50 protein-coding genes and 1 tRNA gene (1 of these 51 running past the window's edge) are annotated in these 57,671 nt (G+C 39.4%); 17 read left to right on the forward strand and 34 right to left on the reverse strand.

Going from position 1 to position 57,671, the window contains the following annotated elements; genetic code table 11:
* Positions 1–9: 9 nt before the first annotated feature.
* Together BGP15_RS20910 and BGP15_RS20915 are read right to left on the reverse strand one after the other, a co-directional pair.
* Positions 10–82 (reverse strand) — tRNA-Gly (locus tag BGP15_RS20910).
* Positions 83–194: 112 nt separating this feature from the next.
* Entirely contained in the window at positions 195–683 is a 489-nt protein-coding gene (locus BGP15_RS20915; protein ID WP_286753194.1) for a regulatory protein RecX, read from the reverse strand.
* A 77-nt stretch (positions 684–760) separates the two neighbouring features.
* Between BGP15_RS20915 and BGP15_RS20920 the strand changes: the two genes are divergently transcribed.
* Together BGP15_RS20920 and BGP15_RS20925 are read left to right on the forward strand one after the other, a co-directional pair.
* On the forward strand, positions 761–3,202 hold the full coding sequence (locus tag BGP15_RS20920) for a bifunctional UDP-N-acetylmuramoyl-tripeptide:D-alanyl-D-alanine ligase/alanine racemase (RefSeq protein ID WP_201638682.1): 2,442 nt from the start codon (positions 761–763) through the stop codon (positions 3,200–3,202).
* Positions 3,203–3,246: 44 nt separating this feature from the next.
* Positions 3,247–3,846 carry a DUF502 domain-containing protein gene (locus BGP15_RS20925; RefSeq protein WP_046671757.1) on the forward strand — a complete coding sequence of 200 codons (600 nt, stop codon included), beginning with the start codon at positions 3,247–3,249 and terminating at the stop codon, positions 3,844–3,846.
* A gap of 162 nt (positions 3,847–4,008) precedes the next feature.
* Here the strand turns inward: BGP15_RS20925 and BGP15_RS20930 are convergent, their stop codons facing one another.
* Positions 4,009–4,908 (reverse strand): pirin family protein, encoded by a 900-nt coding sequence (locus BGP15_RS20930; RefSeq protein ID WP_046671756.1) that lies wholly within the window; start codon positions 4,906–4,908, stop codon positions 4,009–4,011.
* Positions 4,909–4,953: 45 nt separating this feature from the next.
* On the opposite strand from BGP15_RS20930, the gene BGP15_RS20935 reads away from it, so the two are divergent.
* Positions 4,954–5,553, forward strand: coding sequence for a hypothetical protein (locus BGP15_RS20935; protein ID WP_286770676.1), 600 nt, complete (start codon positions 4,954–4,956; stop codon positions 5,551–5,553).
* Here the strand turns inward: BGP15_RS20935 and BGP15_RS20940 are convergent.
* Positions 5,550–6,332: a Cof-type HAD-IIB family hydrolase gene (locus BGP15_RS20940; protein ID WP_286770677.1), complete on the reverse strand. Its 783-nt coding sequence runs from the start codon at positions 6,330–6,332 to the stop codon at positions 5,550–5,552. The genes BGP15_RS20935 and BGP15_RS20940 overlap by 4 nt on opposite strands.
* A gap of 559 nt (positions 6,333–6,891) precedes the next feature.
* Between BGP15_RS20940 and dnaE the strand changes: the two genes are divergently transcribed.
* Together dnaE and trxA are read left to right on the forward strand one after the other, a co-directional pair.
* Positions 6,892–11,310: a DNA polymerase III subunit alpha gene (gene dnaE / locus BGP15_RS20945; RefSeq protein WP_204990829.1), complete on the forward strand. Its 4,419-nt coding sequence runs from the start codon at positions 6,892–6,894 to the stop codon at positions 11,308–11,310.
* Between the two features lie 125 nt (positions 11,311–11,435).
* The gene (trxA, locus tag BGP15_RS20950; RefSeq protein WP_046671752.1) at positions 11,436–11,756 is read left to right on the forward strand and encodes a thioredoxin; all 321 of its coding nucleotides are present in this window, start codon (positions 11,436–11,438) and stop codon (positions 11,754–11,756) included.
* 539 nt (positions 11,757–12,295) lie between these two features.
* Here the strand turns inward: trxA and rplI are convergent.
* From rplI to BGP15_RS20985, 7 genes are all read right to left on the reverse strand, one after another.
* On the reverse strand, positions 12,296–12,739 hold the full coding sequence (gene rplI / locus BGP15_RS20955) for a 50S ribosomal protein L9 (RefSeq protein ID WP_046671751.1): 444 nt from the start codon (positions 12,737–12,739) through the stop codon (positions 12,296–12,298).
* Positions 12,740–12,754: 15 nt separating this feature from the next.
* Positions 12,755–13,018: a 30S ribosomal protein S18 gene (gene rpsR / locus BGP15_RS20960; RefSeq protein ID WP_028071347.1), complete on the reverse strand. Its 264-nt coding sequence runs from the start codon at positions 13,016–13,018 to the stop codon at positions 12,755–12,757.
* Complete coding sequence (gene rpsF, locus BGP15_RS20965) at positions 13,018–13,386, reverse strand: 30S ribosomal protein S6 (RefSeq protein WP_046671750.1); 369 nt, start codon at positions 13,384–13,386, stop codon at positions 13,018–13,020. The genes rpsR and rpsF overlap by 1 nt, the downstream gene beginning before the upstream one ends.
* Positions 13,387–13,534: 148 nt before the next feature.
* Complete coding sequence (gene dapA / locus BGP15_RS20970; RefSeq protein ID WP_046671749.1) at positions 13,535–14,413, reverse strand: 4-hydroxy-tetrahydrodipicolinate synthase; 879 nt, start codon at positions 14,411–14,413, stop codon at positions 13,535–13,537.
* A gap of 37 nt (positions 14,414–14,450) precedes the next feature.
* Complete coding sequence (gene ligA, locus BGP15_RS20975; protein WP_286770678.1) at positions 14,451–16,475, reverse strand: NAD-dependent DNA ligase LigA; 2,025 nt, start codon at positions 16,473–16,475, stop codon at positions 14,451–14,453.
* Between the two features lie 119 nt (positions 16,476–16,594).
* A complete protein-coding gene (locus BGP15_RS20980; RefSeq protein ID WP_286770679.1) occupies positions 16,595–17,626 on the reverse strand; it encodes a glycosyltransferase family 2 protein in 1,032 nt (343 codons plus the stop codon).
* Entirely contained in the window at positions 17,623–18,489 is an 867-nt protein-coding gene (locus BGP15_RS20985; protein WP_046671746.1) for a lysophospholipid acyltransferase family protein, read from the reverse strand. Before BGP15_RS20985 ends, BGP15_RS20980 begins: the two co-directional genes overlap by 4 nt.
* An 87-nt stretch (positions 18,490–18,576) precedes the next feature.
* Here BGP15_RS20985 and BGP15_RS20990 point away from each other — a divergent pair, with 87 nt between their 5' ends.
* Both BGP15_RS20990 and BGP15_RS20995 read left to right on the forward strand, forming a co-directional pair.
* Entirely contained in the window at positions 18,577–19,188 is a 612-nt protein-coding gene (locus tag BGP15_RS20990; protein ID WP_070566052.1) for a WbqC family protein, read from the forward strand.
* A 63-nt stretch (positions 19,189–19,251) separates the two neighbouring features.
* A complete protein-coding gene (locus tag BGP15_RS20995) occupies positions 19,252–19,938 on the forward strand; it encodes a hypothetical protein (RefSeq protein WP_070566050.1) in 687 nt (228 codons plus the stop codon).
* Between the two features lie 2 nt (positions 19,939–19,940).
* Here the strand turns inward: BGP15_RS20995 and BGP15_RS21000 are convergent, their stop codons facing one another.
* Both BGP15_RS21000 and BGP15_RS21005 read right to left on the reverse strand, forming a co-directional pair.
* A complete protein-coding gene (locus tag BGP15_RS21000; protein WP_070566046.1) occupies positions 19,941–20,945 on the reverse strand; it encodes a YihY/virulence factor BrkB family protein in 1,005 nt (334 codons plus the stop codon).
* Positions 20,946–20,980: 35 nt separating this feature from the next.
* Entirely contained in the window at positions 20,981–22,747 is a 1,767-nt protein-coding gene (locus BGP15_RS21005) for an AMP-dependent synthetase/ligase (RefSeq protein WP_286770680.1), read from the reverse strand.
* A gap of 261 nt (positions 22,748–23,008) precedes the next feature.
* On the opposite strand from BGP15_RS21005, the gene BGP15_RS21010 reads away from it, so the two are divergent.
* On the forward strand, positions 23,009–23,509 hold the full coding sequence (locus BGP15_RS21010; RefSeq protein ID WP_070566042.1) for a hypothetical protein: 501 nt from the start codon (positions 23,009–23,011) through the stop codon (positions 23,507–23,509).
* Between the two features lie 58 nt (positions 23,510–23,567).
* Here the strand turns inward: BGP15_RS21010 and BGP15_RS21015 are convergent, their stop codons facing one another.
* Positions 23,568–25,313 (reverse strand): M61 family metallopeptidase, encoded by a 1,746-nt coding sequence (locus tag BGP15_RS21015; protein ID WP_286770681.1) that lies wholly within the window; start codon positions 25,311–25,313, stop codon positions 23,568–23,570.
* A 335-nt stretch (positions 25,314–25,648) separates the two neighbouring features.
* Here BGP15_RS21015 and BGP15_RS21020 point away from each other — a divergent pair, with 335 nt between their 5' ends.
* Positions 25,649–26,515, forward strand: coding sequence for an N-acetylglucosamine kinase (locus BGP15_RS21020; protein ID WP_070566035.1), 867 nt, complete (start codon positions 25,649–25,651; stop codon positions 26,513–26,515).
* A gap of 11 nt (positions 26,516–26,526) precedes the next feature.
* Complete coding sequence (locus BGP15_RS21025) at positions 26,527–27,051, forward strand: glutathione peroxidase (RefSeq protein ID WP_070566033.1); 525 nt, start codon at positions 26,527–26,529, stop codon at positions 27,049–27,051.
* A 169-nt stretch (positions 27,052–27,220) separates the two neighbouring features.
* Here the strand turns inward: BGP15_RS21025 and BGP15_RS21030 are convergent, their stop codons facing one another.
* Positions 27,221–28,474 carry a serine hydrolase domain-containing protein gene (locus BGP15_RS21030; protein WP_286770682.1) on the reverse strand — a complete coding sequence of 418 codons (1,254 nt, stop codon included), beginning with the start codon at positions 28,472–28,474 and terminating at the stop codon, positions 27,221–27,223.
* Positions 28,475–28,582: 108 nt separating this feature from the next.
* Between BGP15_RS21030 and BGP15_RS21035 the strand changes: the two genes are divergently transcribed.
* Positions 28,583–31,099 carry a TonB-dependent receptor gene (locus tag BGP15_RS21035; RefSeq protein ID WP_115046824.1) on the forward strand — a complete coding sequence of 839 codons (2,517 nt, stop codon included), beginning with the start codon at positions 28,583–28,585 and terminating at the stop codon, positions 31,097–31,099.
* A gap of 80 nt (positions 31,100–31,179) precedes the next feature.
* Here the strand turns inward: BGP15_RS21035 and BGP15_RS21040 are convergent, their stop codons facing one another.
* Positions 31,180–32,061: a LysR family transcriptional regulator gene (locus BGP15_RS21040; protein ID WP_070566027.1), complete on the reverse strand. Its 882-nt coding sequence runs from the start codon at positions 32,059–32,061 to the stop codon at positions 31,180–31,182.
* A gap of 165 nt (positions 32,062–32,226) precedes the next feature.
* Between BGP15_RS21040 and BGP15_RS21045 the strand changes: the two genes are divergently transcribed.
* Positions 32,227–32,940 (forward strand): class I SAM-dependent methyltransferase, encoded by a 714-nt coding sequence (locus BGP15_RS21045; protein WP_046671831.1) that lies wholly within the window; start codon positions 32,227–32,229, stop codon positions 32,938–32,940.
* A 296-nt stretch (positions 32,941–33,236) separates the two neighbouring features.
* On the opposite strand, the gene BGP15_RS21050 is transcribed toward BGP15_RS21045, so the two are convergent.
* The 3 genes from BGP15_RS21050 to BGP15_RS21060 are packed head-to-tail and all read right to left on the reverse strand — an operon-like array spanning position 33,237 to position 35,720.
* On the reverse strand, positions 33,237–33,692 hold the full coding sequence (locus BGP15_RS21050; protein ID WP_286770683.1) for an NUDIX domain-containing protein: 456 nt from the start codon (positions 33,690–33,692) through the stop codon (positions 33,237–33,239).
* Positions 33,693–33,730: 38 nt separating this feature from the next.
* Positions 33,731–34,477, reverse strand: coding sequence for a hypothetical protein (locus BGP15_RS21055; protein WP_046671829.1), 747 nt, complete (start codon positions 34,475–34,477; stop codon positions 33,731–33,733).
* 52 nt (positions 34,478–34,529) lie between these two features.
* Positions 34,530–35,720 (reverse strand): DEAD/DEAH box helicase, encoded by a 1,191-nt coding sequence (locus BGP15_RS21060; protein WP_286770684.1) that lies wholly within the window; start codon positions 35,718–35,720, stop codon positions 34,530–34,532.
* Between the two features lie 227 nt (positions 35,721–35,947).
* Here BGP15_RS21060 and BGP15_RS21065 point away from each other — a divergent pair, with 227 nt between their 5' ends.
* Positions 35,948–38,362, forward strand: a complete 2,415-nt coding sequence (locus tag BGP15_RS21065; RefSeq protein ID WP_070566023.1) for an alpha-ketoacid dehydrogenase subunit alpha/beta — start codon at positions 35,948–35,950, stop codon at positions 38,360–38,362.
* A 57-nt stretch (positions 38,363–38,419) separates the two neighbouring features.
* On the opposite strand, the gene BGP15_RS21070 is transcribed toward BGP15_RS21065, so the two are convergent.
* The 5 genes from BGP15_RS21070 to BGP15_RS21090 all read right to left on the reverse strand — a co-directional run bounded on the left by BGP15_RS21070 (position 38,420) and on the right by BGP15_RS21090 (position 43,804).
* The gene (locus BGP15_RS21070; RefSeq protein WP_286770685.1) at positions 38,420–39,274 is read right to left on the reverse strand and encodes an ROK family protein; all 855 of its coding nucleotides are present in this window, start codon (positions 39,272–39,274) and stop codon (positions 38,420–38,422) included.
* Complete coding sequence (gene aroC, locus BGP15_RS21075; protein ID WP_046671826.1) at positions 39,261–40,367, reverse strand: chorismate synthase; 1,107 nt, start codon at positions 40,365–40,367, stop codon at positions 39,261–39,263. The genes BGP15_RS21070 and aroC overlap by 14 nt, the downstream gene beginning before the upstream one ends.
* A 203-nt stretch (positions 40,368–40,570) precedes the next feature.
* On the reverse strand, positions 40,571–41,821 hold the full coding sequence (gene aroA / locus BGP15_RS21080) for a 3-phosphoshikimate 1-carboxyvinyltransferase (RefSeq protein WP_286770686.1): 1,251 nt from the start codon (positions 41,819–41,821) through the stop codon (positions 40,571–40,573).
* Positions 41,821–42,933 carry a chorismate mutase gene (locus BGP15_RS21085; protein ID WP_046671824.1) on the reverse strand — a complete coding sequence of 371 codons (1,113 nt, stop codon included), beginning with the start codon at positions 42,931–42,933 and terminating at the stop codon, positions 41,821–41,823. Before BGP15_RS21085 ends, aroA begins: the two co-directional genes overlap by 1 nt.
* Before the next feature lie 46 nt (positions 42,934–42,979).
* Positions 42,980–43,804 carry a prephenate dehydratase gene (locus BGP15_RS21090; protein ID WP_046671823.1) on the reverse strand — a complete coding sequence of 275 codons (825 nt, stop codon included), beginning with the start codon at positions 43,802–43,804 and terminating at the stop codon, positions 42,980–42,982.
* A 559-nt stretch (positions 43,805–44,363) separates the two neighbouring features.
* Here BGP15_RS21090 and BGP15_RS21095 point away from each other — a divergent pair.
* Genes BGP15_RS21095 through BGP15_RS21110 form a run of 4 tightly spaced genes read left to right on the forward strand, consistent with a single transcriptional unit; the run spans position 44,364 to position 47,186 of the window.
* Positions 44,364–44,840, forward strand: coding sequence for a thermonuclease family protein (locus tag BGP15_RS21095; RefSeq protein ID WP_286770687.1), 477 nt, complete (start codon positions 44,364–44,366; stop codon positions 44,838–44,840).
* Positions 44,841–44,854: 14 nt separating this feature from the next.
* Complete coding sequence (locus BGP15_RS21100; RefSeq protein WP_286770688.1) at positions 44,855–45,721, forward strand: EamA family transporter; 867 nt, start codon at positions 44,855–44,857, stop codon at positions 45,719–45,721.
* Positions 45,718–46,335, forward strand: a complete 618-nt coding sequence (locus tag BGP15_RS21105; RefSeq protein ID WP_286770689.1) for an IMPACT family protein — start codon at positions 45,718–45,720, stop codon at positions 46,333–46,335. The genes BGP15_RS21100 and BGP15_RS21105 overlap by 4 nt, the downstream gene beginning before the upstream one ends.
* Entirely contained in the window at positions 46,332–47,186 is an 855-nt protein-coding gene (locus BGP15_RS21110; RefSeq protein WP_286770690.1) for a nucleoside phosphorylase, read from the forward strand. Before BGP15_RS21105 ends, BGP15_RS21110 begins: the two co-directional genes overlap by 4 nt.
* 103 nt (positions 47,187–47,289) lie before the next feature.
* Here the strand turns inward: BGP15_RS21110 and rodA are convergent, their stop codons facing one another.
* The 10 genes from rodA to secDF all read right to left on the reverse strand — a co-directional run.
* Complete coding sequence (rodA, locus tag BGP15_RS21115) at positions 47,290–48,555, reverse strand: rod shape-determining protein RodA (RefSeq protein ID WP_070566007.1); 1,266 nt, start codon at positions 48,553–48,555, stop codon at positions 47,290–47,292.
* Positions 48,548–50,530 (reverse strand): penicillin-binding protein 2, encoded by a 1,983-nt coding sequence (mrdA, locus tag BGP15_RS21120; RefSeq protein ID WP_046671818.1) that lies wholly within the window; start codon positions 50,528–50,530, stop codon positions 48,548–48,550. Before mrdA ends, rodA begins: the two co-directional genes overlap by 8 nt.
* A 27-nt stretch (positions 50,531–50,557) precedes the next feature.
* The gene (locus BGP15_RS21125; protein WP_046671817.1) at positions 50,558–51,076 is read right to left on the reverse strand and encodes a hypothetical protein; all 519 of its coding nucleotides are present in this window, start codon (positions 51,074–51,076) and stop codon (positions 50,558–50,560) included.
* A complete protein-coding gene (mreC, locus tag BGP15_RS21130) occupies positions 51,069–51,911 on the reverse strand; it encodes a rod shape-determining protein MreC (RefSeq protein ID WP_070566004.1) in 843 nt (280 codons plus the stop codon). Before mreC ends, BGP15_RS21125 begins: the two co-directional genes overlap by 8 nt.
* 91 nt (positions 51,912–52,002) lie before the next feature.
* Entirely contained in the window at positions 52,003–53,028 is a 1,026-nt protein-coding gene (locus BGP15_RS21135; protein ID WP_046671815.1) for a rod shape-determining protein, read from the reverse strand.
* A 473-nt stretch (positions 53,029–53,501) separates the two neighbouring features.
* A complete protein-coding gene (locus BGP15_RS21140; RefSeq protein ID WP_070566001.1) occupies positions 53,502–54,812 on the reverse strand; it encodes an NAD(P)/FAD-dependent oxidoreductase in 1,311 nt (436 codons plus the stop codon).
* Between the two features lie 253 nt (positions 54,813–55,065).
* Entirely contained in the window at positions 55,066–55,398 is a 333-nt protein-coding gene (locus BGP15_RS21145) for a 2Fe-2S iron-sulfur cluster-binding protein (protein WP_286770691.1), read from the reverse strand.
* 2 nt (positions 55,399–55,400) lie between these two features.
* Positions 55,401–56,405: an NAD(P)/FAD-dependent oxidoreductase gene (locus BGP15_RS21150; RefSeq protein WP_286770692.1), complete on the reverse strand. Its 1,005-nt coding sequence runs from the start codon at positions 56,403–56,405 to the stop codon at positions 55,401–55,403.
* A 2-nt stretch (positions 56,406–56,407) separates the two neighbouring features.
* Positions 56,408–56,845 carry a MarR family winged helix-turn-helix transcriptional regulator gene (locus BGP15_RS21155; protein ID WP_046671811.1) on the reverse strand — a complete coding sequence of 146 codons (438 nt, stop codon included), beginning with the start codon at positions 56,843–56,845 and terminating at the stop codon, positions 56,408–56,410.
* A gap of 115 nt (positions 56,846–56,960) precedes the next feature.
* Positions 56,961–57,671 carry the 3' end of a protein translocase subunit SecDF gene (gene secDF / locus BGP15_RS21160; protein WP_286770693.1) on the reverse strand. The gene runs 2,271 nt beyond the window's last position, so only the last 711 of its 2,982 coding nucleotides appear in the window; its start codon lies off the right edge, out of view; its stop codon occupies positions 56,961–56,963.

The following is a 57,671-nucleotide window of genomic DNA, read 5'->3' on the forward strand; positions in this document are numbered from 1 at the left end:
AGGCAGGTGAGCGAAAAACGAGATTCGAACTCGCGACCCCAACCTTGGCAAGGTTGTGCTCTACCAGCTGAGCTATTTTCGCATTGGAATTTTATTTCAATTTTCAAAAGAACCTTGCGTTCCTTTTTGGTGATGCAAATATAGAGCGAAAATTCAATATTGCAAAATATTTATTTACTTTCTTTCTGTGTTTTTTATAACTCCTTTGAATTCAGTATAGAAAAAATTAAATCACTCTCAAATCCGCGGGATAGTGCAAACTGATAAACTTTGTTTTTAACTGCATAGCGGTCCTTGCCACTAATTTCACGGAGTTTTTTGTCAATGATGTGATTTAAGATTTGTTCATATTCATCGAGATCGATTTGCTTAAATGCAATTTTTATCAATTGCTCGGATACCCGTTTTGCCTTGAGTGCCTGCTTGATTTTTACTTTGCCCCAGCCTTTCATGCGGAGCTTTCCGTTACAGTAGGCAATAGCAAAGCGTTCTTCATTTAAAAAATTATCGGCGATCAAATTGGCCAAAATATTTTCGACTTCTACTTCGTGTAGTCCCCAGCTGTAGAGCTTATCGCGTACTTCTTGCTGTGCGCGTTCTTGATAGACGCAATAGCTTTCCGCTTTCAACTGTGCCTGATGCTGCGTTAATATCTTCTTATTTCTTTTTTCCTCGTCAAACATATTGTCAAAATTTCAAAAATAATATGAAATAACTAAAAAAATGTTCAGTTTTGACACAATCAAAAAATATCAGGAGAATGTACAAAATATCGGAAATCGCCCAGATTTTACATCCCAATCGCACATTTATCACGGATCCCAATTCTTTTGTCCAGCATTTATTTTACGACAGCCGTAAAATTGTCCAAGCGGACAACGGGATTTTTTTTGCACTTCAGAAGAATAGAGATGGCCACCGTTATATTAGAGAAGCTTATGATAAGGGAGTTCGTAATTTTGTGCTTCAAATCGATAGTGCACAGGAAATGGAGTTTTTGGAGGCTAACATTCTTTGGGTAGCGGATAGCTTGGTCGCTATGCAGGAACTGGCAACTTTTCATCGGCAGAAATTCGATTACCCGGTCATTGGAATCACTGGTAGCAATGGTAAAACGATAGTGAAAGAATGGCTTTTTCAGCTGATGTCTCCTGAATATAAGATCTATAGAAGTCCCAAGAGTTATAACTCTCAGCTCGGTGTGGCACTTTCGTTATGGGGACTATCCGATCAGTATAATCTTGCGCTGATCGAAGCAGGAATTTCAGAGAAAGGAGAAATGCAGCGCCTTGAGCAGATGATAAAACCAACCATAGGACTATTGACCAACATTGGTGTGGCACATAAAGCCGGTTTTAAATCGAAGGAGGAAAAGATTTATGAAAAGCTCGAGTTGTTTAAACATGTTGAAACCATGATTTTTCCGAATACTTACCTAGAAAATGTTCAATTGCCTTATCGGCCACGAAAATTTTCCTGGGGGCTTGATGAGGGGCTTTCTTTGGAGGTGTATTCCATCAAACAGGTCAACGACCGATTTACTATGGTAACCTTCTATTATACCGGGCGCACCTTTGCTGTTGAAGTACCGTTTGTGGATAAAGGAAATGTTGAGAATGCCATAAATTGTGTAGCGGTGATGCTACGTTTTGGTTATGAAAATGAAGTGATCGCATCGAGGATTAAAGAGTTGCAGCCTGTGGCGATGCGTCTTGAGTTAAAAAAAGGAAAAAAGAATAGCTCCATTATCGATGACTCGTATAGTAATGATCTGGATGCTCTACAAATAGCCCTGGAGTTTTTAAATCAACAGGGCCAGCATCCGTTCAAGATGTTGATATTATCGGATATTCCCGGTGTTACTATCGAAGATGAAAAAAGCTTGTCCAAGCTGAGACGTTTGCTTAGTGAGTATCGTTTGGATAAATTGATATTGATAGGTGAAGTGTTGCCTAAATTGGCTGCACAATTTGATGTGCCTTCCATTTCATATAGCGATACTGCTGCTTTTTTGGCCGATATAAGGTCGCTTTCTTTTGAAAATGCGACGGTATTACTGAAAGGAGGACGGGAGTTTCATTTTGAACGTATCAGTCAGCTTTTGGTCGCAAAATCACATGATACAGTGCTTGAAATCAATTTGAATGCACTGGAAAACAATCTAAATGTATACCGCCAGTTGTTACCGAAGCATGTTAAGCTGATGACGATGGTCAAAGCTTTCTCTTACGGCAGTGGAAGTTTCGAGATAGCAAATCTTTTGCAATTTAATCGGGTGGATTATCTGACGGTCGCTTTTGCGGATGAGGGGGTGGATTTGCGCGGTGCAGGAATCACATTGCCTATTGTGGTAATGAGTCCGGATGAAAGTTCTTTTGAGTCCATCGTTCAGTACAACCTTGAACCGGAGATTTATAGCTTTAGAATATTGTTTTCCTTCTTGAATTTTCTGAAAACGAAACAGATAACTTCCTTTCCGATTCATATTAAGATAGATACTGGCATGCATCGGTTGGGTTTTATGCCTGACGAGGTCAATCGTTTAATAGCTGTGTTGCGTACGGAAGCGGTTTTAGAGGTTAAATCTGCCTTTTCCCATTTAGCGTCTGCAGGAAATGAAAAGGACCGGGAATTTACACAGCGACAAATTGATCTGCTGGATGACTTTACGAAACGTCTAGAAAGTGGTCTAGGATATTCCTTTCTACGTCATATTGCAGCAACCTCGGGTATTGAACTGTGGCCGAATGCGTATTTTGATATGGTACGATTGGGGATCGGTCTCTATGGTATCGATATTGAGCGGCATGATTTACCCATTAGGGAGGCGAGTACCTTGAAAACTAATGTGACGCAAATTAAATACCTCCCGGCAAGTGAGACCGTAGGTTATAATAGGCACGGTGTTCTGTATAGAGATAGTAAGATCGCCACGATTAAAATTGGTTATGCGGACGGTTACGATAGGCGTTTTGGTAATGGTGTCGGTAAAATGTTGGTTAACGGTTTTTTAGTCCCTACTATTGGTGATATCTGTATGGATATGTGTATGCTGGATGTAACGGATGTGGAAGTTGGAGAGGAAGATGAAGTTATCGTGTACCCTGATATAAAGTCAGCAGCGAAGGCTATAGGAACGATCCCTTATGAACTGCTGACCAGTATTTCCCAACGCGTAAAAAGAGTATATTTTTATGAATAATAAAGGATATTCTGCATTTTTGAATAATATTTGATTTTCAATTCATGTTTAGCAAATTAATTAGAGGCTTTATTAATTATTTGATAAGAGGTATCCTGGTGGTGGTTCCTCTAGCTGGTGCTATTTTTTTAATAGTTTGGATTGTTGCATCAGTTGATTCGGCATTGAATCTAACTGAACATTTTTTGGAAGATGATAGAGGGCATCCCTTGTATATTCCGGGAATAGGTATTCTGACCGTTATTTTGGTGTTGGTTTTGGCAGGGCTTATTTTTACAAATTTTGTTACAGATCCAATTAAAGTGTGGATTAATCATCAGATCCAGCGGATTCCACTTTTAAATACATTATATTCTTCGATTAAAGATTTTACAGAGGCCTTTGTTGGTGATGCAAAGAAATTTAATGAACCTGTCTTGGTAACGGTGAATGAGTTTGGTCTGAAGAAGATAGGTTTCTTAACGCAACATGATTTAAAAAGCATTGGGCTTGAAGAAGAGGTTATGGTGTATTTTCCATATTCATATTCTTTTGCGGGACAGGTTGTCATTATCAGTGCAGACAAGGTGAAAAAATTAGATATGTCGCCAACAGATGCCATGAAATTGGTTGTTTCCGGTGGTGTGAGCGGGATAGCCCATTAGTACTTCTTTGCAACAGTTGACTTTAAGATTTATTCAATAAAAAGGCTGGAAATTGTCCACAATTTCCAGCCTTTTTGTTTTAGTCTGTTTTGTCCTTCCAATTGTAATCCCGTACGGCAGATACGTTTGCGATTGCCAAGTTTAAATGAAGAAATAGTGCTGCTAAGCTTTTTTCTGCCCTAAAGTTGGATTTACTGGCGGGATTGGAATATAGCCGTCATCTCCAGGAACCTTTGGAAATTCATGTTTTTCCCATTTTTCGCGCGCTATTTTTAATGTTTCAATGTCCGAAGCGACGAAGTTCCAGTCGATATAGCGTTGTTCAGGAAAAGGTTCGCCACCAAAAATGTAGACCGAGGTTCCAGCCTCCATTTTGAATTCACATAGTTTCGCATCTTTGGCAACTAAAATCTGCTTTGGACCGAATTCCTGACCTTCCGCATGAACAGTCCCATGCAGGATATATAATCCACTTTCGCCGTATAGATGATCACCTAGTTTAATAGTTGCATCTTTTTCCGCTTTGATTTCAATAAGGTATAATGGGCTATATACGGGGACCTCGGAACGGTGATCTTTAATTTCTCCTGCAATTAAGCGATAGGATACACCATCTTCGGTCCAATGTGGAAGTTGCGGTTCTTCGATGTGAACAAAATTAGGCTCCATTTTTTCGAGTTCTTTTGGTAGGGCCACCCAAATCTGCAGTCCATGTAGGTCGTGCGGTGTAGATCTCAGCTGCTCGGGGGTTCTTTCGGAATGTGTAACACCCTTACCTGCCGTCATCCAATTGACTGCCCCAGGTTTGATCTCCACGGCATTTCCTAGGCTGTCACGGTGCATAATGCTACCTTCGAATAGATAAGTCAATGTTGATAGCCCGATATGCGGATGTGGTGCAATATCCATAAAGTGCGGTTCGGCAATGTTATCAGGTCCCATGTGGTCGATAAAAATAAAAGGGCCGACCATACGTTTCTGCCTGAAAGGAAGAAGTCGCCCGACTAAGAAATTGCCTATGTCAGCGGCTCTTTCTTCAATAACTATTGCAATATTTGACATAATGTTTCCTTATTTTTGTGTTTCTAATCTACAGCAATTTAAGAAATGTCAAGTATAATCAATCGTTTTTTGGGTAAAAAGAGTGTAAGGAATGAAGAGCTTTTGGCACTGGCGGACAGGTTGTCTTTTAGGAACAGTCAGCTGGATAGTTTTTTGATCGATCAGCATATACAAAGTAATAAAATAGATCCAGCGGACTTTTTTGCTTTTCAAGAACAGTTGCTTAAGCTTCATGTTGATCGATTGGAGTCGATGCAGGTCGAGCTTAGCTTGTTGAACAAATATTTGCAATTGGCTGAACGTTTTCTTCCAGCAGGTTTTACAGTCAAATGGGAAAATAAGCTTCAGTCTCAGGAGGAGATGATGTTGCCGCCGCTCATTCTTTTTCCTGTGGTACAGCATGCTGTTGAGAATGGTTATAATACGATGTCTTCTCATCCTGTACGGATCCGATTATCGGGCTCATCCAAGTTGATTATGCTTGAAGTTAGCTATCGTGTGAACCATTATCTGGAAAGTCAATTTAGCAGTACACTGATACGTGATTTTAGACAGCGATTGGACTATCTTTTTCCGGAAAAACATAATTTGCTGATGAATAGCAACAGCAATACTTCTCGAATAACTTTAACTATCCAACTTTAGATGATATTGAAGTGTTTTAATGCATTCCAAATACCATTTTCATCAACACTGTCTGTTATATAATCTGCAATTTCCTTTACCTCGGGATTTGCATTACCCATAGCAATTCCAATATGGGTGTGCGCTAGCATGGTAATATCATTTCCGCCATCGCCAAATGACATAGTTTCTTCCAAGGTAAAGTTGAAATGATCTAAAAAAACATCTATTCCAATTTTTTTGCTTTGCCCCATCGGATTGACATCCGCAAAAATGGGCGTCCATCTCGAAGCAACTGAATTTGGCATCACATTTTCCATGAATTCAGCTTCTTCTTTAGGATTGATGAAAACATTGACCTGCATAACGGAGTCCAGATCAAAATCCTTTTCGTAATCCCGAATAGGTGGTGTCGGCACATTGACCTGTTCGTACATTCGTTGTACCTCAGGTGTAACCTGGTTTAAGGAAATTTCCTTTTCGGACATAAATGAAAAAGTCAGGTCCTCACGCTTTTTAGCATAATCCAATAAGGAGCGAATGTCTTTTTGAGGGATGTTATTTTTATAAATGACTTCCTGTTCCTTTGTGACGCAATACCCGCCATTGAAGGTGATATATCCATCAAAATCGAGGTAACGAATATGTCCCAGCTGATTGTAGGATCGTCCTGTTGAAACAAATACCTTGATGTTTTTTTCTTTTAATAATTGAAATGCCTGTTGAGTAGATTCGGGAACCTGATGTGTTTTGAAACTTAGCAAAGTTCCATCGATGTCAAAAAAGATCGCTTTAATCATGGATTTTTGGGTCAAAACCAAATATACTAAATACTTAGGATAGTGTAACTATTACAATATTAAATCTGAGGCGTTTTATCTCCTACAGACCATGAGAATTTTACCACATTGGTGGAAGAAAGGTGAATGTCAAATTTGTAATTAAAAGGAAATAAAACCTGAAATAAAAGGGACTTAATAGGTAGATTATAGGGCTTCATCCGAATGAGGTCCCTATGAGGTCCCTATAAAGTCCCTATTAGATACGTATTAAATGTGTTGTTAATTTGATATAAACTTGGCTCCTTCAATATATACGAAAAAAAGAGGCCGGGGGCTTTACGATTTGGTTTGATATTTACTCATGGGATACACATAAAAAAAGAAGATTGAGGAGTTTATGATGTTATTTCTTGTTGAAGCGGAACCGGTAGGCGGTATCGTGTGGCGCTAGATTTTCTTTAGTGGATTTTCGCAAAAATCTGACATAATCTTCTCTAATAATTTCGTAAATTTCAAGTTCATAAAAATGTAAATTGTCTTGCATTTAATGTGTTGTATTAAAGAGGGTTAGAATTTTATGTATATTATTTTCGATACGGAAACGACGGGTTTGCCTAAGCGTTGGGACGCACCAATTACCGATACGGACAATTGGCCTCGCTGTATTCAATTGGCTTGGCAGATTCATGATGAGATGGGAAATTTGGTCGAACATCACGATTTCTTGATTAAGCCAGATGGATTTGATATACCCTATGACTCTGAAAAAATACACGGCATATCGACTGCATTGGCAGAAGAGCAGGGATTGCCGCTCCAGGAGGTCTTAGAGAAATTCAATGTGGCATTGAATAAAGCCAAGTTTGTTGTTGGACAAAATATTGGTTTTGATTTGAATATCATGGGCTGTGAATTTTACCGTTATGGTGTTACGTCCAATATGGCTAATATGCCTGTATTGGATACCTGTACGGAAGTAACAGCTGAACTTCTGAAAATTCCAGGCGGTCGTGGTGGACGCTTTAAACTACCCAATTTGACTGAGTTGCATTCCTATTTATTTGGAGTGCCATTTGCTGAGGCACATAATGCAACAGCCGACGTTGAAGCGACAACACGTTGTTTTCTGGAGCTTGTAAGAAGAGAGGTATTCACTGCCGAAGAACTTCAGGTCGATACGGGCTACTTTGTCGATTTTAAAACCAACAATCCGGGGCCTATACCCACTGTTGGACTGAAACATATCAACCTAAAAGCAGCTTCTGATGAAATTAGAAAACGGTCTCAGCCAGATGAAGTCAAGGTTGTCGTTGATGCGGACGCGTTAGCAGCTTTAAAGGATGCCAAATTTGCCCATTTACATAACCACTCTCAGTTTTCGATCCTGCAGTCGACGATGTCGTACGATAAGTTAGTTTCGGCAGCGGTGAAGGATAATATGCCTGCTGTTGCATTAACGGACCACGGAAATATGATGGGGGCTTTTGAGTTTGTCTCTCGTGTTATAAGTCATAATAAAGAAGTTGAAGCGCAAAATGCGGAGGCAGTTGAGAATGGAGAGGAGCCTACTGGTCAGCTTTTAAAGCCAATTGTTGGTTGTGAATTTTTTGTTTGTGAAAACCACAAAGATAAGTCGAGGAAGGATAATGGTTATCAGATTGTGTTATTGGCGAAAAATAAACGGGGGTACCATAATTTGGCCAAACTGGCTTCTTTTGCTTATACCGCGGGCTTCTATTATGTGCCGCGGATTGATAAAGATCTTATTCTTCAATACAAGGAAGATGTTATCGCTTTGTCAGGTAACCTACAAGGCGAGGTGCCGAATAAAATACTGAATATAGGTGAGAGTCAGGCCGAAGAGGCTTTGCTGTGGTGGAAAGAACAATTTGGGGATGATTTTTACCTGGAATTAATGCGTCATGGTCAGGAAGATGAGGATCGTGTAAATCAAACCTTGCTTAAATTTTCCCGCAAATATCAGGTCAAAGTTGTTGCGACCAATAATACATATTACGAGAAGAAAGGCGATGCACATGCGCATGATATTTTGCTCTGTGTGAAAGATGGTGAAAAGCTATCGACTCCAAAAGGTAGGGGACGTGGATTCCGTTTTGGTTTACCCAATCAGGAATATTATTTCAAATCTTCAGATGAAATGAAGGCCCTTTTTAAAGATTTGCCCGAAGCGATTCTAAATATTCAGGAGATTGTCGATAAGGTAGAGATATTTAAGTTAAACCGCGATGTCCTATTACCTAAATTTGATATTCCTGAGGAATTTCAGGTGGAAGCCGATCTTGAAGATGGGGGAAAACGTGGTGAAAATAAATACCTGGCGCATCTTTGTTATGTGGGGGCTGAGAAGCGTTATGAGGAAATAACAGATGATATTCGCGAACGTCTTGACTTTGAGTTGGCTACCATTGAGAAAACGGGGTATCCAGGTTACTTTTTGATTGTTCAGGATTTTATAGCGGCGGCCCGGGATATGGGAGTTTCCGTGGGGCCGGGACGGGGATCTGCTGCTGGTTCGGCAGTAGCTTATTGTTTGGGAATTACCAATATCGATCCGATTAAATATGACTTGCTTTTTGAGCGTTTCTTAAATCCCGACCGTGTGTCCATGCCTGATATTGATATCGATTTTGATGACGAGGGACGTGGACGTGTCATGCAATATGTAATCAATAAATATGGTGCTAGTCAAGTTGCCCAGATTATTACCTATGGTACAATGGCAGCAAAGTCATCCATCAAAGATACAGCGCGTGTATTGGACTTACCTTTGGGTGATGCCAATGAAATTGCCAAGCTGATTCCGAACCTTAAATTATCCAAGATTTTTACTTTAGATGATGCCGGTTTAAAGGAAAAGCTAAGGACTGAGGAAATTGAAGCCGTCAATAGATTGAAATCTATTGCGGATGGTGCTGGATTGGAAGCGGAAACGATCAGACAGGCCCGGGTTTTGGAGGGTTCTGTACGAAATACAGGTATCCATGCCTGTGGTGTTATTATTACACCAGACGATATTACTAATTTCGTTCCTGTTTCTTTGGCAAAAGACTCTGATCTTTATGTGACGCAGTTCGATAACCACGTTGTTGAAAGTGCCGGTTTGCTGAAAATGGACTTTTTGGGTTTAAAGACACTGACACTGATTAAAGATACGGTTGAAAATGTCAAATTAAGTCATGGTATTGTGCTGGATCCGGATCAGTTTCCGATCGACGATGAGCTTACGTATGAGCTCTTTCAGCGTGGAGAAACCATAGGGGTGTTCCAGTATGAATCTCCTGGAATGCAGAAATACATGCGCGACCTTAAGCCGACAGTATTTGCCGATTTGATTGCGATGAATGCACTCTATCGTCCGGGACCAATCGAATATATTCCAAGTTTTATTAAGCGTAAGCACGGTATAGACCCCATTGTTTACGATTTGGATGCTTGTGAGGAATACCTCAAGGAAACCTACGGTATTACAGTCTACCAGGAGCAGGTTATGCTCTTGTCCCAGAAGCTTGCGGGATTTTCAAAAGGTGATGCCGATGTCTTGCGTAAGGCTATGGGTAAGAAGCAAAAGGCTGTACTCGATAAGATGAAGCCGAAGTTTGTTTCGCAGGCAGAGGAGAAAGGGCATAATGCAAAAGTTCTGGAGAAGATTTGGACCGACTGGGAAGCTTTTGCGAGTTATGCATTTAATAAATCCCACTCGACCTGTTATGCTTGGGTTGCTTATCAGACCGCTTATTTAAAAGCGCATTTTCCTGCGGAATACATGGCTGCGGTACTTTCCAATAACATGAATGATATCAAGCAGGTGACATTCTTTATGGAGGAATGTAAACGAATGGGCTTGCAGGTATTGGGGCCAGATGTGAATGAATCCTATTATAAGTTTACGGTAAATGAATCTGGAGCTATTCGTTTTGGAATAGGTGCGGTGAAAGGTGTTGGGGCAGGAGCGGTAGACGCTATCGTGCAAACACGGCAATCAGGATTGTATAAATCTGTTTTTGATATGGCTAAACGAATCGATCTTCGTGCGGTCAACAAGAAAGCTTTTGAGAGTCTGGCTTATGCTGGAGGCTTTGATAGTTTTGAGAATACGCACCGTGCACAATATTTTCATTCGGATGAAAATTCAACAGGAATGGAAAAGGCGATCCGATTTGGCCAGCGCTTTAAGGAAAATGAAAGTTCGGCCCAAGCGAGCTTGTTTGGTGTAGGAGGGGCTGCAGAATTGCCTGAGCCGGTTTTGGCGCCATGTCCGCAATGGGGATTGATTGAAAAGCTTAAATATGAAAAAGATGTTATCGGTATTTATCTGACCAGTCACCCCTTGGATACCTACCGGTTTGAGATTGAACATTTTTGTCAGAATTCGGTGTCAGATTTGGCCTTGATCAATAAGGTTAAGGCGGCAGAGGTCGATGAAGAGACTTTGCTTGAGTTTAATCGGATCAAGAACAAAGAATTGGTGATTGGTGGTATTATCGCATCGGCAAACCATCGATTGACGAAGACGGGTAAGCCTTTTGCGTCATTTATCATCGAGGATTATAGTGATTCTTATGATATGGCAGTTTTCGGTGAAGAATATGTCAAGTTGAAGGGATATTTGCAAGAGGGATATTTTGTGCAATTGCGGGGTTTGGTACAGGAGCGTTTCAGACAGGTTGGAAATTGGGGCTTTGAGCTACGCAGTGTGCAGTTGCTTTCGGATCTTCGTGAGAAGATGGCGAAGAGTTTTACGATCAATATTCCTTTACCTAAGTTGAACGAAGCATTTCTTGATGGTATCAAGGATATACTGGCGCAAAATGAGATCGAGGGAGTTGTGCCAAATTGTCAATTAAAGTTTAAAATCTGGGATCCCCAAGATGAAATATCTGTCGAAATGCCAGCTAAAAGTCTGAAAATAAACCTAACAAATGAATTTTTGGACTGTATAGATAAGTTTGAAGGGATAAATTACCGATTGAATTAGTTTGGATTAGAATTTGTGTAATTAAGATTACAAATACATTGGTAGTAGTTACTATCTTTGTTTTATTGATTTTAGCAATTAAATAGTATTATAGATATAACTTCGGTTTATAAAATTAAAAGATTATGGCATTAGAAATTACAGATAGCAACTTTGAAGAAGTTGTCTTAAAAGCAGACAAACCAGTATTAATCGATTTTTGGGCAGAGTGGTGTGGTCCTTGCCGTATGGTAGGTCCTGTGGTTGAAGAATTGGCTAAGGATTATGAAGGTAAAGCTGTTGTAGGAAAAGTGAATGTAGATGAAAATCCAGAAATTTCTGTTCGTTATGGCATTCGTAATATTCCAGCTTTATTGTTCTTTAAAAATGGAGAAATCGTTGATAAACAAATTGGGGCTGTTCCAAAATCAGTATTGAACGAGAAATTGGAAAAACAATTAGCATAATTTAGCGAAGAAATTAAAAAAAAATAGCCTGAAACACAATGTTTCAGGTTATTTTTTTTAATTTTTTACTGTTTTTATCTTGTTTTTACGATTTTTTGTTTGTTTTTATACTGATTTTATTTTTTTATAGTGTTTTTTTGATATTATATGCTTGTTATTTCATGTTTTTTTTTGAGTTTTACTGATTTTTCTATCGATATTTTTGTTTTTTTAAGTTATTTGTGTTTTTTTTAGAAAAAAAATGAATTTAATTTGTAAAAATGAATATTTTTTGCTTCTTTTGAGTATTGAAATTGAGTTTCGAAAATAATTTGTTCCGATTTTCTTGATTTTGATAGTTTTTTTATGATTCGATAGTTTAAGAGTTGTTTTTTTGAAAAAAAATAGAGATTGATAAAGATTTTCCCTTTCAAATACCCTAGATTATGCCTCGCGTTGCTCTCCGTAACGCGAGTTTTTTTTGGGGGTAAAGTAGGGGTAAAACAAAAGCGGCTATCCGAAAGGATAGCCGCTTTATATTATTGACTAAATAAACTGAATTATTCAGCAATTACTTCGAAAGGAACTTGAACTTTCACTTCTTTGTGTAAGTTTAAGTTAGCGATGTATTCACCTAATTCTTTAGGTTCAACTTCGAAAGTGATACGACGACGATCTACATCAAAACCTTTTGCTTTCAACGCATCAGCAATTTGGATGCTGTTTACTTTACCAAAGATTTTACCAGATTCACCTGCTTTAGCACCAATTGAAAGTTTGATAGCTTCCAATTTACCTGCTAATTCAGTAGCGTCTTTTTTGATTTTTTCTTGTTTGAACTGAGCTTGTTTGATGTTCTCAGCTAAAACTTTCTTTGCAGATTCAGTCGCTTGGATAGCAAATCCTTGCGGGATTAAGTAGTTACGACCGAAACCTGGTTTTACATTAACGATATCGTTTTGCTCACCTAAGCCTTTGATATCTTGTTTTAAAATTACTTCCATTCTCTATCGTCCTCCTTATTTAATTGCATCAGCTAAGTAAGGTAATAAGCCGATGTGACGAGCACGTTTAACAGCTTGAGCTACTTTACGTTGAAATTTCAAAGATGTACCAGTTAAACGACGAGGTAAGATTTTACCTTGATCATTTACAAATTTCATCAAGAAGTTAGCATCTTTATAATCGATATATTTGATACCATTCTTTTTGAAACGACAGTATTTTTTACGGTTGTCCTCTACTTTAGGAGCAGTTACGTATTGGATATTTTCGTTAGCCATTAGTTTGCGCCCTCCTCAGTTTTAGTTTCAGCTTTTTTGTTGAATGCACCGCTACGTTTTTTCTCGTTGTATGCTTTGGCATGTTTGTCTAAGCTTACAGTCAAGAAACGCATAATGCGCTCATCACGTTTGTATTCAACCTCTAATTTATTGATTAATTCACCTGGAGCCTTGAATTCAGTTAAGTGATAAAATCCAGTAGTTTTTTTCTGGATTGGATACGCTAATTTTTTCAAACCCCAATTGTCTTCAGCGACAATCTCGGCTCCGCCTTCTGTTAAGATGTTTTTGAATTTTGCGATTACTTCTTTCGCAGCATCATCAGAAAGCAACGGGGTAAGAACGATTACAGATTCGTACTGTTGCATTTTGTTAATTAATTTTGTTATTTAAAATTCCACTTTTGTGGAAGTGCAAAGGTAGTTATTATATTGTTATGTTGCAATGCTTTGAAATAAAAAAGTTTAGACCCTTTCCTGGGATCTAAACTTTTTCTCAAACGAATTCGACTATATCTTAGTTCAATTTCTTTAATTCTTCTTTGATAGCTGCCTGGATTTTTTCGCTAACAGGCACTAAAGGAAGCCTTAATTGATCTTTTCCAATCCCCAATTCCTGCAGAATGTATTTTACACCAGCTGGGTTTCCTTCAATAAAACATAGATCTGTGATGTTAAGAAGTTCATTGTGGATTGATCTAGCTTCGGCATAATTGCCTTCAGCACATAACTTCGCTAATGTGGCTACCTTTTTCGGTAACGCATTTCCGATCACTGAAATGATACCAGCAGCGCCAAGCGACATCATCGGCAAGGTAACCGGATCGTCTCCGGAAATCAATAGAAATTCTGCTGGTTTATCCCGTAGAATTTCGCTGAATTGTGCAAAATTGCCGGAAGCTTCTTTGATGGCTACGATATTCGAAAAATCATTGGCCAGTCGCAATGTTGTCTGTGCTGTTATATTGCTACCCGTACGTCCAGGTACATTGTATAAAATAACCGGAAGTGGAGAGGCGCTTGCAACAGCCTTATAATGCTGGTAAATGCCTTCTTGTGTTGGTTTGTTGTAGTAAGGAGATACCGATAGAATTGCGCAAAAACCTGTTGGATCAAAGTTTTTAATTTGCTCCACAATTTCGGCTGTATTATTTCCACCAATTCCAGCAACCAAGGGTAGTCTACCGTTCACGCGCTTGACAGTAAAATCCCAGATGCGCTTTCGTTCATCATTGGTTAAAGTGGCAACTTCTCCAGTTGTACCTAAAGAAACCAAATAATCCATACCTTCGTTGATTTGCAAGTCAATTAGCTGACCTAATGCTTCGAAATCAACAGATTCATCTGAGTTAAAAGGAGTGACTAATGCTACTCCTGCGCCGTGAAGCTCGTTCATCTTGTTTTTGTATTTATATAAATTTAATTAAAAAAACTTACTTGGGATTAATGAGTTCAAATAGTTCTTGATCATTAATCATCGGGATACCCAATTTTTCAGCCTTCGCTAGTTTGGACGGTCCCATTTTATCTCCTGCCACGAGATAGCTTAGTTTGGCAGAAATGGAAGATAACATCTTTCCGCCATTGCTTTCAATTACAGCTGCCAGCTCTTCACGTGAATGTTCTGCAAATACACCGGAAATCAGAAAAGTTTTCCCTTCAAGTGAATTGCTCGCCAGGATAATCTCCTTTTCCTCAATTTCGAAATTTAAGCCATAATTCCGCAGTGCAAAAATCTGTTGTTGATGAATTGGATTGTCTAAGTATTCTTTGACGCTCTCCGCGATACGGCGTCCAATATCTTGTACTCCTTCGATTTCTTCTGTTGAGGCTTGGGCTAGCGCATCAATATTTTTGAAATGCTGCGCCAATTTTTTTGCAATTGTCTCGCCGACATGACGTATTCCAAGCGAAAACAAAACTTTTTCAAAGGGTTTTTCTTTGGATTTTTCAATGCCATTGAGCATGTTATCGATTGATTTTTGACCGAAACGTTCCAGTTGTTGTAGGTCATCTTGATGGTCTTTCAGGCCATAGATGTCAACGATGTTGTGTAGCAAACCTTTCTTGAAGAAAGTATCCACGGTCTCATCTCCCATTCCTTCGATATCCATCATTTTTCTTCCGATAAAATGTTGCATTTTGCCAACAATTTGCGGCGGACATCCAGTTTCATTCGGGCAGTAGTGTACTGCTTCCCCTTCTTGCCGTATAAGTACTGTGCCACATTCCGGACAGGAAGTCGGGTAGACAAAACTTGTCGATCCCGATAACCTTTTGTCGAGGTTTACCCCAATTATTTTAGGGATAATTTCGCCCCCTTTTTCCACAAAAACAGTGTCATCTTCGTGTAGGTCGAGACGTGCGATTTCATTTGCATTGTGTAAGGAAGCGCGTTTTACGGTTGTGCCTGCCAGCTGTACAGGTTGAAGATTGGCAACAGGTGTAACAGCGCCGGTACGTCCAACTTGATAACTAATCGAGTTAAGAATGGTTTCTACACGCTCGGCTTTGAATTTATAGGATATTGCCCAACGTGGATTTTTGGCCGTAAAGCCAAGCTCTTCCTGTTGTGCGTAATCATTTACTTTAATAACGATTCCATCAATTTCATATCCTAGGTTGTGACGTTCGACATCCCAATAGTCAATAAATGCAAAAACATCGGTTAATGTGCTGCATTTTCTGCTATGCTCGCTGACGTGGAATCCCCAGTCTTTGACATGGTTTAAGCTATTCCAATGATCGTGAAATAGATTTGTTCTGTTGTCGCAGTACAAAAAGTAAAGGAAACAGTCCAATGGGCGCTTGGCAACTTCAGCAGAATCTTGGAGTTTGATGGTTCCAGAAGCGAAATTTCTTGGGTTGGCATAGGTTTGCTCCTCATTATCGGCTCGTTCCTTATTCAGGCGGAGAAAAGCTGATTTATGCATAAATATTTCACCTCGTATTTCGAATTGATCTGGATAATCTCCTTCTTTGAGTTTGATCGGGATAGAACGAATCGTTTTAACGTTGTTGGTGACAACATCGCCTTGTGTACCATCCCCGCGTGTAACGGCTTTACTTAGTAAGCCATTTTCATAAGTCAAGCTGATGGATAAACCGTCAAATTTTAATTCACAAACATACTCGAACTGATCGCCGATGATTTTGCGGATCCGCTGGTCGAAGTCAAGTAATTCCTCCTGATTGTATGTGTTGCCCAATGAAAGCATTGGCCAGCGGTGTTTTTCCGTTTGAAATCGGGAGGTAATGTCTCCACCAATACGCTGTGTAGGGGAGTTGGGGTCGGCAAAGTTGGGATATTGAGCTTCCAGCGCTTCGAGTTCCTTTAATTTGAGGTCGAAGTCGTAGTCCGAAATAACACTGTTCGCCAATACATAGTATTGATAGTTATAATGGTTGAGCTCTGCCGTTAAGTCTTTTATCTTTTTTTCAATATCCATCACCAACATTTTGCAAAATTACAAATAAAAAGTACGTTTAAATAAAATAAATAAAGAATCTTGTTGTAATGACTGCTTTATTTTTAAAATGCGGTTTTCTGCATTTTGTGTTTTGGGAAAATAATATGCTATTTAAAATCCTCTGGATTTAGCTGTGAAAATTTATGTTTGTTATTTGTGTAAAAATCAATGATAATTGATTTTCTGTAATGCCCTTTTGTATTTTCTTTCGCCTTGTATTTTTTTCGTTTTTTAGCATTTTTGAAAATATTCAAGAAGAAATACTGATGCGCACGACTGATTGCCCAAGCATCCTTAGGTTTTCTGTCGATCAGAAACTTAGCAAGGGCAGCAAAGTCAAACCAAAGCCTGATGAAAATAATCCATATGGCTTTGCCTAACGGAAGGTTTTTTTGCAGCATGACCATATTATTCCTAAAATTGAGGTAAGTCTTTTTGGGATTACTTGCATTGAGGGTTCCTCCACCAACATGATAAACAACAGATTTAGGGCAATAACCTATGCCGTAGCCCATTTTCTTTAATCGCCAACACAGGTCGATTTCCTCCATATGAGCAAAGAAATCTTCATCAAGGCCATCTGCTTCCTTCCAGGCTTTTGAGCGAATAAAAAGCGCAGCTCCAGATGCCCAAAAGATCTCAGATTCCTTATCGTACTGTCCCGCATCATCTTCTACGTCATGTAGGATTCTCCCTTTGCAGAATGGAAAGCCAAAGTAATCCAGATAGCCACCGGCGGCTCCGGCATGTTCGAACTTCTGCTTGTCATGAAATGAGCGTATTTTTGGCTGTGCTGCTGCCAGGGAAGGGTTTCTTTCCAAGTACTCAATCACTGGTTCAATCCAGTTTTGGCTCACTTCGACATCCGAATTCAGGAGTACATAGTAATCAGCATCTACACGCTGCAGTATTTTGTTATAACCTCCTGCGAAGCCATAGTTTTTATCATTTTCAAGTATAGTAATCGTCGGATAGTACTGTTTCACAAATGAAATTGAATCATCATCGGAGGCATTGTCTCCAATGACAAATTCGACATTCGGATACGAACTATTATATACGGATGGCAAAAATTTTTCCAGGAAAAATCGACCATTCCAATTGAGGATAACGACAGCTACTTTGGGTAATTTACTCATTTTCTACGTTTTCTTTTCCAGCGATTATGTGACCATAACCAATATTCTGGGTTTTCACGAATAAGCTGTTCAGCAAATTGATTGTGTATATCGGTAATTTCATGCTCGCCAAAGCCACTTGGATCTTCGATTAAAGTAACGAATTTACAGAAATACTGCCCTCTTTTGGGCTTTCTTCCGATATAACAATAGACCACAGGTGCTTTACTTATTCTAGAAAGTCTTTCGGCTCCTGTATAGACCAATGTTTCCTGATTTAGCCAATTAATAAAATAATCGGAATCCGAATACAGCGGTGTTTGATCCGCAACGAGTATACTGATATTGGGCTGGCCCTTCAACTTGACGATATGACGGAGTATTTGTTTCATTGGTACCATTTCGGCGCCAAACCGTCCCCGCATGTCATTGTACACCGTGTCAATGTCTTTGTTGTTGAGTGGTTTGTATACTATCAGTGTAGGGAAGTTTGTGATTAAACTCAAACGGTGAATACCAAGCTCCCAATTGGCATAATGTGAAGTCACCCCGATTACGTTTTTGCCTGCCTCGAGGTGTCTCGTCAATTCTTCTACATCTTCCAAAGTCATCTTTTTCTTGACTTCCTCAGCCGTAATCGTTTTCAATTTGATCGATTCGACAAGGAGATCCGGGAAAAAACGGTAAAACTTTTTGGCGATAACCAGGCGTTCTTTATCCGTTTTTTCTGGAAAAGCATTCTTTAAGTTTTGAAATACAATATTCTTCCTATATCCAATCATATAGTAGAGTATGTAATAAAGCCCATCGGAGATCAAATATAGAAACCAATAGGGGAGAAGAGAGATGATATAGATTAATGCGTTTAACGCTTTTTGTTTCATGCTATAGCTAAAATTCCCAGTGTTCTTTACAAATATCCTTAATTTAAGTTATTTTTGCGTCACTTATAACAAAAATCATCAGTTTTTATGGAATCGCAGTTATTACTTCCGGCATGTTATCTTCCACCAATATCTTATTTTCATACAATACAAGAGCATAATCTTCCTTTGTTCATCGAGAAATACGAGCATTTTCAAAAGCAGAGCTATCGTACGCGGGCACGCATTGCTTCAGCAAATGGTGTGCAGGATTTGATCGTACCCATTCAACATGGCAATAAAGAACGAGTTCCCATGAAAGATATTCGGATAAGTTATGAATTTAACTGGCAACGTTTACACTGGTTAAGTATACAGACCGCTTACCGGAGTTCTGCATATTTTGAGTATTATGAGGATGATTTTATACGGTTTTACGAAGGTAAATATGACTATCTCGTCGATTTTAATGTGGCACAGCTGGAGCTTATTCTAAAATCAATCAAACTTAAACGAACAATAGGGTTTACAGAAGCGTATGTGGCCGAGCCGTTAGAAGCGATCGATTTCCGCAACCTTATACATCCCAAAAAAGAAAGTATATGGCCTGATCCAAAAGAATATTATCAGGTTTTCTCTGATAAAAATGGATTTTACCCAGATTTGAGTATTATCGATTTGTTGTTCAACCAAGGGCCGCAATCAAAAAGTTATCTATAGTCGGACGATTTTTTGAACAAAATGCGTTTAATATTGTTGTTATTCAATATTGAACGCATTTAAATGAAACAATTCTTTTTTACTTTTCTCCTTCTTTCTTTGTGTTGGAGCTCTATACGGGCTCAGGGCGGCGTTGATACGATACATTATCGAAAAGTTTACTATTGGGGTACAACCGGAATGGGTTTTCCGATCGGGAAAACCAAAGATATACTTTCGCCAAAGTTTTCGGGTAGTATTGGTTTAGATATATCCCTGAAAAATTCAATGTTTTTTGTATCCCCCACGCTTTATACACTTTCATTTAAGTACAAACAACCCTTAATTGATCCCGATTTCGAATACCGCATAGAAGATGCCAATACGAATTTCTATACTTTTTCATTCTCGGGCGGGATTAGGAAACAGATGCGTAGACTGAATATCTACGGTTTTGCTGGGCCTGGCGTTGGTCTGGCGAGTGAGCCGAGAGCGCGTGTGCTGGCAGATCAAAAGCTCGTCAAGATGGAGAATAAAAATCATCTGAATTTTTCCAGTAAATTGGGGGCTGGCGCAGATTACAAATTTAATGGCTTCTTTTTAGGGCTCGAACTTGGTTATCTCCATAATTTTAGGAAGATACAGGATAGGCCTGTTAATATTTTTACCGTCATGATCGGGTTAAAATCCGATATCACGCAGATTGGAGACAAAGTCATTGACGTCATCGGTATAGACGGTTCCATCAGTGGTAAAAAAGACAAAAAATAAATTTATTGTTTTAAGACCTGAATGGTGTCTCCAACATGTGCTTCGGCGTCGCTTCCTGTTTTTTTAACTTTTTCCGTCTGTTCAACCGCTACCGCAAATGTGGAAGGCACAATGCCCGCGCCAAATTTAATGGCATAAAACTTGGTGAATTCTGCCCCAAAATACAATATCGCAGCCGAATAGTAGATCCATAATAACATGACAATTATCGATCCTGCGGCTCCATAAAAGCTGGCTGTGGAAGAGAGATTCAGATAGATTGAAATGCCGTACCGGCCTAACATGAAAAGTAAACCTGTAAAAATGGCTCCCCCGAGCATGTCTCTGAATTTTACTTTGGCATCGGGAAGGAAAGAAAAGATAAAGCCAAATAAAATGACAATGACCGAGAAAGTGATGCCTGTATTTACCCACGAGATAAGCGCAATGGGAATAAAGGGAAAATAGGTCATAACTAAATTGGTCACGGCAACGATAACTCCATTGATCATGAGTGAAGCAATTAGTAAAAAGCCCAAGGCGATCACGATGGAAAAAGAAATCAATCTATTGATGATCAATTTTAACCAGCCTTTTTTGGGTTTCGGTTTTACTTTCCAGATATTGTTTATGGAGTCTTGTATATCAACGAATAAGGTCGTAGAGGAGAGAATCAATGTAACAATGCCTATCGTGATCCCCATATTAGATTTATTCTCGAAAGTTATCTTTTGAAGATAGGACTGGATCTGCGTTGTTACATCCTGTCCAAAAAGAACCATGACTTCCTCCAACACCTGATCCTGCGCCGAAGATCCACTCTGAAGATGTTCTCCGTAGAAGAAGCCGATACACCAGATCACAATCATAAGAAGTGGGCCGATGGAGAAGACAGTATAGTAAGCCAATGAAGCACTCTTCTTCATACATTTGTCATCATTGAATCCATTAAAGGCATCAACTAAGACATGCCAAATGTTTTTCCAGTAGGCGAGTGTAAATAAATCTCGTAGTGTAACGTGCTTCATAATAAGATGATCAGCCCCAATAATCGTGCAAATTGCTATTCTTGGTTTTGTTCCTGATACAATTTGTCGATTACGGCTTCGTTCTCTTTTAAAATAATTTTTCGTTTTAAACTCAATTTTGGTGTCAATTGACCGTCGTTGATTGTCCATTCCTTTGGAAGAAGGATAAATTTCTTGACAATTTCCCAATGCCCAAAGTTAGTAGATAATCGGTTAATTTCTTCCTGATATTTTTGGATTACTTCTGGATTTTTGATGATTTCTTCGTTTGAACCACTGGAAATACCTTTTTGGCTTGCCCATTTTGACAGCACATCAAATGCAGGAACAATCAAGGCTCCAGGAAATTTTCTATTTTCTCCGAAAACCATGACTTGTCCGATTAAGGTAGATTCCATGAGTTTGTTTTCAATGGATTGGGGGGCAATATATTTACCACCTGCCGTCTTAAACATTTCCTTTTTTCGATCGGTGATTTTAAGGAAACCATCGGATGTTATTTCTCCGATGTCGCCTGTTTTGAAGAATCCATGATCGTCAAAAGCCTCTTTCGTGGCTTCTTCATTTTTATAATAGCCAGTCGTGATACTAGGACCTTTGACAAGGATTTCGCCATCTGAAGCAATTTTAACTTCTAAGTTTTTGAGGGGTTTCCCTACTGTCCCAAATTTCAATCCATTGGGTAGGTAGGAGTTTACCGCAATTACGGGGGAGGTTTCAGTTAATCCATAACCTTCGAGCACTTTAAGTCCAGCAGCCCAGAATACACGCGCTAAACGTTCTTGAAGGGCAGCGCCACCTGACACGATAATTTTAATATTTCCGCCAAGAGCTTCTTGCCATTTGGAAAATATGAGTTTTCTAGCAATCGCAAGTTTGAGATTGTAAAGCGGTCCATTTCGTTCAGGTTCTTGAAATTTCAGGCCGAGATCAACAGCCCAGAAGAAAATTTTCTTTTTTAATCCCGTTAAGGCTTTCCCTTTTTCAATAATCTTATCGTATACTTTTTCCAGTACACGCGGTACTGTGGTGAAGACATCCGGTTTGACATCGTTGATATCGGCAACGACATTGTCTAAGGTTTCCGAAAAATAAATCTGAATTCCTTTCGAATAGTACATATATACTACCATGCGTTCAAAGATATGGCATAGCGGAAGAAAGCTTAGCGCCGTTTTGAAATCTGATCGGATGAGATGATTGCAGGCCAAGACGTTGCTGTATACATTTTTGTGGGACAAGTATACGCCTTTAGGGCGTCCTGTGGTACCTGAAGTGTAAATTAAGGTTAGCAGATCATCTTCTGTGACTGCATCACGAAGCGGAGCTAGATCAGTTGAGTCATCTTTTGCTGTTTCGATGAATGTTTTTAGCTGGGTATAATTTTCAATGGCATCAAAAGTATACAGTTGTGGGTGTATACCGTGCTCCCTGATCGCTTGTTCAATACGGTTTGTCAATTCGCTGTTGCTGACAAAGAGTACATTGACATCCGAGTCATTCACGATAAATGAAAGATCCTGTGCAGATAATGTGGGATAGAGGGGAACAGTTGCGAGACCGATTTGATTGCAGGCAAAATCAACTAAATTCCATTCGGGACGGTTGCCGGACATGATTCCGACCCGATCACCTTTTTTGAGGCCTAGTTTCAGTAACGCCCTGCTTAAGGTGTCAATCGCGTCGGTGTACTCTCTGGTAGAATACGTTTTCCACTGGCCGTTTCCATCTCGACCTGCCACCATGATGTCCTTTGCGTATTTTTCTTTATATAAGGTTATAAAGTCAAAAATTCTGCCCATATCACTTGAGTTTATTTGGTTACTACTACATGCTGTATTGATCTAAATATACAGAAATAAAGTTGGATAATTCGGGATTATTGTCATAACAAATTAAACATTGTTTCGTTATAGCTGTAGTGGATATTTACTCTATTGAAAAGGTCCTTCATAGGGGAAGTTCTGGTAAATAGTTTTTATGTGCACTGCAATTATATTGCATATAAAAAGCAATTTATCTATGTTTGAAAAAAATGTAAAGCAAAAAAGCGTACGATTTTTATGAGAAAAATATTTTTGGCTGTCGGTGGAATGCTGATGTTTGGAGCATTATCCAATAGAGCTATGGCTCAGTTGGACAATAAGGGTGCTATTGGTGGACGTTTTGGGTCTGCTCAGGGAATTACATATCGTCATACGCTTAACTCGGACCATGCATTGGAGGCTATCATGAGCATTCAGAGCAATTCTGATTTCCGCCGTTTCCGCGTTGTTGGTTTATATGAAATCTATAAACCATTGACTGGAGGATTCAATTGGTATTATGGTTTCGGTGGTAGCGTAGGCTCTTATAAAGAGAAAGATAAAATTATAGATGGTCAACGTCATTCGTTTGACTCACAACTCAATTTAAGTATCGACGGTATTGTTGGTATTGAATATAATATTCCCCAAGCTCCATTTCAGATCTCATTGGATGTAAAACCTTATTTCGATTTTCTAAACGAATCCAGTATCAAATTATTTGATCCGATCGGTTTTTCGGTAAGATATAAATTTTAAAAAAGAATAGCGGGATCTCCCGCTATTCTTTTTTAATTTTAATACTAGTACTTTCGTGTTATGCCATCCAGATTTTACCCAGCAATTCCTGTAAAAAGGTTTGTTCTTTGAGCGGACGGATTTCATATATCTTTTTATTGCTCTTTCTGATCTGAACAGGTATTTCACGCACTAAACCATCTCGTGCCACCAGGAAGTTTAATGTTTCCCCCTCTTTAGCATGTTGAACAATGAAATCAATTTCCTTGTCTTTCACGTCGAGCCTGTTATTATTAATTGCAATCAGTTCGTCTTTTACATTCAATCCGGCGCCATACGCACCAGAGCCTTTTTCCACTGTTGCTACCGAAATTAACCCATCCACTTTGTTGGTCGTAATGCCGAATGTCAATGTGTTGTTATCAATATTGGTATCCACAATTTCGTAACCAACGAGATTAAAATAATCGTTATAATCCAGTTCTCCGTCCTGATGGGCAGCATTGAAAATGTCGTCTAACGACGTGCCTGCGATGCGTTCAGCAAGGCTTCTCAATTCATTTTCTTCAAATCCGCGATCAAGTTTTAGGTAGAACTCCTCATAAGCCTCACGGATAACATCATCCAATTTTAGTCGACCTTCTGTAGCAGCGATAATTTTAATATCCAACAATGCTGTCAGCATTGCCCCCTTGTTGTAATAGGAAATTCCTGAATTCATCGAATTTTCATCAGGCCTATAATATTTAATCCAGGTATCGAAACTTGAGGCTGCGGCAGACTGTATCGCATGACCCGGTCGGTTCAGTACAATATTGAAATCGTTAGCTAGCAAAGCGAGGTACTCTTTTTCATCATAAAATCCACAGCGTTTAATAATTAAATTATCATAATATGAAGTGAATCCTTCCATGATCCAGAGGCCTGTGGTATAGTTCTCGCCATCGTAATTAAACGGTCCTAATGCTTTTGGACGTAAGCGCTTGACATTCCATAAGTGAAAATATTCATGTGCAACGAGACTCAAATAGTTTTTGTAGCTTGTCTCATTTAAATACGCATTCCTCGACGCTCCCAATACTGTTGAATTGAGATGTTCTAGGCCTCCACCTCCAGATTGGTAATTGTGGGTAATAATGACATATCGCTCATTGGGGTTCGAACCCCAGATGCGGGTTTCCTCTTCGACGATACGTGTGATATCTTTCGTCAGACGGTCTTTATCATAACTACCACCTCCGACCATGGCGCATTCATGCTCGACACCGGCAGCTTGGAATTTCCAGACATCTTGGTTACCCGCTTCGATGGGCGTATCGTATAATACGTCAAAATTTGGTGCATAAAACTTATGTTCTTCAATTTGTTCGAGTCCTGTTGATATACTTGCCCAAGAATCTTTTAGTGCTATGCTGACTGTTGAAGGACTGTCTATACGGCCATCGATATGAAAGAAAGTTGCCGTAGGCACAATAAAAGCATGATCACTATCGAAAAAGTTGGTACGCACAGAAACTTCAAAACCGTATACAGCGTAGATTACTTCGATTTGATCCAAAGATTCTGTGGGTATTCGCCAGGTATTTTTTGAAATTTTCTGATAGGAAATCGTATTTCCTGTTTTGTCAAATGATCGAAATCGTTCTACATTTTTAGCATATTCACGAATTAAATAAGATCCAGGAGACCAAACTGGCATTTTTAGATCGACATAAGGCTGGTTGAGCTTTGTGATGCTCATTTTTACTTCGATGTAATGAGCTTGTGCTTCTGAAAATGATACCTCAAAATGTATTTCGGGTATGTTGAAAGGGTCACTGTCCATGAAAGATGATTTTAGTATGAGCTTACAAAATTACAAGTATCGTACGCTTAACCAAACAAAAAAAAAGATTGTTGGTTCTACAATTATGAATCAGCTGCTTCCTGTCATCATTCTTTTAGTAGAAAAGAATGATGACAGGAAGCAGCTGATAGTATCCTCCAATATACATAAATTTATTTAAGAAATGAGGTATAATTCGATGGCAAAATTGCTGCTTTGGATAAAACGACGGTTTTAATTGGGCTGGGGAGATGAAGCAAAAAATCTGTTTTTTATCAGAATTTTTGCTAAGTTTGATACAGTAGTTTATAGGGGGAAAATAATCAAGAATTTGTATGATCTTAGTTGTTGATAGCGGCTCTTCAAAGTCGGATTGGAAGTTGGAATTGCCAGATAGTGCGCCTATCTCATTCAGTACAAATGGACTTAATCCTTTTTTTGTGAATGAAAAGGAAATCACACGTGTTATTAAGGAAATACCCGAAATTATTCCCTATGCCGATGAAGTTACTGAGTTGTATTTTTTTGGTGCGGGATGCATTACGCCCGATCGTCGGGAAATGGTTTCAAATGCATTGACACCCTTATTCGAAAACGCTTACATTTCTGTTGAGAACGATCTTTTTGGTAGTGCCTTAGCGACCTGTGGTAATAAAAAAGGTTATGTAGCGACATTGGGGACGGGGTCTGATTTGAGTTTTTTTGACGGGGAGGAGCTTATGCCCTCACATAATGGAAATGGCTACGTATTAGGTGATGAGGGGTCGGGGGCATATTTTGGAAAAAACCTGGTCAGGCTTTTTCTTTATGGCCGTATGCCGAAAGATCTGAACGAAAAATTTGCGAACAAATACAGAATCAATAAAGAGATTGTCATCAAAAATGTTTATCAAAAAGAACGTCCAAATGCTTTCTTAGCATCTTTTGCGCCGTTCATGTCCGATAATATTACCCATCCCTATATTATAGATCTGGTAAAGAGTGGATTTGAAGAATTTGTTCAAGCTTCAATTTTGACCTATCCCGACTATAATAAATATGCATGTCACTTTGTGGGTTCTATTGCGTATAGTTTTGATTTAATCTTGCGGGAAGTCTGTGAAGCACATCAGATACAGGTAGGGACCATTTTAAAATCTCCTATCAACGAGCTTTTTGATGCGGTATTGGAAAGAGAAAGTAATTCATTGTTAAGTCTTTAAAATAATTAAATATGATTATTGCAACTATTATGGTGTATATGTCAATGTTATTTGGCAATCCCAACTTTTATGATTTTAAGTTTACGACACTTGAAGGGCAAGAAGTGAAAATGTCCGATTTCAAGGGGAAGAAAATATTGATCGTGAATACAGCCTCGAAATGTGGTTTTACAAAACAGTACAAAGATCTGGAGGAATTGCACAAGACCTATGGCAATAAGCTCGTTATTATTGGCTTTCCGGCAAATAATTTTGGACAACAGGAACCGGGTTCAAATGCGCAGATTCAAGAGTTTTGTGAACAAAATTATGGTGTTGATTTTTTAATGGCCGAAAAGGTCGATGTAAAAGGAGATCAAATTTCACCCTTGTTTAAATATTTGACCGCTCAGGAGAACCCAGATTTTAAAGGTGATATCAAATGGAACTTTGAAAAGTTTTTGATTGATGAGAACGGCAAACTTGTCCATCGTTTCCGTTCTGCGACGAATCCGCTGGACCCTGCTATTGTAAACTGGGTGGAAAACAAGAAATAGTAAAAATAACAAAGTAAAAAAGCTGCAAAATCTGCAGCTTTTTTACTTTGTTATTGTCCAGTTGATCCGAAGGCTCCTGGTTTTGCCATAAACCGGGACAAGGCTCTATTTGATGGGTTTGGCTTTCGTTTATTTATTAAACTTTTGCCTATTTGATGTAAGCCGTTGCCTATTCAATGTAAGCATCGTACAGGGCGCTAATGCAGTCTTCAAGCAAAGGGTTGAAGTCATCGCTGTCGGGAATATTGCAGCCGTTTGTAATGACAATAAAGCCATATTTCTTTGCAGGGTTGAAAAATAGTGCACTATAAAGCCCGTAAGCCGAACCCGTATGGCCTGTCAAAGTAATCCCCGGTATAATTTTAGAATTATTCATCATAGCTAATCCATAGCCCGATTCCTTATTTACAGCGGTTTGCATAATCTTCGCATACTTTTTATCGATGATGTTTTTTCCCTTACTATGGCCGTAATTCATATGCATCATCATGTATTTAGCTAAATCTAAGGCAGATATTTTCATTCCACCTGTCGGAGAGAGCACAGGAGTGCTATAGCCCAAGATGTACTGATTGAGTTCCTCCCGACGTGGATTATAGGCACTGGGTTCTTCATGCGGTGTACCTTTAGCATCAAAGGAATATAAAGGAACAAATCTTCTTTGGTCCAAAGAGTCGATACAATAACCACCATATAGGTTGAGCGGTTTGAGGATATGGTTAACAATATAGCTGTCGACGCGTGTATTGGTCAGTTTCTCCAGAACAGCTCCTGCCATATTAAAATTGAGATTACAATATTGGTATTGTGTGCCGGGTTCATAAAGATTGTAGGAATCTTTCCAATTGGGGTTCTTGGATGGATTGATGACATCTAGGTTGAAGTAACCGTTTTTATCATTGATACTGGAGGTATGGGAAAGGATCATCCGGACGGTGATTTTTTTGCCTGGAAAATTCGGATTTCTGATTGGGAAACCTATCAAATCCCCGAAGTCGTCGTCGAGTTTGCATCGGCCATCCGCTATTAATTGCATCAATGATGTTGCGGTGAATGACTTTGAAATCGAAGCAATCCGAAAGAGGTCATTTTCTCCGAGAGGCGTTTTGGTTTCCAAGTTTTTGTAACCATAATTTTTGTGATACTCAATTTTATTGTTTTTGATGACGACCACACTGAGCCCTACGGCATTATACCGACGCATAATTTCTGTAAGATCATGATCAACCTGTGTGTGCTGGCCCAGCAAAACTGTGGGAACGAATAGAAAAATAAAGACGGCGAGTAGGAGCTTATACTTTCTCATTGGATTGATTAGTTGGGATGTTAGTTCTGGTATAAATGTAAGGAAATACTGATGAATAATAGAAATAGTTACAATGAATCCGTGCAGCATATCATAGTTGCTATACAGCTCAATCATGCTTTATTAGCTTAATAAACTATTTTTATTTAAAACTATTCTAAACAATAAAATTATATCGTATGTTTGCGCCGACAAATAATTTTTACGAACTCACAATTTATTAACATGAAAAGAACTTTTCTAGGACTTGTTTTAAGTCTAGGATTGGTAGGAGCAATTCATTTGGATGCATCGGCGCAAAGTAAGGGGATACATGGCCGTGTTAAAACCAAAGATGGTGCACCAATTGAATCGGCTACAGTAACCATAGTTTCTTTAGGTAGGTCTACTTCGACTTCAGGTGATGGAAGCTTCCATTTCTCTAATCTTCCGGATGGAACCTATACTATTCGGATCAAAAGTATCGGAAATGGAGTCGAGGAGCGTACTATAGAGGTTAAAAATGGAAAGGCGATGGCCGTGAATGTTGCTTTGAATATTTCTGAATCTCAATTGGAACAAGTGGAAGTCGTGGGCTACAACTCGCACAACAGCAAAACAGTGAATGTGGGTAAAGCAGGGATTATTGACCGGGATTTGCCGCAGAGTGTACAAATTATAAACGAACAGGTAATTGCGGATCAACAGGTTAATCGCCTGAGCGACGCGCTAAAAAATGCAAACGGTGTCGCGATGGGAGCGAACCGTGGTGGGGTCAACGAAAATTTTTACGCAAGGGGCTATAGCTTAGGCGGAAATAATATATTTAAGAATGGCGCGCGAACCAATAATGGAGGTTCGATTGAGGCGAGCACCTTAGAATCTGTCGAGATTTTAAAAGGAAGTTCTGCTTTGTTGTATGGCGGTGTATCTGGTGGGGCCGTTGTAAACCTAGTGACGAAAAAGCCTAAATTTTATTATGGAGGCGAAGCGTCAATGCGTGTAGGAAGTTATGACTTTTATAAACCAACAGTAGATGTGTATGGTCCAATCTCCAATAAAGTTGCATTCCGGGTTATCGGAACTTATGAAAAAGCGGGTAGCTTTAGGGATCAGGTCACATCAAAACGTACATATGTAAATCCTTCTGTTTTATATAAAATATCCGATAAAACTGATCTCAACTTTACATTCGATTACTTAAAAAGTGATTTTACGCCGGACTTTGGAATGGGGACCGTGGATGGTAAGTTGAATAATGAAGTTGGAAGAAACACTTTTATGAATGTGCCTTTTGCTTTCAACAGAACAAATACCTCAAACGGGCAGATCAATTTGAACCATAAGTTTAATGATTCATGGAATTTAAACGCAATAGCAAGTTACCAAACCTACGATCGTGATTACTATGGATCAGATCGGATTCAAGCGAATAAAAATGGAATTGCTCCACGGAATTTAACCCGATCCAAATCAAATGAGTTTACAGCCAATCAGCAATTGAATCTAACAGGAACTGTAAAAACAGGGGCGATCAAGCATAAGATCTTGGTGGGAGCAGATGCCGATCAGTCGCATTCAAATGCGTATGCCTATAAAATTGATGCATCTAAAAATGTGGGCGGTGTATACGATTCTATTTATGTCTTTAATCCCTCGCAAACTGCGCAGCATTTGGCTTCGGGAAATGGACTTCGGACAGATATGCCACAAGCGGATTTATTGACCAAAACAACGACGGATATCTTTCGTTATGGCGTATTTTTTCAGGACCTAATAGAAGTTACTGAACAATTTAAAGTGTTGGCTGGTATTCGCTACACGTATCAGCGTACACCTAATTCGGAAAAGTATACTTATGCGACGAATCAATCGGAAGAGATTATTAATCTAGATGGTCAAAAAAATCCGATTGGAGCAAAAGTGGATAAAGCATGGTCGCCTAAATTTGGATTGATCTATCAGCCGATCCGCTCATCAAGTGTCTATGTCACTTATGCAAATAACTTTACATCGAATTCGGGATATGATGTGAATTACCAACCGATGGCTCCCTCTATCATCGATCAGTATGAGGCCGGTGTGAAAAATGACTTTTTCAACGGTAGGTTATCCGCAAATGTTGCTTGGTATAGAATTAACAACAATCGCTTTGCCCAACAGTTATTGGTGCTTCCGAATGGAACAAGCAATAGCGATGCAAATATGAAAGAATTTTCTGGAAAGACGGCTTCAAGCGGATTGGAAGTTGATGTTACTGGAACCTTACTCCCAGGACTGAATGTAATTGCAGGTTATTCCTACAATTATATGCGTTATACCGAAACCAATCCGATTTCAAGTTATACAACCATCGTTGATGGTAAGGAGAAAGTGACTGAAATTTCTGGGAACGAAGAAAATGTACGTCTGGTAGGAACCACAGCACATACGGCTAATGGGACCGTGTTTTATACCATTCAAAATGGGACAGTTAAAGGACTGAAATTAGGTTTTTCCGCATTTTATACAGGTCGACGTAATGCAGGTTGGAATAATACTAAGATCAATGTACGCGATGGCCTCAATCGTCTGATCTCTGTTAGTCCATTTACGACCATAGATTTCTCCGCTGGTTATGCTTATAAAAACTGGAGTATTTTGGGTAAATTATCCAATATTACCAACGCGTTTAATTATTATATCCATGAAAACTATAGTGTGAATCCGATTCCACCGCGTAGTTTTATGGCAACGCTAGCGTATAAATTCGAGAAGAGGTAATATTGCTCTTCGATCCAAAAAAAAGGAGTCAGCAACATGCTGACTCCTTTTTTTATGCTGGAATTTCAATAGATGCCCCTTTAGGACGCATTGAAATCAATATACTCTTTCTGGATACAGGCTATAAATTCGCCTAATGCACTGTTTTTACTTTTTATATTAGAGACCAGGATCACTTCTGTTTTGCTATCCATATCTTCAAGCTTCATGATTTTTAGGTTTAAATGCGGGTATTGTTTGATGGTGGAATAGGGGACGACTGCCAGGCCCAACCCCTGTGCTACCAACTCAAGGATGGAAGACATCGAATTGCTCTGGTGTACAATCTTAGGTTCGAAGCCCATGCGATTACAGGTGTTAATAACAAGCCGGTGATATTCGGAGGCGTATTTCTGATTGAAAGAAATGAAACTTTCATTAAAAAAGTTGATCGCATTAAATTCCACCTGTGAAGGACCTACAATCACCATAGGGTCTTCGAAAAGAGGAGTGGTCAGCAATTCATTTGAATAAATTGGAGCGCGCATGATGCCTAGATCCAATTTTCCATTTTCCAACGCCAGCTTTTGCTTCTGTGTCGAAGTTTCAAAAAGACTAACCCTTAAGTATGGAAACTTTTGTTGAATTTGCTTCAATACTGTAGCAAGCATCTTTTTTGGTGTTGAACTGATATAGCCTAGTTTGAATTCTCCGGAGATATTGTTGTGAATCTGTTTGGTGATCGTTTTGCTGTGCTCTATGTTCTGCAGAATCTCTAACACTTCCTCCAAAAAGTATTTACCTGCTTCAGTTAGCTCGACACGTTTGTTGGTCCGGAAGAAAAGAATAACACCCAATTCGTCTTCTAGATCTTTAATCTGCCGGCTTAATGGGGGCTGGGACATAAATAAGCGTTCTGCTGCTCGGCCAAAATGAAGCTCTTCGGCTACTGTTTTGAAATAAATGAGATGTCGGATTTCCATCGATACTTTTTTGGTATGAATTGATGACAAAATAAATATTTTTAATGAATTCCAGTTAGTCCTACCTTTAAATTATTAAAAATTAATGGATGAAATGCCCGACGGACTGTAAGATACAGCTGTAGGGGGAATCTATCTGAACTTTAGAGCATAGACAATTTAGAGATGAACAAAGCTACACTACAGGAGATTGAAACACGGTTTGACAATGATGTCGAACGGTTCTCAAATTTAGAAACAGGTCAAGCAACCACATTGGATGCGGTATGGAATATGGAGCTTATTACGGATGCCATTGTCAGTCTTTATCCAAACGCTCAAAATATATTGGACATTGGATGTGGGGCTGGCAATTACGACGTAAAACTATTGCAAAAATTGGAGTCTAATCCAAATGTTAGTCTGTTGGACCTGAGCCAGCCCATGTTAAATAGGGCAAAGGAACGCGTTGGAAAATTGACCAACGGAGAAATTCATTTGATTAAAGGCGACTTTCGTACTGCTGCTTTGGAAGAAGACAAATTTGATGTCATCATCGCAACATCCGTTTTACATCATCTTCGAGATGATAAAGATTGGGAAAATGCGTTTGGCAAGCTGTTCCGCTTATTGAGAACCGGGGGAAGTGTGTGGATTTTTGATTTGATTGAGCAAAATAATGAACAGCTTCAAAAATTAATTTATAGAGAAAAATATGGTGAATACTTAACTAGCCTGAAGGATGAACAGTACCGTGATCATGTTTTTGACTATATTGAACACGAGGATACACCAAGATCGCTGATTTATCAACTCAACTTATTGACACAAGTTGGCTTTAAAAATGTTGATGTTTTACATAAAAACCTTTGTTTTGCTTCTTATATGGGATTCAAATAGGGGCTGGAAAAAAGTGTAAAATAAATAAGGCGATACGGGGAGTATCGCCATAAAATCACACTAACTATTAAAAAACCTATAGGACTAGGAATTTACAAATTCAATAAACCAATGTATGTCTCATCCCACGCTCCTCTACTTTTATTCCTCGTCACATGCGAGATGTCAAATAAATAATAAAATGTAATTATTAAGGTCAATACTTTAAAAAAATCAAGTATTTCCATTGGTTTACGTAAAGATATGTCTTTATTTTTTAAATACAAATAAAAATGATGAAAATTGAAAAATTATTATTATTTGACCGTTTTTAAGAATTCTTCCCAGGCGATCTGATCTGTTTTGAAGGTCAAATCTTCCGTTAACACCGATTCAATCGGTACCCATCGAAAAGACTGAAGCTTATTATCTTCAGGTTTCTGATCAGGATCGAAGTCAAAGGCTTTGTTAGTCGTTCTGATCTGAATAGCTGAGGTATTCTTGACCTGATAGTAAATCGATATGATTTGGCTATCGTTAAAACTTGATTTCTCATAAAAGTCTGTGGTGTAAATATGTTTAACCACAGCAATGTCAAAAGCACATTCTTCCTGATACTCCCGGATCAAAGCATCCAATAAGCCTTCCCCGTATTCTAAGCCCCCACCAGGGAATTTGGTAAATGAAACATTTTCCGTTCTTTCGTCGCTGATCAATACCTCTTGATTTTCATTGATCAATATTCCGTACACTCTTACGTTAAATGGAAACATGGATTAATTATGTTTGTATATATTTTAGTTTCTGTCTTTTACAGTGGCATAAAACCATTGTCTACTGCAAATTCATCCAATCCGATATAAGAATAATGTCTCGGAAGAAACCAGCCAATTGCTTCCATGATGTTGGTGAATTCTTTTTCAGTCCTGAATTGGTTCGCAGCGATATTGAATGCCAAATCTTGTGAAGCATTTTCTTCATCTTTATAATTACGCGCAATGAGCATCACCTTTGCATTCTTTACGCCATAATAATCTAAAAATTCACGTAATTGGTTGCGGACAGCCTGTGGAAGAATGGTCTCGGCAGGTTGCCCCACCAATATTTCTTCATCTTGACCGATAATCGTTTGTTCATTTTTCTTTGAGAAAACACTATCATCTGTATAAAACTCTCCGTTTAAAAAGTAGTTAACCAAGTCGCCGTAGGTGAATACCCAGTCGGGGTTTTCATTTTGTGTATTGATAGCAATACCAAAACCTTTTGGCAACACGTAATCCTTCAGCCGATTTTTAATGACAAAGGCCTGAAAGTTCTGATCTTTCGGAACACTTTCGAGTTGAAAATAGGGGAACCCATCAGGACCAACAACCACTTCTGTTTCTGCTAATTTTAAGGTGCATTCAGCAATATTAGCCAGAAAAATATCACGCCACTCTTCATCCCGCTCTTCAAAGGGAACTTCCATCAGGCTATTTATTATAATCGTTTTTTCCAGGTCTCCCAAACGATTATCATTCGCATTGTTGCTATCGTCAAATAAATGTATTGTACTCATCTCGGATTGTGATTTTTTGATTTGCTGGTAAAAGTAAAAGAATATTTATTAATTAACGACGTTTTCTTGATTTCGAACCGCCTTTTCGTTGATTGTTTTGGCTGCTAGAACGCATTTTCTCCCAGCTCAATAAATAAGGATGTTGATCGTCAATTTTAATTTGCCGTTTTAAGGATAACTGTAATTTTATCCACTTTTCATTGTCCTCCGCATCGCAAAAGGTAAATGCTTTTCCCTCTGCTTCCGAACGACCTGTTCGACCGATTCGATGCGTATAGAGCTCGGCGGAATCCGGAATTTCGTAGTTGATGATAGCTTCTAGGTTCGGAAAATCTACCCCTCGAGCCAAAAGGTCCGTCGCAATTAATACACGTACCTCTTTTTGTCTGAATTTAGTAATAATCTCTTCTCGTTTTTGCTGCGCTATATCGCCATATAATGCCGAGCAAGAAATGCCATTTCGATCTAAATCTGTTGCGATGCGTTCGACAGCATGAACTGTTCGCGTGAAAACGATTACTTGCTGTGCAATACGGTTTTCAAGGAGATAACGCAGAAGGGTCTTTTTATCATTTTTATCAACATAGAGGACAGATTCTTCTATTTGACCCTTTTTGGCCGTTGTTTCTAGGTTGATCTCAACAGGGGTACTTAATCTTTTTCGAACAATTTTTTCGATTTCAGGGGTTTTCGTAGCTGAACTGAAAATGGTTTGTCTCTCAGCAGGCAATGTGCTGATGATTTTATTGATTTCTTTCGTGAAACCGAGATCTAACAATTGATCGAATTCATCGATCACCAGGATATCTATCGTTTTTAGATCGATAATGCCTTGTTCAATAAAATCCAGCAAACGTCCTGGAGTCGCAAGGACCATCTGGGCTTTCGGATAAACGTCGAGTTGACTTTCATAAGTTCCGCCACCATAGAAGCTGGCGATAGTCAACTCCATTCCATCGATAAGCCCCGATATGCGCTGTTTGGTCTGTATACAAAGTTCCCGTGTAGGAAGGAGTATAAGGACCGATAAGTGATCTGGGGTAATCTTGGTTCTTAAGCGCTGAATAATAGGGACGGCGAAAGCCTCCGTTTTTCCCGTGCCGGTTGGGGCAATCGCCAAACAGTCTCTACCTTCTAAAATGGCGGGGATAGCTATTTCTTGAATAGGTGTAAGCGAAGAAAGCTTTTGTTTTTCAAGATTAGCGATAAGGATTTTATCGAGTTTAAGTGCTGAAAAATTCAAAATAATGAATGTAAAACCCAAAAATAAAAATTAAAAAGGACAATGGTGTTTTTGCCTGCTGATTGGAATTAAAAATCTGTAAAAATTAGGATTTTTTGTCAAAAAGTACTAATTTGAGAAATTAGAATATTCTATTTCAAATCTGAATTATTGATTATCAATTTATTTGATAAACACCAATTATATAGAATAATATTTTTGTTAAATTTGTTGAAACAAAAAAGAATATGTTTGATACTGCATTTGACCAAAACAATGAATCTATTTCCACTTTGAGCTTTGACGAGTTCAAAAAGATTATTGTGAATGATTATCGAACTGCCTTAGAAAGTCGTTACGTGAGTTTATTGGGACGTAAAGAAGTGCTTACAGGTAAGGCTAAGTTTGGTATTTTTGGCGATGGAAAAGAATTGGCACAAATCGCGATGGCTAAAGTTTTCAGAAATGGGGACTGGCGGTCGGGATATTACCGTGACCAAACATTTATATTTGCTTCTGGCATCAGTGATGTCTATCATTTTTTCTCTCAATTATATGCCCATCCCGATGTTGAGGCAGATCCTTCTTCTGCAGGAAGGCAAATGAACTGCCATTTTGCCACGCGTGTTGTGGACGACCAAGGTAACTGGTTGGATCAAATGGTTCAGAAAAACTCGTTTTCAGATATTTCGACCACTGGCGGTCAGATGGCAAGATTGCTGGGCTTGGGCCTGGCTTCTAAGTTGTATAAGCAGAATAGAAATTTAGACTATCTATCTTATTTTTCAAATAAAGGAAATGAAGTTGCATTCTGCACTATCGGAAATGCTGCTACTTCTGAAGGCGTATTTTTTGAAGTCATTAACGCCGTAGGTGTTCACCAGATTCCAACAGTGATTTCTATCTGGGATGATGGGTATGGGATATCTGTGCCTAATGAAATTCAAACAACAAAAGGAGATATCTCCGAAGTCCTCAAAGGTTTTCAGAAGGAAGACCTAACAAACGGGATCGAGATATTCAAAGTGAGGGGATGGGATTATGCGGGTTTATGTGAAACCTACGAGCAGGCCGCCCAAATTGCTCGCGAAAAACATATTCCATGTCTGATTCATGTGACCGAATTGACGCAGCCTCAAGGACACTCTTCTTCAGGTTCACACGAACGGTATAAATCGCAAGAAAGATTGCAATGGGAAACTGATTTCGATTGTATCGCGAAAATGAAAGAATGGATCGTAAGTTCTGGTATTGCTACCACAGAAGAATTGGATCAATTGGATCAACATGCTAAAGACCATGTTCGTCAAGAACAAAAACGAGCTTGGGCCGATTATATTAAAACATTGAGCATCGAAGCTCGGGAAGCTATTGATTTACTTCAGGGTATTCCAAATGAGCGGGCTGATTTTGCGTCAAAGAAATTGCAATCGATGGTTGAGCCTTCTTTGAAAGAAGTTTATGGCCAGGTTCGCAAGGTGTTGCACGAGCTTAAAGGTCAGCATAGCGATGGGCGCCAGCAATTATTAAATTGGTACAAAGAGAAGCAGGAGCTGAATGAGAAACGTTATAATTCAAAATTATTTACAGATGGTGTAGATTCACCTGCTCACGTGACGGTCGTACCTGCAGTCTACAGTGAAGAAGCTAAAGTGGTCGACGGACGTGAGGTCTTGAATCTATGTTTTGAAGAGAACTTCCGGCGTGACGAACGATTATTGGCGTTTGGAGAGGATGTCGGTAAGATTGGAGATGTGAATCAAGGTTTTGCAGGTTTACAAGAAAAGCTGGGTGTGCATCGTGTATTTGATACCGGTATTCGGGAGAATTCAATTATAGGAAAAGGACTAGGTTTGGCAATCCGTGGACTTCGCCCAATTGCTGAGATCCAATACCTGGATTACCTAATCTATGGTATTACAGTAGCAAGTGATGATTTGGCAAGTTTAAGTTATCGCACCTTTGCAGGTCAGAAAGCACCATTAATTATTCGTACACGTGGCCATCGATTGGAAGGTATATGGCATTCCGGATCGCCCATGTCAGTAATTTTAGGATCTTTGAGAGGTCTGCATGTATGTGTGCCGCGTAATATGACCCAGGCAGCAGGTATGTACAATACCTTGTTCCGCTCTGACGAACCTGCTATCGTTGTCGAATGTCTGAATGGGTATCGTCTAAAAGAGCGTCTACCAGAAAACGTTGGTGAATTTACTGTGCCAATCGGTTATGCCGAATGTGTTAAAGAGGGGCGGGATATCACGGTGGTATCCTATGGGTCAACTTTACGTGTTGTTGAAGAAGCGGCCGTGGAATTGGAACGTTTGGGGATATTCATCGAAATTATTGATGCACAAACATTGCAGCCTTTTGACAAAGGAAAACTTTGTGCTGAATCGCTGAAGAAAACAAATAAACTACTTATTGTGGATGAGGATGTGCCCGGTGGGGCCTCAGCTTTCATCTTGCAAGAGATATTAGAGAAGCAAAATGGCTACTATCTATTGGATAGTCAGCCGAGGACACTGACTGCAAAAGCACATCGTCCGCCATATGGCTCAGATGGGGATTATTTCTCGAAGCCATCTTCTGATGATGTTGTCGAGACAGTGTATGCAATTATGCATGAAGCTAATCCAGAAAAATATCCATCTATGTTTTAGTAGATGGATATCTTTTTGCTTTACTAAGCTAAATATTCCAACGGCTGGGATGATATTTTAATTGAATATACTCGCAGCGCCAATCATAGCGGCTTTTTCACCAAGTATTGCTGTATAAATTTGAAATCTTTCAAATTCATTTCGGTCACCAATGAAAATAGGTAGCGCTTTGGCGATATTGCCACCGACTATAAATATTTCAGCAGCATGTTTCTCTGCGAAGAACTGCATAAAATCAAAGAGATGTTTAGCATATTCATCTTTGATGATTTGAAATTCCTTAGTTTCCCGATGATGATCTAAAATATCTTTAAGTCCCGTAACATCTTTTCCTGCTACTTCTTTGAAACGTTTGATGAACCACCGTGTGACAAGAAATTCTTCGAAAATACAATCTTCGTAAGGGCTGTTCCATAGGGCGGCATCATAGGCTTTTTCACCTTGATTCCATACCGCAGATCCAAGTCCAGTACCCAACGTAATTCCTAATATCCGCTTGTTTGTTTGCAAGTTCTGTACGAATATTTCACCTTGTAGGAAGGCTGCTGCGTCATTGATAAAGTGGATAGACGTAGGCGGAAGTCCCAGCTCTTCAGCTAAAAGCGCTTTGACATCCATGTTGTACAGATTGTCATATTTGCTTTGTCCCTGTATCTTAGATATTCCATTTTCGTAGTCAAAGGGTCCCGGCATAGCAATGCCGATGAACTGAATAGGAGCCGGTGAGGTGGCTATGATATCGCGTATAGTTGATGCCCAGGTTTGTAAAATCGTTTTAGCATCTCCTTGAGAAAAAACGTGGTTTCTGGCCACGTTTTCTAAGTATATATTCCATTGTTTTGTGTCAATGATACAGGCAGAAATATGTGTGCCTCCAATATCAACACCTACGACATAATTATCTTGCAGCATGTTTGTAACTTTGATTTTTAAGTAGATGATCCGCGATTACAAGTGCTGCCATAGCTTCCACAATAATTACTGCTCTAGAAACAACACAAGGGTCATGTCTCCCCTTGCCACTTGCAATAGCAGGGTTGCCATGGATATCCACTGTTTCTTGATCTCTCATGATAGTGGCAACAGGCTTAAATGCTACTTTGAAAGTAATATCCATACCATTTGAAATCCCGCCCTGAATCCCTCCAGAAAAGTTGGTATGTGTGTGCACTCGATTTAAATCATGGTCATCTGCTACAAATATATCATTATGTTCGGAACCTCGCAACTCCGAACCTGCAAAACCTGAACCATATTCAAAACCATGTACCGCATTGATGCTCATCATTGCTTTAGCAAGGTCTGCATGGAGCTTATCAAAGACCGGCTCGCCTAATCCAACAGGCACATGTCTGATGACAGCCGAAATACGTCCGCCAACAGTGTCACCTGCTTTTCTGACCGAGTCGATAAACTCAACCATTTCGTTTGCTGTTGCTGGATCTGCACAACGTGCGATGTTGGCTTCCCGCAACTCAAGCAAAGCTTTGAGGTCTTTGGTATCTACATTTGGCGCCTCAATAGTACCTACTCCCGAAACGTGGGCAAAGATTTCGATGCCAAATTGATTCAGAAAGCTTTTTGCTACAGCACCAGCAGCAACACGGGCAGCGGTTTCCCTCGCCGAGGACCGTCCACCGCCACGATAGTCACGTATGCCATATTTCATCTGATAAGTGAAATCAGCATGGGAAGGTCTGAAAATATCTTTGATATGGGTGTAATCTTTCGAACGCTGGTCTTCATTTGGAATAACAATTGCTATTGGTGTTCCCGTTGATTTGCCCTCGAATACGCCAGATAAGATTTGTGCAGTATCACTTTCTTTTCTTTGTGTCGTGATCTTAGATTGACCGGGTTTTCGTTTGTCGAGCTCAGACTGGATAAATTCCTCGTCTATTGTTATATTTGAAGGGCAACCATCAATAATTACACCTATAGCTTTGCCGTGTGATTCGCCGAAAGTGCTAATTCTGAATAAATCGCCAAATGAATTTCCTGCCATAAAAATTAAATTTCAATAAACTTAGATAAATTTGCCTTTAAATGCAATTCTAAAGCACCAGACTGAATACAAATTATGAGTCTGTAACTCGAAGATGGCCTAGTAGATTACATTACAATTTTTGTCCCAAGCTAAAAGGCTATCTGGGAGATTGTATCATAAAACAGAGATTAATATTGATGTTAATCCCTGTTTTTGATATGTTAGTCAATTATAAAAGCTTGCGCTTGTAAATGTTTCCAAAAATCAGGATATGACTTTTCTACAACTTGAGGTTCAGCAATCTTGATTTGGTCAAAAACTAAAGCCAAAGGTGCGAATGCCATCGCCATGCGGTGATCCTCGTAAGTCTCGAAGGTCACATCTTCTGGTTGATATACACCTGCAGTTTTCAGATGGTATGTGTCACCATCTTCGATCAATTCAGCACCGAACTTCGCGATTTCGGTCTGCAATGCAGCAATACGGTCGGTCTCTTTAATCTTTAAGGTTTCTAGACCTGTAAAGGAAACATCACGTTTTAAAGCAGCTGCGACAACGACTACTGTTTGCGCAAGATCAGGGCATTCTTTAAAGTCGAACAAGGTTTTGTCTGAATTGATTTCTTTTTTAGTTAAATGCAATCCATCCGATTCAAAGCTCGAATAAACCCCAAAATGCTCCATAATGTCTGTGATGGCAATATCGCCCTGTAAACTATGTTGTCTTAGCCCGGGCAATACGATCGAGGCATCTGCATCAGCTAGTGCTACAATAGCATACCAATAGGATGCTGCGCTCCAATCTGGTTCGACATATATGGTTTGCTTTTCAAATGCTTGCGGTGCAATTTTAATCGCATTCTCCGTCCATTCATATTGGATCCCGACACTTTTAAGCATATCCAAAGTCATGGATACATAAGGTCTGGAAGTTAATTCGCCTTCAATCTCTAAGGTAAGTCCCTTTTTTAATGCCGGAGCAATTAATAGCAGGGCCGATATATATTGACTGCTGATATTTCCTTTAATCTTAACACGGTCTTTTCCTTGAAATAATCCGCCTTCAATCTTCAAAGGAGGGTAACCCACCTTTTTTTCATAATGGATTTCGGCACCAATTTCTTTCATGGCATCGACCAATATCCCAATTGGACGCTGTTGCATGCGCTCTGTCCCTGTCAGGATAAAATTGCCTTTAACAAGGTTGAGGTAAGCTGTAAGGAAGCGCATAGCTGTTCCTGCAGGGCCTATGTCAATTGTATTATAACCAGGTTGCGGTTCTGACGCGATTTTTAATACGCGGTTTAGAGTAACCGTATCTGCAGCCTCAGAGAGGTTGGCTATTTCAACTTGTCCTTTGCTCAGCGATTGGATAATAAGAGCACGGTTGCTCTCAGATTTTGAACCTGTGAGTTGGACCTTGCCCTGTATCTTTTTTGCAGGATGCGTCAGCGTGATGACTTGTTGATTCATTATGCTTCTGCTGTTGGTTGCTCTTGCGTATTCATGACCGCATTTTGTTTGCGGATAGATTCGTTGTGAATTAATTCGAGGAATTTCGTCGCAAATTCGCTACCCAAAGAAAGCGCTTCCGCTAATTTTGTGCGTTTTTGAACAATTTCATCCCAACGGTTAACTTGCAAAATTGTCACGTTGTTATCGCGTTTGTATTCGCCGATTTTCTCAGCAATTTTCATGCGTTCACCAATTTTTTGGATGATCAAATCGTCTAATTTGTCGATGTTGCTACGCAATTCTGCTAATTTATCTTCAAATGAAGGGTTGTCCGAAGCAGCTTTACGTAATGTTAAATGGTCGATCAACTCGGCCAATGCAGCTGGCGTTACTTGTTGTTTTGCGTCAGTCCAAGCGACAGATGGATCGATATGTGATTCGATAATCAATCCTTGCATATCCATATCCATTGCTTTTTGTGCGATGTATGGTAACAATTCGCGGTTTCCACAGATGTGACTTGGATCGTTGATGATCGGTAGGTTTGGACAAGCCGTTTTTAACTGAATCGCTAAATCCCACATTGGTTCATTACGGAATGCTGTTTTCTCGTACGATGAGAAGCCTCTATGAATAGCTCCTAATTTTTTGATACCAGCACGGTTGATACGTTCCAATGCACCGATCCACAGCGATAAATCGGGGTTTACAGGGTTTTTAACAAATACTGGAATATCTACGCCTTGCAAAGCATCAGCAATTTCTTGTACAGTAAATGGATTTGCCGTTGAACGTGCACCTACCCATAGTACGTCCACACCAGCAGCCAAAGCTTCTTCCACGTGTTTTGCTGTAGCAACTTCAGTAGCTGTTAATAAACCTGTTTCTTCTTTCGCTCTTTTCAACCACTCCAAACCAATTGAACCGATACCTTCAAATTCTCCCGGACGTGTACGTGGCTTCCAGATACCAGCGCGTAAAATATTTACTTTTCCGGTATTTGCCAACAAATGCGCTGTTGATACCAGCTGCTCTTCTGTTTCTGCGCTACAAGGACCTGCGATAATTAAAGGTTTGTCTCCTGTATCCAACCAAGATTTTAAAGGAGTGATGTCTAATGTATTTTTCATGTTAAGTTTGATTATCTATTTTAATATTGTCTGCGTAAATTGTTAATTATAGTTTTTCGTTTTTGACATACTCGCCCATAATATTGAAATTGACACTATGTTTGAGTACTTTACGTATAGCTGCTTCGTAGTCTGTTTGTTTTTTCCATTCTACGTCGACGAAAAAATCATATTCATTGCGTTTTCCGATTACCGGCATTGACTGAATCTTGCTCAAGTTGATATTCTGTTCAGCAAAACATTGTAAAATAGTCGCCAGAGATCCCACTGTATTTCCTGTTTGGAATGATAATGACGCTTTATTGGCATTTTTATGTTCGACAACCTCATTCGATAGTACGAGGAAACGCGTTGCGTTCTTTTTATTGGTTTCGATTCTCTTTTCTAATATTTCAAGACCATATATTTCAGCGGCCAATGTCCCTGCAATTGCCGCAGTATCCGTCAATTTTCGCTCGGCAATCATTTTTGCAGTTGCAGCCGTATCAGATCCCTCGGTTATGCGTACGCCCTCAAGTTCAGAAAGAAATTCTTCGCATTGGCGAATAGCAATCGGATGCGATTCGATGTGTTTGATATCCTTTAATTTAACGCCCGGCAATACCATGAGATTCTGTTGGATGTTTAGGTAAACTTCCCCAGTGATATGGAACTTGTAATCTCTCAATAAATTATAATTCGGCAATAAGCTTCCCGCAATTGAATTTTCGATCGCCATAACGATATAGTCGACTTTTCTTTGCTTCAGCAATTCACAAGTTTTTTTAAATGAATCACATTCTACAATTTCAACTTCTCTTCCGAAAAATTTAAATGCGGCCTCTTCATGAAATGAAGCCTTTGCTCCCTGTATTGCAATTTTTAAACTCATTGTTTTTTGTTCGCTATGTTGTCTCCAAAAAAAAAGAGTCCCGATCATTTGAACCGGGACTCTTCTTGTTTGTATTTTTTATGATTTATACACAATCTAATCCCGGCTCTTATTTTTAAAATAAAAGAAGTTAAAATAGAAATATGTATATGTTCTGTTCATCCTGTTGTTGTTTGACATTTCAAATGTACGAATGTTTTTGAAATATCAAAGAAAAAAATAATTTTTTATTGAAAATATCTGATTTATTTAATGAATTTTTGATGTGTTTTTGATGTGTTTTTTTAGCTGAATTTTACTTGTTTATTTTTAATTTTTTTTGAATTTTATTTTATTATAATATTGATTTTTAGTATTTTAATGGTTTTTATTGTCATAATTTTTCTATAATAAGCTCTATTTTTGTGTTATTTTATGTGTAATAAATGGTGTTATTTTTACGTGTTTTTTAGCTATATTTTTATATTAAATTTAGGTGTTTTTAATGTTAATATTATTGTTTTTTTTGGCTGTTTTGTTAAAAAAGTATTTTACTACCTTTGGGCAAACGCTGGATTTTATGCTAAAACGAATTAATTTTTATGTGTGTGTAAGTGTGATCTGTTTGGTGTTGACAGGTTTCACTTTTAAAGGAGAGGAAAAGGACGCCAAAGTAAAGCGTGTTATTGATGGCGATACCTTTGTCATTGAAAATGGAACCCCAAAAGGGGAGAAAGTTAGGTTGATAGGAGTAGATGCTCCGGAAACGAGACGTACTGCGCGGAAGGAATTCGGGTACTATGGTCAAGAAGCAAAGCAGTATTTAACGACGATGTTAAACGGCAAAAGTGTTAAGTTGGTCTTTGACGTTGGAAAACGGGATCGGTATGGAAGACTTCTTGCCTATGTGTATGTTGGAAAGAAATTTATCAATCGGGATTTGGTTGAACAAGGGTATGCAGTATCCTATACGCTGGCACCAAATGTACAATATGCAGAATTATTTGTAAAATTGGAGCGTCAGGCTCGTCAGGAGAAACGTGACCTTTGGAGATAAATGAAATTTGAATCATGATTTTTGTTTTATTAAGTGTCATCTGCAGCGTCACCGTTGCTGTTTTATTAAAATTGGCAAAACAAAATGGAGTTGAAACCAAACAGGTTATCGTTTGGAATTACCCCATGGCAGTTGCACTGACCTATTTTGTCTTACAACCAAATCTAAAATCGCTGGTATGGGATGCTATGCCGATGACGTTGTATATGAGCCTGGCGATATTACTTCCTGGAATGTTTGTTTTTATTGCTTTGTCCATTCGCTATAGCGGTTTGGTCAAGACAGAGATTGCACAGCGCCTATCGTTGTTCATACCCTTGCTTGCATCATTTTTCTTTTTTCATGAAAAAATGGAAGGACACAAGATGCTGGGAATAGCTCTTGGTTTATTGGCCATCCTATGTTCTATTGGTTGGCAAAAGAATCAGCATGTTAGTTCGGCAGACAGTCGTTATAAAGCGCTTTACCCGTTATTGGTATTTATCGGTATGGGCATAATTGATATCCTCTTCAAACAAGTCGCCTTGCATGTCGATATACCTTATATCAGTTCCCTATTTATTATCTTTGTGATGGCGATGTCTATTGCAATGGTGCTATTGCTGTATTTCCTTTTTGTGGAAAAACAACGTTTTTCAAGGCAAGCTATGGGCTATGGATTGGTTTTGGGTGTATTTAACTTCTGTAACATCCTATTCTATATGAAAGCGCATCGTGCGCTACCAGAAAATCCATCAGTTGTATTTACGGGGATGAACATTGGCGTAATTTCATTGGGTGCGTTAATCGGCGTCTTATTTTTTAAGGAAAGGCTATCGTTGTTGAATTATCTAGGTATAGCGCTTTCTATTGTTTCAGTTTTAATCATAGCATATCTATGAGTTTATTTGAAGATACTTACCGGACTATCAATGCAAAATACGAGGGAATTTTTAGGGATAAGGGAAGTAAGTTTATTGCTTATGCTTTTCCTTTTAAATCCGAAGATCAATTAAAAGATTTGATCTTGGAAGTGAAAGCGATTCACCCGAAAGCGAGGCATCATTGTTGGGCTTATCGCCTCACACCTGATCGCGCGGTCTTTCGTGTAAACGATGATGGAGAGCCTTCGGGGACTGCAGGACGACCTATTTTAAACGTTCTGCTGTCTATGGATGTCACCAACGTTATCGTAATTGTCGTTCGTTATTTCGGTGGTACTTTGTTGGGGGTTCCAGGCTTGATTAATGCCTACAAATCAGCAACCCAAGATGCTTTGACCCATGCCGAAATTATCGAGCGTACAGTGAATGACCATTATAGTATTACCTTTGATTACCTGCATATGAATGATATTATGCGGATCATAAAGGAAGAGGGCGTGGACATTGAAAAGCAAGAGTTTGATAATCAGTGTTATTTGGAGTTTGAAGTCCGAAAAATGCAAGTCAATCGAATTGTGGATCGGTTTTCCAAAATAGAAGGTTGTCAGTTAAGCTATTTGTATACAATATGATCAACGCATCGGAATTGATTTTAAATGCAGATGGAAGTGTATACCATCTGAATTTATTGCCGGAAGATCTGGCAGGTACAGTAATTACAGTTGGCGATCCAGACCGTGTAGCCAAAGTCTCGAAGTACTTTGACCGTATTGAACTCAAAAAAGGGAAGCGTGAGTTTATTACGCATACCGGCTATCTGGGAAATAAACGGTTGACGGTAATCTCAACAGGTATAGGTACCGATAATATTGACATTGTGTTGAATGAACTGGATGCACTGGCAAATATTGATTTTGCCAATAGAACAGTAAAGTCGACGCTCAGCTCATTGCATATTGTACGCATTGGAACTTCTGGAGCAGTACAACAAGATGTCGAGATGGGAACTATTTTAGCCTCTGCTTATGGAGTAGGTCTTGATGCATTGATGAACTATTATCAGGGATCTTACGACGGCGAGGAGCAGGCACTTCAGGTAGAACTAGCCAAATATTTCTCTGCATTAAACCTAAACCCCTACGTTGCGAAAGCTGGTGCAGGCCTTTTGGATCGAATTGCCTTTGATTTACCGAAGGGAGTTACGTTAACTGCGCCCGGATTTTATGCTCCGCAGGGAAGGACTGTCCGCTCCACGAATACGATTCCTAATTTTATAGATTTGATCAACTCCTTTCAATATAAAGGTCAGCGCTTCACCAACCTGGAAATGGAAACAGCTGGTATTTATGCGTTGGCTAATATGTTTGGACATCAAGCTTTATCCATCAATGCGATCTTGGCAAGTCGGGTAGATGGCCGGTTTTCTTCCGCACCTGAAGAAGTTGTTGATAAGGCCATACAGCTCGTTTTGGAACGCATTTAACAATTTTTCTGCGTCATGCAGAGGCGATGATAGTTTTTCTCAATGATGCGGTAAAAGAGTTGAAAAGAATTAAATATTGATTCAAATAGAAAAGGAGTTGTTTTTAGACAACTCCTTTTCTATTTGAATCAAATTTAAGCATGATGAACAGTAAAATGGTGAAACTCCATAAGGATGAACCACCATAACTGATAAAAGGCAGCGGAATACCGATAACCGGAACAATACCGATGGTCATACCGATATTGATGAATAAGTGAAAAAAGAGAATGGACGCTACACCGTATGCATATATCCTGGCGAAGGCTGAACGCTGTCGTTCGGCTATATGAATAATGCGAAGCAGTAGGGTGAGATAGATAAGTAATAAGGTAACCGATCCAACAAATCCCCATTCTTCTCCAACGGTGCAAAAAATAAAGTCCGTGCTCTGCTCAGGTACAAAGTTGTATTTTGTTTGCGTTCCCTGCAGGTAACCCTTGCCTAGGAGCTGTCCTGATCCAATTGCAATCTTCGACTGATTCAAATTATATCCTTTTCCTTTAGGGTCTTCCATTTTACCCAGGATAATGTCAATACGGTCACGTTGATGAGGTTGTAGCACATGCTCATACACCAGGTCCACACAGAGAATAAATACAGCGCATGCAGCAAAAAGTATACTGAGATTGATAATGTATTTTCTTCTCTTGCGGTAGTTCCACATGACAAGGCCAATAAGCAATGCTAAAATCAAGATAAGTATCCAAGGATTGACCAATAAAGAAAGAACAAAAAGTAAAATGCAGAGCCCGCCAAATATAAGCAGTTCATTATTTACATAGCCTTCACGATAGAATACAAAAATCAACGAAAAGAACGCAAGGGCAGATCCCGTATCGGGCTGCAGCATAACTAAAAATACAGGAAATAAGACAATACCGGCTCCCATGGCCAGTGTCTGCATGGTCGGTGCTTTATTGCTCTGAGCGCTCAAAAAGTTAGCTAAGAGCAGACAGGTCGAAAGTTTGGCAAACTCAGAAGGTTGTAAGCGGAAAAAACCTAGGTCAATCCACGCTTGGTTTCCGCCGACATTTCGCCCTACCACGAGCACGATGACAAGCAATACAGCTGTTATACCATAAAATATCGGTGAGGCGGAACTGAAAAATTTCGCGTCTATGATGAGAATGGATACCCCTAGAATAATTGCGGAAACAAGATATAAAGACTGTTTTCCATAATTGGTTCCTAAGGTAAAGAAATTGGGCATTTCAGGATTAAACACCGCTGCACGGATATTGAATAAGCCGATTAAGCATAGCGCAAGCCAAAGCGTGATGGTTAGCCAGTCTATCTTTCCAAAAAAACTTGTTTTTTGATTATTCATATCTTCTCTTTATCTCGCTATGGTGAACAATTGTTTCCTTTGGTTTTGTTAAAGCTGCCAGCTGGCGTTTTGATTTTAACGTGTCAGTTTTCGATTTGACTGAGTCTGTCTTTTTTACATCTTTAGTCTTTGGATCCACAACTTTTTTGGGTGCAGGAAGAAAATTTGCTTTATAAATGCGGTCCTGAATATATTTTGGTGCAGTTATCGTGTCTTTGAGGTATTTCTCAACCATCATACTTGCGATAGGTCCTGCCCAGGTTCCACCGTAACCCGCGTTTTCAACAAAGACAGCAATAGCAATTTTAGGGTTTTCTCGTGGGGCAAAAGCAAAGAAAACGGCATGGTTTTCACCATGTGGGTTTTGCGCTGTACCTGTTTTTCCGCACATTTCGATGCCCGGGATACGATTGGCCCAAGCGGTACCTTCGGGTGTATTAACAGCATCACTCATCCCTTGGATAACAACAGGATAGTACCGCTCATCCACTCCGGCACTGACTTTTTCGGTAAATTCCTTCTTGGCAATTTTCTGTGCACCAATACCTTTAATCAAATGGGGTCTGTAATAAAAGCCTTTGTTGGCAACGATAGCCATAATGTTGGCCATTTGCAACGGTGTTATTCCCATTTCCCCTTGTCCGATCGATAAGGAGATATTGAAACTTGAACGCCATTTATCGTTACCGTATCTTTTGGTATAAAAATCTGATGTCGGCAGTAAACCCGGCTTTTCACCCGGTAGATCAATGCCTAGTTTATGGCCAATTCCAAACTGTGTCACGGCATTGCGCCATAGATCGTAGGCCTTAGGTCCCGAAAGCCCACGTCCGTCGATCATCTTAGCATAGGTAAAACCATAATAGGTATTACATGATACGGCTACAGAGCGCTGTAATGTGGTTGATCCATGATAGTGCGTACAGCCCATCCAGCCGCGTCCACCACCATAGCTGTATCCATGTGGGCAGAAAAATACGGTATTACGATCAATAACACCAGCCTGCTGCGCAGTCAATGCTGAAACAACTTTAAATACAGAGCCTGGAGGGTAGGAGGCTTGAATAGGGCGGTTAAAAAGTGGTTTGGTTTCGTCTTTCAATAATTTCATATAATTATTGCCAGACTGCCTGCCGACCATCATGTTGGGGTTGTAACTCGGGCTACTGACATAGGCCAAGATTTCACCCGTTGCAGGCTCAATGGCAACTATGGACCCCAATTTATTTTTCATGAGGTTCTCCCCAAGAATCTGAAGGTCTTTATCCAAAGAGGAAACCAGTCCTTCCCCTGCAACAGCAAGTGTGTCGTATTTCCCCTCCATAAACACCCCTTTCGGACGGTTCAACGCATCAACCATTAAGTTGTTGACACCGCGTTTTCCACGAATAAGGTCTTCATAAGAGCGTTCTACTCCACTGCGACCAATGTAGTCACCACTACGATAAAACCCATTGGAGCGTTCAATATCTTTATCATTTACCTCACTTACATATCCTAAAAATTGAGCTGCTATGCTGTCGGGGTAACTTCGGATTGTTCTTTTTTGAACATAGAAACCACGAAATTGATATTGGTATTCCTGATATTGAGCCCATGTCCGTACAGACAGCTGTTTTTCAAAAATAGATGCACGGTAAGGCGAGTGCACTCTTGCCTTTTCCATCCGTTTGATAAAGCCCTCCTTGTCAATGTCTATCAATTTGCAAAACAAAGCGGTGTCGATTTCTTTCACCTCACGCGGAGTAACCATAAGATCATATACCGGTTCGTTCTGAACCAATACCTTTCCCTTTCGGTCCAAAATAACCCCTCTGGCGGGGTACACAATGACCTTGCGCATGACATTGCTGTTTGCGGAATGTATATAGGAATCGTCTATGATCTGTAAATAGAATAAGCGGGCCACCAAGGTCAATGTGATGGCAATAAAGATTCCTGAAACGACGTACTTACGCGCAAAAAAACTGTTCATAGAAATGAATTTCTATCCATCGATTTACTACAACCGATCTTTCTTTTTGTAGAATAATATGCTAAATAATAGCATGATAATTACTGTAAATATACAACTTAAAACGATACTCAATAAGGTGTATTGGATGTGCTGGAAGGAAAAAGATTCCAAGAGATACAAAAATGTATGATGAATCAATGTTCCGAAAAAGATGTAGGAAAAGAACCAGCGAATATTCATGAAGCCTAACATCGGGGTAAAGAAAGATTCGCGTTCTTCAACTTCAAGCGTAATTTTCATGAAGAAAATACGGAAGGCTGCTAGTGCAACACAGGCTGCGGTATTGACCCCAAGGGTATCATAAAACGAATCTACGGTAAGTCCCGTGAGAAATGCGATCAAATACACCAGGAAATTAGGTGTTCCTGTAGGAAGTAAAAAAATAAATAAGATATAAGGAAATGCAGCGACCAGATTGTAATAACCGATATTTTGAAATAGGAAAACTTGCATCCCTATCAAAACGATAAATCGAATAATATTAAATATTAAAATCCTAGCCATTGTCCTTTGTCGATTCTTCTAGTGTCTTTAATTCTTTATTTAACAAGTCTTTTACAACGTAGACATGTTGCAAGTTGGAGAAATTGGTACTCAACAATAGTCTAAGATCCAAAAAAGCGTCTCCTGAAGAGATCCCCGTCTGAATGACCGTTCCAACAAAAATTCCTTTTGGAAAATGTCCTGAATATCCTGAGGTGTACACTTTATCTCCTTTGTTGACTTTGATATGGTTTGGAATTTCCTTGACCATTGCCGCGCGGTAATCCATGCTATTGCCCCATACCAACGAGCCGAAAACCTCGGTGTGGCCTAATGTTACGGATATACGCGTATCGGGATGCAATAGGGATTGCACTGTCGAGAAGTTTTGGGAAACATTCAATACGATACCAACTACTCCGTTGGGAGCGATAACACCCATACCTCGCTCTATACCATCTTTACTGCCTTTATCGAGTGTGATCGTATTTGCCTTTTGGTGAATGCTATTGTTGATGACATTTGCAATAATAAATTCGTAACGCCCAAACTCACTGCTATCGATTGCCGGGACAGGACCGATCTTGATGCTGTCTGTTGATCGATAGGCTTGTAAGTCCTTTCTCAGTTGTGCATTTTCCTTTGCAAGTGCATCGTTGGTCTCCCCGAGGTGCAGGTAGCTTTTCCAGGAATTGACCTTTGCATACAGGCCTCCGATGATACTATTTGAAGAATTTAAAACAGAATTACGTTGGAAAGAATTGTTGGTGATCACCAAAAATAACGAGAATCCAAAAAATAGGATAAACCAGAAGAATGCATTATATCGTCTCAGGAATAACCAAAGGTTTCTCATTTTTTAATGTGGGTATTTAATAAGCAAGCGATATAATAGTTTTGCATATTATATCGCTCTTTAATAAAATATTGTTATTAATTATCGAACGTTATGATTGCATCAAGAATTTAAATCGTCCAATATTTTTAAGTGCAATACCAGTTCCTCTTACAACAGCACGTAATGGATCTTCAGCAATATGCACTGGAAGTTTAGTTTTCGCTTGTATACGACGGTCCAAACCACGCAACAATGCACCACCACCGGTAAGATAAATACCTGTTTGATAAATATCCGCTGATAATTCTGGTGGAGTGATTTCAAGTGCTTTTAAGATCGCTTCCTCAATTTTTGATATGGACTTATCCAGACAATGCGCTATTTCGGTATAAGAAACAGTAATTTGCTTAGGAACACCCGTCATCAAATCACGACCTTGAACGGCGAAATCTGCTGGTGGTTCCTGTAACTCAGGAAGAGCCGCACCAACTTCAATTTTTATTTTTTCAGCCGTACGTTCACCGATCATGATATTATGTTGTCTTCTGATGTATTGAACGATGTCTGAGTCGAAGTTATCACCTGCAACACGAATAGATTGGTCACACACAATACCCGATAAAGCGATGACAGCAATTTCAGTGGTACCACCACCGATATCGATAATCATATTACCCATTGGTTCTTCCACATCAATTCCGATGCCGACAGCAGCAGCCATGGGTTCATGAATTAAGTAGACTTCTTTCGCACCAGCAATTTCCGCTGAATCGCGTACAGCTCTTTTCTCTACTTCCGTAATACCGGAAGGAATACAAACAACCATACGTAGGGAAGGGAAAAACCAGCTCTTACCATTGTTTACCAATTTGACCATACCTCTGATCAGGTGTTCAGCTGCCGTAAAATCAGCGATTACTCCATCACGTAAAGGACGTACTGTCTTTATATTATCGTGTGTTTTACCCTCCATTTGCATGGCCTGGCGACCAATGGCGATCACTTTGTTTGTGGTGCGGTCAAATGCAACAATAGAAGGTTCATCCACTACTACTTTGTCATTATGAATTATTAGGGTATTTGCAGTACCCAAGTCAATCGCAACTTCTTGCGTAAACCAATTAAATAAGCCCATCTGCTAATCCTTAAGCTATTTTAAAATAATATGCAAACCTACACAAAAAAAATTAATCTTTTTGAGGTTATACATCAAAAAAAACTATATTCTGAAAGTAAATTCTATCTGGAAAAAACTGTCTTTAAATTTAACGAATATAATCTGTAATTCTTACGTCCCGGCTGAAGTTATTTTTAATCAGACGCCGTGTTAAATTAAGAAATAAGTGGGTGTTTTTTAAATCATGGAGCACAAGGAGCAAGAATCCAAAAGTGAAAAGGTGGTTTTGAAAACTAGCTAAAGACTCAAATGCTATGAAGAGCTGATAAGCGAAGCCGTCACAACGTTTTAGAAGCCTATTCAGTAGGTTAATATGGCGAAGAGAACAGCTTCAGAAGGTTAATAAAGATAAAAGAAACAGCGGCATTATCGTTTGGGATAATGTCGCTGTCGGGCTACTGAAATATGTTTATTTAGACTCCAATAGGAAGTTAGTGGGCAGTTTCTGCTTGTTTTTCCTCTGGAGTTGGCTCATCATATTTGTGGAAGATCAAACGCACACCACTGTTTTTGGTGAAAAATTTGATCGACCAGTTGACGAATGTGATCAATTTATTTCTGAATCCATAGATGGACATCAAGTGGACAAACATCCATGTCATCCAGCCAAAGAATCCATTGAAATGGATTTTTCCCATGTCGACGACAGCTTTGTTACGACCTACCGTAGCCATGGATCCTTTATCAAAATAGTTGAATTTCTCTGTTGGTTGATTGGACATGGTTTGGAGAATGTGTTTTGCAACATATGCTCCCTGCTGTTGCGCTACCGGTGCAACACCAGGTAAGCCACGAGGAAGATCATCTGTGATAAATGCCGAAACATCACCAATAGCATAGACCCCTGGCATATCAATAACACGGCATTGATCATCTGTCTGTATACGGTTACCACGTTGGATAATCTCCTTTTTGAAACCATTCGGATACTGCCCAGCTACACCTGCTCCCCAGATAACAGTTTTTGTTTCAATGCTTCTGCCATCGGCGAAAGTAATTGAATTGCCATCATATCCAGTTACCTGAACATTCAATAATACTTCTACACCCAAATCTTTGAGGTACTTTTCTGAATCTTTAGAAGATTTTTCAGATAAGTTGGCCAATACTTTTGGAAGTCCTTCAACCAGGTAAACCGACATCTCAGATTTTTTCAATTCTGGATAATCTTTCTCAAGAACATTGTTTTTAATTTCTGCGATTGCTCCCGAAAGTTCTACACCTGTTGGACCACCCCCAACAATAACAAAGTTCAAATTAGCTTTACGATCAGCAGGGTTTTCTATTCGCACTGCTTCTTCGAGGTTCTGTAAAACATAGCTTCGAATATTTAATGCTTCTTGTATATTTTTCATCGGCAAAGCATATTTCGTGATTTGCTGATTTCCGAAGAAGTTCGTGGTAGCACCTGTCGCAACAATTAAATAATCGTAGTCAAAATCACCAACATCTGTTCTTACAATCTTAGCTTCATTGTCTACGCTTTTTACGTCAGCAAGTCTAAAATGAAAGTTGTCTTGACCTTTGAACATTTTGCGAACAGGGAAGGAGATGGAGTCCGCTGAAAGAGTACCCGTGGCAACTTGGTACATCAATGGTTGAAAAGTATGAAAGTTATTTCTGTCCAGCAACAGAACTTCAACTTCCTTATTTTTAAGCTTTTTAGCAACTTCAATTCCTCCAAATCCAGCACCAATAATGATTACTCTTGGGAATTTTCTATTTGAACTATTGCTTGGCATATTTTTAATAGTTTGTTGTAAAAATTCGGTACAATCGAATTAAGCTGCAAATATCTTAAATTTTGGCTCAAAAAGCTAAAAAATATTTATTTATTATGCTGATATGTTGTGAATTTTATTGTAAAGAGGCTAATTCTTTCAATAATATGTTTTGTAGTTGTTTGATTTTTAGCTCTTTATAGTGTACATTGTACCCTTTGAAAAAAAACGATGTATAGTATCATCATTGTGTATTTTATACACAATGATGATACTATTGTAGCGCACCTTTGATCTTGATTTTCATGCCGTTGTTGTTATTCTGTAGATACAGCTGACAGGCAAGTCGACTTTGATCATCGGCATCCGGAAGCGTGTCCAGCATGTCGAGTTCTTGATCACTCGCTTGGGGAAGTGTATGCCGTCCTTCGACAACTTCGACATGGCAGGTAGCGCACAGCGCCATACCACCGCAAGTGGCCAATATCTCATAGTCGGATGCCTTTAAAATCTCCATGAGTGAAAGATTGATATCGGTCGGAACTTCCAGGATATTTTCGGTCCCATCCCGATCTATAACAGTGACTTGAATTAAATTATCGTCCATGGCTAGAAAGTATTTATACCGTTTACTGTGGTGTATTTGAATGTCAATTTTTGATCTGGATACACAAATTTGAACGCACTTTGGCACATTAGTGCAGCCTCATGGTACCCACAAAGAATGAGTTTCAGTTTACCTGGATAGGTGTTGATGTCTCCAATAGCATAGATTCGTTCGATATTGGTCGAGTAATCGAACGTATCGACCGCTATGGCATTTTTATCGATATTTAATCCCCAATCTGCAATTGGACCAAGCTTCGGTGTAAGACCATATAAAGGAATAAAATAGTCTGCATCTGTAGCAATGACTTCTTTTTCTTTATTTGTGGTTTCAACATGGGACAAGTAGCCATTGCCATGGATATTGGTCAGATTGTGAGACAATAATAGGTTGATCTTACCCTGCTGGGCCAATTTGAACACTTTCTCAGCCGAGTCTGGGGCACCCCTGAAGGAGTCACTTCGGTGGATTAAAGTGACCTGTTGCGCAATATCTGCAAGATGGAAAGTCCAGTCGAGCGCGGAGTCACCGCCACCGGCAATGACGATTTTTTTATCCCGGTATTTGGCGGGATCTTTTATCATATAATCGACGCCTTTTCCTTCAAAGAGATGAAGGTTTGGGATTTCTGGCTTGCGCGGTTCAAAGCAACCTAATCCCCCGGCAATGACAATGACCTGTGTATGGACCATCGTATGATCATTGGTTTCTACGATAAAGGAGCCATCGTCCTGTTTTGTGATATGTTCCACTCGCTCGCCTAAGGTGAATGTGGGGTCAAAGGGTTTAATCTGTTCGAGCTGTTTATCGATCAATTCCTGCGCAGTGATACTTGGATAACCGGGAATGTCGTAGATAGGTTTATGGGGGTAGATCTCCGAAAGCTGACCGCCCACTTGAGGTAGTACATCGATCAAATGGCAGCGCATTTTTAAAAGTCCAGCTTCAAAAACTGCGAATAGGCCAACAGGTCCTGCTCCGATGATACAGATATCCGTATTTATCATAGCTATTCTATATTTAAGTTGTTATATATTGTATTCAAAATTCTTGTAAAAGCTTCGAAATCTTCGTCTGCTAGATTTTCCCAGGCCTTCATGCGAATCTCTGTAACAAGCGGCGTTAGCGATGCTACTTTTAATTTTCCTTCTTCTGTCAAATGAAGGTAGAGACTTCGACGGTCAGTTTCGTCAGTAATCCGCTCGGCCAGGTTTTTTTTAAGAAGGATATCAACGATCCGTGTCAGTGTGGGCTGGTCTTTTCCGCAGCGCTTTGCCAATTCTTTTTGTGAAAGTTGATCTGTTTCGTATAAAGCCTTTAAGATGGTCCATTGGTCTACAGTAATATCAAATCCTTTCTCCGCAAAAGAAGATTGGGCGAACTGTTTTACTTTCTTGGCCGTTTGGTCCAAGATGAAAGAGTAGCGGTCAAATTTTTCGTTTAGCATACAAATATTTAGTGTAACAAATATATTTAAAATATTTAGTGTGACAAGTAATTTGAATGCAATAAAAAAAGGGCGTTCATTCGAACGCCCTTCTTTATTTTATTAACATTAGCTATTATGGTCTTACGACTTCAGCTTTTTTAGCTGTATTACCTTCTGCTAAATGCTTTCCTTTACGTAAGTCATATACCGAAGGTGCCGCTAAGATAATCGATGAATATGTACCTACGATAACACCGATTAAGATTGCGAATGAGAATCCACGGATAACTTCACCACCAAAGATAAACAATACAGCAAGAACAAACACGATTGTCAATGATGTGATGATTGTTCTACTTAAAGTAGAGTTGATCGCATGGTTTACGACATCGCCAAGATCTTCATTATGTGCATTTGGTTTCGATACGAATTCACGTAAACGGTCAAATACAACCACTGTATCATTCACCGAGTAGGCAATTACAGTTAATATCGCCGCCACAAAGTGTTGGTCAATATCCAATGAGAATGGTACGATACCATCCAAGATAGAGAATAATCCCAATAAAATAATCGCATCGTGAATTGTTGCAATAGCTGCTCCAACCGAATATTCCCATTTGTGGAAACGGATCAAGATGTAAGCTGCAACAATGATGATAGAGAAAATTGCGGAACTTGTTGCTCTAGATTTGATGTCGGTAGCGATACTTGGTCCAACTTTTTGAGACGAAAGGATCTCATGTTTATTGGAAGCATCTACTTTTGATAAACCTTGATTTAATTTGTCCAATACCTCTTTATCAGCAGTGTCCGAAGTTTCTTCGATATGGTAAGTTGTTGT

This window comes from Sphingobacterium sp. 40-24 (assembly GCF_001899705.1).
GTDB classification, from domain to species: Bacteria; Bacteroidota; Bacteroidia; order Sphingobacteriales; family Sphingobacteriaceae; genus Sphingobacterium; species Sphingobacterium multivorum.

Bases quoted from the DNA above. Each gene is read 5' to 3' on its own strand.
- dnaE (WP_204990829.1), top strand. From the start codon at position 6,892: ATGTATATTATTTTCGATACGGAAACGACGGGTTTGCCTAAGCGTTGG.
- BGP15_RS21045 (WP_046671831.1), top strand. From the start codon at position 32,227: ATGAACAAAGCTACACTACAGGAGATTGAAACACGGTTTGACAATGAT.
- BGP15_RS21020 (WP_070566035.1), top strand. From the start codon at position 25,649: ATGATCTTAGTTGTTGATAGCGGCTCTTCAAAGTCGGATTGGAAGTTG.
- BGP15_RS20995 (WP_070566050.1), top strand. From the start codon at position 19,252: ATGAAACAATTCTTTTTTACTTTTCTCCTTCTTTCTTTGTGTTGGAGC.
- BGP15_RS20940 (WP_286770677.1), bottom strand. From the start codon at position 6,332: ATGATTAAAGCGATCTTTTTTGACATCGATGGAACTTTGCTAAGTTTC.
- aroC (WP_046671826.1), bottom strand. From the start codon at position 40,367: ATGGCAGGAAATTCATTTGGCGATTTATTCAGAATTAGCACTTTCGGC.
- rplI (WP_046671751.1), bottom strand. From the start codon at position 12,739: ATGGAAGTAATTTTAAAACAAGATATCAAAGGCTTAGGTGAGCAAAAC.
- BGP15_RS20990 (WP_070566052.1), top strand. From the start codon at position 18,577: ATGGAATCGCAGTTATTACTTCCGGCATGTTATCTTCCACCAATATCT.
- BGP15_RS21100 (WP_286770688.1), top strand. From the start codon at position 44,855: ATGATTTTTGTTTTATTAAGTGTCATCTGCAGCGTCACCGTTGCTGTT.
- BGP15_RS21040 (WP_070566027.1), bottom strand. From the start codon at position 32,061: ATGGAAATCCGACATCTCATTTATTTCAAAACAGTAGCCGAAGAGCTT.
- BGP15_RS20915 (WP_286753194.1), bottom strand. From the start codon at position 683: ATGTTTGACGAGGAAAAAAGAAATAAGAAGATATTAACGCAGCATCAG.
- BGP15_RS21125 (WP_046671817.1), bottom strand. From the start codon at position 51,076: ATGGCTAGGATTTTAATATTTAATATTATTCGATTTATCGTTTTGATA.
- BGP15_RS20980 (WP_286770679.1), bottom strand. From the start codon at position 17,626: ATGAGTAAATTACCCAAAGTAGCTGTCGTTATCCTCAATTGGAATGGT.
- ligA (WP_286770678.1), bottom strand. From the start codon at position 16,475: ATGTTGGTGATGGATATTGAAAAAAAGATAAAAGACTTAACGGCAGAG.
- BGP15_RS21140 (WP_070566001.1), bottom strand. From the start codon at position 54,812: ATGCCAAGCAATAGTTCAAATAGAAAATTCCCAAGAGTAATCATTATT.
- BGP15_RS21110 (WP_286770690.1), top strand. From the start codon at position 46,332: ATGATCAACGCATCGGAATTGATTTTAAATGCAGATGGAAGTGTATAC.
- aroA (WP_286770686.1), bottom strand. From the start codon at position 41,821: ATGAATCAACAAGTCATCACGCTGACGCATCCTGCAAAAAAGATACAG.
- BGP15_RS21085 (WP_046671824.1), bottom strand. From the start codon at position 42,933: ATGAAAAATACATTAGACATCACTCCTTTAAAATCTTGGTTGGATACA.
- BGP15_RS21010 (WP_070566042.1), top strand. From the start codon at position 23,009: ATGAGAAAAATATTTTTGGCTGTCGGTGGAATGCTGATGTTTGGAGCA.
- BGP15_RS21135 (WP_046671815.1), bottom strand. From the start codon at position 53,028: ATGGGCTTATTTAATTGGTTTACGCAAGAAGTTGCGATTGACTTGGGT.
- BGP15_RS21050 (WP_286770683.1), bottom strand. From the start codon at position 33,692: ATGTTTCCATTTAACGTAAGAGTGTACGGAATATTGATCAATGAAAAT.
- BGP15_RS21035 (WP_115046824.1), top strand. From the start codon at position 28,583: ATGAAAAGAACTTTTCTAGGACTTGTTTTAAGTCTAGGATTGGTAGGA.
- BGP15_RS21015 (WP_286770681.1), bottom strand. From the start codon at position 25,313: ATGGACAGTGACCCTTTCAACATACCCGAAATACATTTTGAGGTATCA.
- BGP15_RS21145 (WP_286770691.1), bottom strand. From the start codon at position 55,398: ATGGACGATAATTTAATTCAAGTCACTGTTATAGATCGGGATGGGACC.
- BGP15_RS21070 (WP_286770685.1), bottom strand. From the start codon at position 39,274: ATGCTGCAAGATAATTATGTCGTAGGTGTTGATATTGGAGGCACACAT.
- dapA (WP_046671749.1), bottom strand. From the start codon at position 14,413: ATGAACGAGCTTCACGGCGCAGGAGTAGCATTAGTCACTCCTTTTAAC.
- BGP15_RS20930 (WP_046671756.1), bottom strand. From the start codon at position 4,908: ATGTCAAATATTGCAATAGTTATTGAAGAAAGAGCCGCTGACATAGGC.
- BGP15_RS21150 (WP_286770692.1), bottom strand. From the start codon at position 56,405: ATGATAAATACGGATATCTGTATCATCGGAGCAGGACCTGTTGGCCTA.
- BGP15_RS21095 (WP_286770687.1), top strand. From the start codon at position 44,364: ATGCTAAAACGAATTAATTTTTATGTGTGTGTAAGTGTGATCTGTTTG.
- BGP15_RS21005 (WP_286770680.1), bottom strand. From the start codon at position 22,747: ATGGGCAGAATTTTTGACTTTATAACCTTATATAAAGAAAAATACGCA.
- BGP15_RS21105 (WP_286770689.1), top strand. From the start codon at position 45,718: ATGAGTTTATTTGAAGATACTTACCGGACTATCAATGCAAAATACGAG.
- BGP15_RS21065 (WP_070566023.1), top strand. From the start codon at position 35,948: ATGTTTGATACTGCATTTGACCAAAACAATGAATCTATTTCCACTTTG.
- trxA (WP_046671752.1), top strand. From the start codon at position 11,436: ATGGCATTAGAAATTACAGATAGCAACTTTGAAGAAGTTGTCTTAAAA.
- BGP15_RS21090 (WP_046671823.1), bottom strand. From the start codon at position 43,804: ATGAGTTTAAAAATTGCAATACAGGGAGCAAAGGCTTCATTTCATGAA.
- BGP15_RS21000 (WP_070566046.1), bottom strand. From the start codon at position 20,945: ATGAAGCACGTTACACTACGAGATTTATTTACACTCGCCTACTGGAAA.
- mreC (WP_070566004.1), bottom strand. From the start codon at position 51,911: ATGAGAAACCTTTGGTTATTCCTGAGACGATATAATGCATTCTTCTGG.
- BGP15_RS21055 (WP_046671829.1), bottom strand. From the start codon at position 34,477: ATGAGTACAATACATTTATTTGACGATAGCAACAATGCGAATGATAAT.
- rodA (WP_070566007.1), bottom strand. From the start codon at position 48,555: ATGAATAATCAAAAAACAAGTTTTTTTGGAAAGATAGACTGGCTAACC.
- BGP15_RS21025 (WP_070566033.1), top strand. From the start codon at position 26,527: ATGATTATTGCAACTATTATGGTGTATATGTCAATGTTATTTGGCAAT.
- mrdA (WP_046671818.1), bottom strand. From the start codon at position 50,530: ATGAACAGTTTTTTTGCGCGTAAGTACGTCGTTTCAGGAATCTTTATT.
- BGP15_RS21030 (WP_286770682.1), bottom strand. From the start codon at position 28,474: ATGATTGAGCTGTATAGCAACTATGATATGCTGCACGGATTCATTGTA.
- BGP15_RS20935 (WP_286770676.1), top strand. From the start codon at position 4,954: ATGTCAAGTATAATCAATCGTTTTTTGGGTAAAAAGAGTGTAAGGAAT.
- BGP15_RS20925 (WP_046671757.1), top strand. From the start codon at position 3,247: ATGTTTAGCAAATTAATTAGAGGCTTTATTAATTATTTGATAAGAGGT.
- rpsF (WP_046671750.1), bottom strand. From the start codon at position 13,386: ATGCAACAGTACGAATCTGTAATCGTTCTTACCCCGTTGCTTTCTGAT.
- BGP15_RS21155 (WP_046671811.1), bottom strand. From the start codon at position 56,845: ATGCTAAACGAAAAATTTGACCGCTACTCTTTCATCTTGGACCAAACG.
- rpsR (WP_028071347.1), bottom strand. From the start codon at position 13,018: ATGGCTAACGAAAATATCCAATACGTAACTGCTCCTAAAGTAGAGGAC.
- BGP15_RS20920 (WP_201638682.1), top strand. From the start codon at position 761: ATGTACAAAATATCGGAAATCGCCCAGATTTTACATCCCAATCGCACA.
- BGP15_RS20985 (WP_046671746.1), bottom strand. From the start codon at position 18,489: ATGAAACAAAAAGCGTTAAACGCATTAATCTATATCATCTCTCTTCTC.